This is a genomic window from Rhodoferax sp. TH121 (genome assembly GCF_002251855.1).
Taxonomy (GTDB): domain Bacteria; phylum Pseudomonadota; class Gammaproteobacteria; order Burkholderiales; family Burkholderiaceae_C; genus Allorhodoferax.
Genome location: NZ_NOXW01000022.1, coordinates 57,672 through 113,482 on the forward strand (window position 1 = coordinate 57,672; position 55,811 = coordinate 113,482).

Genomic DNA, 55,811 nt, shown 5'->3' on the forward strand with positions numbered 1-55,811 from the left:
CTGCCAGAAGTCACGGTAGCGGTGGTCCTGCTCGACGTTGACCACGTTGTAATCCACGCCTTCTTTGAGACGAAGACCGAACTTTTCTACCCGTTCGGCAATCACGGCGGGGCGGCCGATCAGCGTGGGCAGCGCCAGGCGCTCATCCACCACGATTTGGGCCGCACGCAGGACGCGTTCGTCTTCACCCTCTGCATAGGCGACGCGTTTGCGCAGAGCTTTCTTGGCAGCATTGAAGATGGGCTTCATCGTTGTGCCAGAGGCGTAGACGAAACTCTGTAGTTTCTCCCGATAAGCGTCCATGTCTGTGATGGGCCGCAATGCCACACCACTGTCTGCAGCCGCTTGCGCGACGGCCGGCGCAATCTTCATCATCAGGCGTGGGTCAAACGGCTTGGGGATGAGGTACTCGGGACCAAACGCCAATTGCTCGCCGACATAGGCGGCAGCGACCACTTCGCTTTGCTCCGCTTGGGCCAGTTCGGCGATCGCGTGCACCGCGGCGATTTCCATCTCCAGCGTGATGGTGGACGCACCGGCATCCAGTGCGCCGCGGAAGATGTAGGGGAAGCACAGGACGTTATTGACCTGGTTGGGATAGTCCGTGCGGCCTGTCGCCATGATGGCATCGTCGCGCACGGCCTTGACTTCTTCGGGCAGGATTTCGGGTGTGGGGTTGGCCAGCGCAAAGATCAGCGGTTTGTCTGCCATGGACTTGACCATGTCTTGCTTCAGTACGCCACCTGCGGATAGTCCCAAGAAGATGTCGGCACCGACGATGACTTCACGTAGCGTGCGTGCATCGGTCTTCTGGGCGAACTGGATCTTGTCCTCGTCCATTAGCTCGGTACGGCCCTCATAGACCACGCCGGCCAGGTCGGTCACAAAGATGTTCTCGCGTGGAATGCCCAGCTTGACCAGCAAGCTCAGGCAGGCCAAGGCTGCAGCGCCGGCGCCGGAGGTCACCAGTTTGACCTGTTTGGGGTCTTTGCCTGCGATCTTCAGGCCATTCAGGATGGCAGCGCCCACGCAAATGGCAGTGCCGTGTTGGTCGTCGTGGAAGACTGGAATCTTCATGCGCTCACGCAGCTTGCGTTCCACATAGAAGCAGTCGGGCGCCTTGATATCTTCGAGGTTGATGCCGCCGAAGGTGGGTTCCAGCGAGGCGATGATGTCGACCAGTTTGTCGAGATCGTTCTTCTCATCGATTTCGATGTCGAACACGTCAATGCCGGCAAACTTCTTGAACAGGACACCTTTGCCTTCCATCACCGGCTTGGAGGCCAGCGGACCGATGTCGCCCAAGCCCAGTACTGCCGTGCCGTTGGTGATCACGGCCACCAAATTGCCGCGGCTGGTGTACCTGAAGGCGTTGTTGGGGTCTTTGACGATTTCTTCGCACGGAGCCGCCACGCCGGGTGAGTACGCCAGTGCCAGATCGTGTTGGTTGATCAACTGCTTGGTGGCGCAAATGGCAACTTTGCCTGGGGTGGGAAACTCGTGGTACTCCAGCGCGGCTTGACGCAATTGCGCTTTCTTTTCGGCCGAGTTGGACACCGGTGGGTGCGGAACGAGAGGTGCGGGTTGCTGGGGCATTAAAGGTCCTCTGGACGAGGGTTTTGACACAGGTGCATGCCCCTCAGTCCGGTCATGGGTTGTGGATTGTAGACCTGGCGACCTAATCCTCTATCGCGTGGCCCCGAAACTTTATGCGGATAAAGAATGAGGTTATTCAGGCGTGCGTGGCCTTGCTTTGCTCCATGCGGCGCGCGGTACTTTTGCCTGTCAACACAAAGCCACGTTGCACGCCGTCGGCATCTACAAACTGCCAAACACCCTCCCCATCACCTGCTTTCCAAGTGCCTGGCAATGCGGGGTGCGGTGCTGCCACCACAGTGGGTAACGCAGGTGTTTTGATGCTCACTGGCATGAGCGGAAACACCACCGGTGTGGGAGTGCCGGCCAGTGTCGCGGCCAATGCTCTGGCGGCATTCATGATGGGCATCACATACGGCAAGGTGCGCTGACCGGCCGATGCGTACTGTGCGCAATCGCCCAGCGCGTACACGTGAGGCGCCGAGGTTTGCAGCATGTCGTCCACCACAATGCCACGCTCGCAGGCCAGTCCGGCCGCAGTAGCGAGTGCCGTGTCAGCACGCAGACCGATGGCGCTGAGCACCATCTGCGCGGCCACCCCACTGCCATTTGCGAATTGCACTTGCAGGCGGTTATCCGCCCCTTCTACGGCAGTCACCGTTGTGCCAAAGTGCCAGACCACGCCTTGCGCTTGCAAAGCGGCTTGGAGTTGTTCGCCGGCTTCGGCTGGCAACAATAGCGCCAGTGGACGTGGTGACGGGTCTACCACATGAACAGCGACGCCTGCCTGCACCAAGTCGTTGGCAAACTCGCAACCAATCAGTCCTGCGCCCATGATGACCACCGTGGTGGTGGGGGGCTGCATGGCCGCGCTCGCGTCCAGCCCCAAGGCTTGGTGGAATGCAGCAAAGTCATCCAGGTTGTTGATGGATTTCACCTGGTCAGCGGCGCTGCCGGCCACCGGAATGCGGATGGGATGGCCACCTGTGGCAAGCACCAGTTGGCGGTAGTGGAGGGTTTGGGGGTGCCCGTTGTGGCTGACGATGGCGGTTTGCGCGGCAGTGTCCAGTGATTGCACCTGATGGTGTGCCAACAGCGTGACGTTCAGTGTTTCCGCCATCTTGGCAGCTGGTGTGGTGACCAACTGGGGGGGCGTACGTTTCTGTGCATAGGCGTTGGACAGCGTCGGCTTGGCATAAAAGTCACCGCTGTCGGCGGTGACCAGCACTACCGGGCTGGTTGCGTCCAGTTTGCGAAACTCGCGCACAGTGGTCCAGCCGGCCAGGCCGGCACCAATGATGAGTAGAGGGGCAATCGAAGGCGATGTGTCAGTCATGGGCATAGGTGGTGAAAGGCGCAACACCGTATTAAAGCCCATGCCACTGCAGTGCCCTACCTTCGCCGCTTTGTCGGCATCCAAGTATCCCTAAGCCCCCACAGGTTGGAGGGTGAAGGGTATCCTCAGGCCAATGAAATCTTCCTTCTTTGGCACCGCGCTGGTGCTCGGCCTGTTGTCGGCCATTGGTCCCTTCGCTATCGATATGTACCTCCCCGCCCTGCCCTCTATTGGGCAGAACCTAGGCGCCTCCATGGGGGCAGTGCAGGCCAGTTTGATGGCTTTCTTCATCGCGCTGGGTATTGGCCAAATCATCTATGGCCCTGTATCTGACATGGTGGGACGTAAGCCCCCGCTGTATTTCGGTCTGGCGTTGTTTGCCGTGGCCAGCGTGGGCTGCGCCCTGGCACCGGACATTGAAACTCTGGTCGTGCTGCGTTTTATCCAAGGCCTGGGTGCTTGTGCGGGCATGGTGGTGCCGCGTGCCGTAGTGCGCGACCTGCACACTGGCCACGATGCGGCGCGCCTGATGTCGCTGTTGATGCTGGTGTTCAGCGTGTCGCCCATTCTGGCGCCCCTGGCAGGCAGTGTGCTGATCGAGACCGTCGGCTGGCGCAGCGTGTTTTGGGCGGTGATGGTGGCGGCTTTGCTGGGCATCATCTTGCTGGCGAGCAGCTTGCCCGAAACCCGTCCTGCCGAAGAGCGCGTCAACAGCAGTGTGGCCAGCGCGATGGCTGCCTACGGCGTGTTGCTGCGCGACCGGCATTTTCTTGGTTTGGTGTTCATCGGTGCTTTTGGTATCTCCAGCTTCTTTGCCTACTTGGCTAATTCCTCGTTTGTGCTGATTGACCACTACGGCCTCACGCCGCGGCAGTACAGCCTGGCGTTTGCGGCCAATGCCGCGTCGTTCATTGGCATTTCTCAATTCACTGGCAAGCTCAGCGCGCGCTTTGGCCTGGTGCGCTTGGTCAAGTTTGCGGTGGTCGGCTATGCGGCCATGATGACGTTGCTGCTGGCCATCAATCTGGCCGGCGTGGACCGCTTGGATGTCATGATTGGTGTGTTGTTTGTGGGCTATGGATTTCTGGGGCTGGTCGTGCCTACCACCGCTGTGCTGGCGCTGGAAGAACACGGCGCCATTGCCGGCACGGCCTCGGCCCTGATGGGCACGCTGCAGTTTGTGACTGGTGCCGTTGTCATGGCGTTGACCGGCTTGTTTGTGGACGGCAGTGCGCGCCCCATGGTGGCCGGTATTGCCGGTTCGGCCATCGTCGCGCTGCTGCTGGCCCGGCTGACCTTGGGCCACGCCCAGCGTATGGAGGAGAAAGCCTATGTCTGAAACCATCGTGGTCCAGCGGCCTAGCGGTCCGGCCAAGCAGCTCATGCTGCTGTTGCACGGGGTGGGCGCAACCCCGCAGGGGCTGGTGCCCTTGGGCCAGCGTCTGGCGCACGAGTTCCCCCAAGCGATGGTGGTTAGCGTGCAAGCCCCGCATGCTTCGGACCTGGGGCAGGGCTACCAGTGGTTTTCGGTGCGCGGCATTACCGAAGAAGATCGCCCCGCTCGCGTGGCAGAGGCCATGCCCGCCTTCGTGGCTATGGTGCATGACTGGCAGCGCCAAAGTGGTGTGGGGCCCGAGGCCACGGCGTTGATTGGGTTCTCGCAGGGCGCCATCATGTCACTGGAAGCGACGCAGCGCCCCGAGCTACTGGCCGGTCGCGTGGTGGCCCTGTCCGGCCGCTTTGCCGCTCTACCGCAGACTCCCCATCCGCACACCACCTTGCACTTGGTGCATGGCAAGAGTGATGCCGTTATCCACTACGGCTACACCGTGACCGGTGCCGAACACCTGATCAGTCTGGGCGCGGACGTGACGGCCGATGTGATCCCCTTCCTGGGGCACGAGATCAATGACGGGGTGCTGGACACGGTGATGGAACGCCTGCTGGGCCATTTGCCCAAGCGCTATTGGGAAGAGGTGCAGCGCGCTGCCGAGGCCGGTGAGTCCGCGGCGGAATAAGCCTCAGCGTGGGGCCTGGCGCAGTGTGCCATCCAGAAACTCAATGCCCCACACGGGTGGTCCGTCGCCGCGGGAGCGTCCGGGTGGCAGTGCACCGCTCATGAACACCTTGATGATGGCTGCTCGCACCTCCTGGGTGTCCAGCAGCTCCTCGTACGAGCCATTCACACGCAGGTAGTCGCCTGCCGGCGAGATGGCGAGCAGACCATACTCCTGCCCCCAGCGTACCACCCCGATCACCACATGCGGGCTCTTGGCAATCACAAAGGCCTTGACCGCATTGCGCCGCAGCGACACGGTCAACGGCCCCCGCTCCAGTCGCAATGCCAGCGCTGCCCGCTGGGGCAGTGTGCTGTCTTTGCTGCTGAACCGGGTGGTGGCCATGTCAGCCGCGCATCAGCGCTTCAATGGCGTCGGGATCGACGGGCACACCGCGGCTGATCAACTCGCAGCCCGTGTCGGTGACGATGGCATCGTCCTCGATGCGGATGCCGATGTTGTGGAATTGTTCGGGTACGCCCTCGGATGGGCGCACGTAGATGCCGGGCTCAATGGTCAGCACCATGCCACTGCGCAGAATGCGTGCGGGGCGGTTCACGATCTCGGCGCCCGTCAGCGCATCCTTGCGGACACTGCCCTGGCCCAGTTCGCTAGGTTCGGTGTAGCTGCCGCAGTCGTGCACGTCCATGCCCAGCCAGTGGCCGGTGCGGTGCATGTAGAACTGGAAGTAGCTCCGGTTCTCGATCACGTCGTCCAGGCTCCCCACTGTGTTCTTGTTCAGCAGGCCCAGGTCCAGCATGCCCTGCGCCAGTACCTTCACCGTAGCCTCGTGCGGGTCGGTAAAGCGGGCGCCAGCTTTGGTGGCGTTCACTGCGGCCACTTGGCTGGCCAGCACCAGGTCATACAGCGCGCGCTGGGGGCCGCTGAACTTGCCGTTGGCCGGAAAGGTGCGCGTAATGTCGCTGGCATAGCCGTCCAGCTCGCAGCCTGCGTCAATCAGCACCAGCTCGCCATCACGCACGGCACCCGCGTCGGCGCGGTAGTGCAGAACGCAGGCGTTAGCTCCAGCAGCCACGATGGAGCCATAGGCCGGGGACTGCGAGCCGTGGTGACGGAATTCGTGCAGCAACTCGGCGTCCAGGTGGTACTCGCGGACATCCTGTCCCTCGCGCAGCATGCGGGCGCTGAGCTGCATGGCGCGGATATGGGCGCCCGCGCTGATTTGCGCGGCGCGGCGCATAGTGTCTTGCTCGTAGGCGTCCTTGATGAGGCGCATCTCATCCAGCGGGCCGCAGAGGTCGCGCGTTTGTTCGGGCGTCAGCGCGCCAAAGCGCACGCGGGCGCGCAGGCCGCTGAGCCAGCCGTCCACGCGCGTTTCCAGGCCCTTGTGGGTTGCAAAGGGGTACCAGACGGCATCGGCCCCATCCAGTAGGGCGGGCATGCGCTGGTCCAGCTCGTCAACCGAGTAGGCGGCGTCCACGCCCAGCGCGGCGGGGGCAGCGTCGGGCCCCAGGCGAAAGCCGTCCCAGATCTCACGTTCCAGGTCCTTGGGTTGGCAGAACAGCGTGGTCATGCCATCGCCAGTGATGACCAGCCATGCTTTCGGTTCAGTAAAGCCGGTCAGGTAATAGAAGTAGCTGTCGTGGCGGAACAGGAAGTCCGAATCGCGGTTGCGCTGCTGCTCGGGCGCGGTGGGCAGCACGGCCACGCCGTGCTTGCCAATACGGGCGGCCAGCGCGGCGCGGCGCGCGGCGTGGTTGGCGGTAAGGGGGTGTGTCATGGGGTCAGGTGTTGAGTTCTGCCAGCCGCTCGGGCGTACCGACGTCGGTCCAGCGGCCAGTGTAAATCTCGGCGCTCACCTGTGCTTGCGCCATGGCTTTGCGCAGCAGGGGCGCCAGTGGGGCTTTCACGCCCTGCGGGTTGCCGGTAGGAATGTCGCACCAGGGCGCGGCAAAGAGTGCCTGGTGAAACAGCGCGAAGGTGCTGTAGGTGTAGCGCTGGGTGCTGCTGTCGGCAGGCGGGTCCGTGCACAGGCCTACGCCCTGGGCATCCACCTGCTCCAGGCCAAAGTCACCCTTGCGGTGGTGTGCCGGGTTGGGCACCAGCCACAGGTGGGCCAGCTTGCCACTGGCGGCAAAGCGGTCCACCGCAGCCTGGGTAAACATGAAGTCGGGTGCATACACATCACCCGCCATGGACCAGAACACGGGCGCGAGTTGCGGCAGCGCGCGCGCAATGCCGCCCGCAGTCTCCAGCGCGCCACCAAAGTCGCGCCCTTCATGGGAGTAGTGCAAGGCCAGAGCGTTAGAGTTTTGCTCTGCTTTTGATAGCTGTTCACGCAATATTGGCGGCGCCTGTATGCCAATTTGATGCCCAAACTGGGTCTCGATCTGCTCGCCCAGCCAGGCGGTGTTTACCACCGCACTGCCAAAGCCGCCTTGCGCCAGCGCCTCCAGGTGGTACTGCATCAGGGGCTTGCCCTGCACGGCGAGCAGGGGTTTGGGGCAGGTATCGGTCAGCGGGCGCATGCGCTCGCCGCGGCCGGCGGCCAGCACGATGGCGGGGGCGGGTGTGAAAGAGGGCATGGGCGCAAAGCATAACCGTGGCCACCCGCTATCATCTTCCCCACCAACATTCAGGGGGGACACCATGGCATTGATGGACTTCATCAAGAAACAGTTTATTGACGTCATTCAATGGACGGAAGAGAACGACGGCACGCTGGCCTGGCGCTTCCCCATGGCGGGTATGGAAATCCAGAGCGGCGGCACGCTGGTCGTGCGCGAGTCGCAGCTGGCGGTGTTCGTCAACGAAGGCAAGGTGGCCGATGTGTTTGGTCCTGGCACCCATACGCTCACCACGCAGACCTTGCCGGTGCTGACCTACCTGAAGAACTGGGACAAGCTGTTCGAGTCCCCCTTCAAGAGTGATGTGTACTTCTTCAGCACGCGCCAGCAGATCGACCAGAAGTGGGGCACGCCCCAACCCATCACCATCCGTGATGCCGACTTTGGTGCCGTGCGCCTGCGTGCCTTTGGCAATTACGCCTTCCGCATTGCCGACCCCAAGCTCTTCCACACCGAAATTTCGGGCACGCGCGAGAACTACACCACAGCGGACATTGACGGCCAGCTGCGTGGCCTGGTGTTGCAGAACATCAGCAATGCGGTGGCGAGCAGCGGCATTGCGTTTTTGGATTTGGCGGCCAACCAGCTGAGTTTTGCGCAGGCACTGACCCGCCAGCTCGCGCCCGAGTTCGAGAAGATCGGCCTGAAGCTCGAAGGCATGACGGTACAAAACGTGTCGTTGCCCGAAGAGCTGCAGAAAGTGCTGGACCAGAAGATCGGCATGGGCATGGTTGGCAACGACATGGGCAAGTTCATGCAGTACCAGACGGCACAGGCCATCCCCAAGTTTGCCGAGGGCGCAGGCTCGGGCGGCGTGGCGGGCGATGCAATGGGCCTGGGGGCTGGTGTAGCGCTGGGCCAGGTGCTGGCGCAGAACCTGGCTGCCGGTTTGCAAGCGCAGGCTGCACCTGCAACCGCCGCTGTGGCCGCGGCTGCAGGCGTGAAGCCCGAGGATGTGATGGCCACGCTGGAGAAGCTAGGCGACCTGAAAACCAAAGGCATCCTGACGCAGGAAGAGTTTGACGCCAAGAAGGCGGAACTGCTGAAGAAACTCGTGTAGTCGTCGCTGGGGCGGGCGCAGCGGCAGAGGGCTCTGCTGCGTGTCCCCCGCCCGTGGGCTCCTCCTTTACCTCCGCATAACCCTCTACCGCTCCGCCCTCCTTGGCTAACGAGACCGTTGCTCCTCAACGCGCCTACCGGGCCCCGTGCCCGGGCTGTGGCGCGCCTGTCAACTTCCTGAGTGCACAAAGCACGCACACCATCTGTGCGTACTGCCAGAGCACCGTGGTGCGCAAGGGCGAGGTTCTCGCGCGCATTGGCAAGATGGCCGAGCTGTTTGATGACCACAGCCTGCTGCAGTTGGGTGCCAGCGGCAGCTGGAACGGCCAGAGCTTCACGCTGTTGGGGCGCCTGCAATACAAGTATGGCGAAGGCACCTGGTCCGAATGGCATGCGGTGCTGGGCGATGGCAGCAGCGCCTTCCTGAGCGAAGACAACGGCGCCTATGTCTTCACCACCGCGCAGCCCGTCCAGCGCAACCTGCCTGCGGCCGAGCGTTTTCGTGTGGGTGCTATCACCGCTATCAACGGTCAATCGTTCAGTGTGGCGTCGAACCAGCTTGTGGCGCTGGTCGCGGCGCAGGGCGAATTGCCGCGTCTGCCTGAGCTGGGCCGCAGCTTTGCCATGGTGGAGCTGCGCAGCGAGGCCGCGGACGCCAAGAGCACGGGTGAAGTGCTCAGTGTCGACTACAGCACCCAGCCACCCAGCGTGAGCATGGGCCGCTCGGTGCAGCTGGACGAGCTGAAGCTCACAGGTCTCAAGGACAACGCGTCAAAGGAAGAAAAAGGTCGGCAGTTTGCCTGCCCAAACTGCGGCGCCACACTGGAGGCCCTGCTGCTCACCACCCAGAGCATGAGCTGCAAGTCCTGCAACACACTCATCGACCTGTCGCAAGGTATTGGGGGTGAACTCAAACATGCCGTGCAGGACGAGCCCATCCAGCCCCTGATTCCCTTGGGGACGGTGGGCATGCTGCAGGGCGCGTATTGGCAGGTGGTGGGCTTTCAGCACCGCATGGGCACCGAGCCCGCTGACCCTGATGAGCATTTTGGTTGGGAGGAGTACCTGCTTTACAACGCCAAGCGCGGATTCATTTTTCTGGTTGATTCGACCGATGGCTGGAGCGTGGTCAAGCCCACCACGGGTGCACCCGTGGTCAGCAGTAGCCAGCAAACGGCGACGTACCTGGGTACCCATTACCAGCTCAAGGAAAGCTATACCGCGACCACCAACTATGTGGTGGGCGAGTTTTACTGGCAGGTGCAACGTACACAGAAAACGGAGAACCGGGACTACCGCAGCGGCAAGAGTCTGCTCAGTTCCGAGCGGTCGGCCCACGAGCTCACCTGGTCCGTCGGCAGCACCATCGACAGTGCCACGATTGCCCGTGTCTTCAAGTTGCAGACTGATAAGGCGGCGCTCCAGCGCAGTGATGTCGGACCACTCTCTGGGTCTAGCAACCCCTTGATGCGGCAAGAGTTTTGGGTGTTCATCGTGGTGGTGCTGTTTTTCCTGGCCATGACGCGCTGCTCACCCAATTGCGACCCGAGCGTGGAGAACTGCTCCAGCAGCAGCTACCGTTCCTCGGGCGGCTCGTACGGCGGCTTCTCGTCGGGTGGCGGACACAAATAGGATTTGGAACTTTCAAGGAGATGGCCATGGAATGGTTGAAACCGGATGTGGTGTTGGGCTCGGTGCTGTACGCAGTGATCGGCGTGCTGATCTTCTGGATCTGCTTCATCATCATTGACAAGATCACGCCCTACAACCTGTGGCTGGAGATTGTGGAGAAGCAGAACAAGGCACTGGCCATGGTGGTGGCCGCCATGTCGCTGGGCATTTGCATCATCGTGGCGGCAGCCATTCACTAATGCCCCCCACGCTCCACCGCTACGCGGGTCGCCGCCCCCCGAGGGGGCGCGTTTTGCCTTGGGGCGGCCCGGCGGCAAAACATGCCTCCGCTCGCCACTATTCAAGTTGGGCGGCCCTCAGGTGAAACCTGAGTCTTCCCAGCCCACCGGGCCACGTCCGGTGGAGGTCGCGCTGCTCGCCTCTGTGTTTGTGGTGGCGGCGTGCGGGCTGGTGTACGAGCTGGCGGCGGGTGCGCTGGCTTCCTACTTGCTGGGCGATTCGGTGCTGCAGTTCAGCACCGTGATTGGGGCTTACCTGTTTGCCATGGGCATTGGCTCTTGGTTATCGCGCTTTTTCGAGCGCCAGCTCACCGCCCACTTTTTGCGCATAGAACTGCTGGTGGCCCTCGCCGGTGGTACGTTACCAGCGATTCTTTTTGTCGCACATGCCTGGGCTCCCGGTTCATTCCGTTTGGTGCTCTACGCGATGGTGCTGCTGGTCGGCATGCTGGTGGGGCTGGAGATTCCGCTGGTCATGCGCATCCTCAAGCGCAACGTGGCGCTCAAGGACTTGGTTTCGCAGGTGCTGACCTTTGACTACCTGGGCGCGCTTGCGGTCTCCGTCGCGTTTCCGCTCTTGCTGGTGCCCAAGCTGGGCCTGGTGCGCACCGGGCTGCTGTTCGGCTTGTTGAATGCCGCCGTCGCCCTATGGGCACTGTGGCTGTTTCGCCATGAGCTCCGGCGCTTTGCGGCGCACGCCTGGGCCTGTGCTGGGGTGTTGGCCCTGCTGGGCGCGGGCATGGCCGCCGCCGACCACATCACCACCTGGGCCGAAGACCGGCTTTACCAGGACAAAGCCATCATCGCGCAGTCCAGCCCCTACCAACGTATTGTGGTGACCCATTCACCGGGCGAGGGCCAGTTGGGCTACCGCCTGTTCCTCAACGGCAACTTGCAGTTCGCCCAGCGCGACGAATACCGTTACCACGAAGCGCTGGTGCACCCCGCCATGGCTGCGTTTTCAGCGACCGGAGCTTCGCCCAAAAAGGTGGCCGTGCTGGGCGGTGGCGACGGCATGGCGGTGCGCGAAGTCCTCAAGTACTCTGGCGTGGAGAGCGTCACGCTGGTGGAGCTGGATCCGGCTATGACCGCGCTGTTTACGCGAACACCGGAGTTGGCGGCGCTCAATGCCGAAGCGCTGCGTTCGTCCAAAGTGAAGGTCATCAACACCGATGCCTTCACTTGGCTGCAGGGCACAGACGAGGTATTTGATGTCATCGTGGTGGACTTTCCAGACCCTACCAACTTCTCGGTCGGCAAGTTGTTCACCAACGCCTTCTACGCCCTGCTCGACAAGCATCTGGCTGCCAGCGGCTACGCCGTAGTGCAGACCACCTCGCCGCTGATCGCACGCAAGAGCTTTTGGACTGTGGTCACCACCATGGAGTCGGTAGGCCTTACCGCCACGCCGTACCACGCCCATGTGCCCAGCTTTGGTGAATGGGGCTTTGTGCTGGCTAGCCGTCGCCCGTTCCGCTTGCCAACGGCACTGCCTGCGGGCCTGCGCTTTCTCAGCGTGCCCAGCCTGCCGTTGTTGTTCGAGTTCCCCCAAGACATGGCCCGCGTGCCTACCGAGGTCAACCGCCTCTCCAACCAGGTTCTGGTGACCACGTATGAAGAAGAATGGGGCAGGGTGGCCAAATGACCCATGGATCCCAATCACCCTACAGCTACCGCGATGACCCGGCGGTCCCGCGTTTTGCCGATGACAAACCCCTCATCGTTTTTGACGGGCACTGTGTGCTGTGTTCCGCGTGGGCCAACTTTGTGCTCAAGCACGACCGCAACATGGTCTATCGTTTGCTCGCAGCGCAGTCTCCGCTGGGCCAGGCCTTGTATGCCCACTACGGCTTGGGTGGCAGCGACTACCAGAGCAATCTGCTGATCGCGTCAGGGTGCGTGTACATCAAGTCCGATGGCACCCTTCGTATGTTCAGAGGTCTGGGCTGGCCGTGGCGCTTGGTCGGGGTGTTGCGTGCGTTTCCGCTGCCATGGCTGGACGCGCTCTACAGCGTGGTGGCGCGCAACCGCTTGCGCTGGTTTGGCCGGCGTGAGGTTTGTTACTTTCCGGCGCCCGAAGACGCAGACCGCTTTGTGGCGGGCGAGGCGCCGTGAACTCGCCCGCCAGTCTATTTCAGCGGGTGCTGGGAGGTGCCTTTGCGCAGCTGTCTCCGGCCCTGCAGCGCTGCCACCAGCCCGGTGAGCACTTGGTGTTGCGTGGCCAAGCCTCGGTGCAGCGTGGCTCGGGATGCTTGGCCCGGCTGGTGTGCTGGTGCATGGACTTTCCTGCGGCGGGGGAGGCGGTGCCGGTCCAGGTGCGCATGGAGGCGCTAGACCAGGGGGAACGTTGGCTGCGTACATTCGGTACGAAACAATTTGCCAGCCATCTACTGCAAGAGCATGGTGCACAGCCCGGCATGTTGGTAGAGCAATTCGGCCCGCTGCGGGTGCAGATTGCCGTGACGGTGGTGAACGGCGCTTTGCATTGGGCGGTGTACGGTGGCGCCGTCTGGCGCCTGCCTTTACCCGCCTGGTGTTTGCCCACAGGCGACAGTCGCGAGTTTGAGTCGGAGGGGCGTTTCCACTTCGATGTTGAGATTACGCATCCCTTCACCGGGCGCATCGTCCACTACCGCGGCTGGCTGGCGCCGTACAAGCGGTGAGGCGGCGCAGTTTTCTGGCCGCTGCGGCCCCCGTGCCATTGTGGGCCTGCAGTGCTGCTGCGGATTCTGCTGCGCACATCACCGGCGGTTTCACGGGAAATGACCACGCACGCGGCCACCAACTGCGTGACCGCAAGACCTGGCCCACGCCCGCCGTTACCCACCGGGCCCACACCGTCATCGTGGGTGGTGGTGTGGCGGGCCTAGCGGCTGCGCGGGCCTTGCGCCTGCGCGAGCAAGACGACTTTGTGCTGCTGGAGCTGGAAGACAGGGCGGGCGGCAATGCGCGCGGCGGCACGGTGGGCGGCATCGCATGCCCGCTGGGTGCGCACTACCTGCCATTGCCCAGCGACGACGCGCCCGAGGTGCAAGACCTGCTGGAAGAGCTGGGTCTGCGCCAGCGCGTGGCCGGGCGCTGGCAGTACGACGAACGACACCTCTGCCACAGCCCGCAGGAACGCCTGTTCTTCAACGGCGCTTGGCAAGACGGGTTGCTGCCAGTGCACGGCGTGGGCGAGGCCACGCTGGCCCAGTACCGTCGCTTTGCGGTCTTGGTGGAGCAGGCGCGCCAAGCAGCGAAGTGGACCATTCCAACGCGAAATCGACCTTTGGACACTGTGCAGCGCGCGCTGGTAGCTATCACTTTCATAGCGTATCTTGACCAAAACGGATTGGACGATCCGCAGTTGCGCTGGTACTTGGACTACTGCTGTCGCGACGACTACGGCACTGGCATTGCCACCGTGTCGGCCTGGGCCGGTATCCACTACTTTGCCAGCCGCCACGGCTTCCACGCACCGGGCGCCGAGACGGCCGAGCGCGAGGGCCTGCTCACCTGGCCAGAGGGTAATGCCTGGCTCACGCGCCGCCTGGCTGCACCACTGGGCGATCGCCTGCGTACAGGCAGCGTCGTGCTGCGTGTGGCGCAGGGCCGCCATGGTGTGGAGGTGGACGCTTTCAACACCGCCAAGCAGCGGGTCGAGCGCTGGCAGGCCCAGCAGGCCATCGTGGCGCTGCCGATTTTTATCGCTGCGCGCGTGGTCGAGGGTGTGCCCGACTTCTTGCGCCAGGCCGCCCAGCGCGTGGTCTATGCGCCCTGGCTGGTGGCCAATATCCACCTCCGTGAGCCGCTGCGCGACCGGCCTGGTGCCGCGCCCAGCTGGGACAACGTGGTCTACGGAACGCAAGGCCTGGGCTATGTGGACGCCATGCACCAAAGCCTGCACCCTGTGCCCGGCGCCACCGTGCTCACCCACTACCGCGCGCTGGGGGATGTGCCGGGCGGCCCGGCCGCTGGGCGCCGGCAGCTGCTGGCGCAGCCCTGGACCTATTGGCGCGACACCATCGTGGCCGAGCTGGCCGCCGCCCACCCCGACCTGGCTGCCAAAGCCACGCGCATGGAGCTGACCCGCTACGGCCACGCCATGGCCATCCCCCTGCCCTCCAATCATGGTCAAATTGGTCTCTGGCCCCCGCAAAATCTGCGCAAGCAGCTATCAAAACAGAAGCAACTTGCGCTCGCTTATGGCCGCCTGCGCTTTGCCCACAGCGACTGGGCGGGCTATTCCATCTTCGAAGAGGCCTTCACGCTGGGGCATTGGGCCGGTGCCTGAGCAACAGCTGGAAACATTTGTGACATCCCCCGCTTGGCGGCCCCCAGCACGGACCTGCCCATAATCCGCCCTCAGCCACGCTTTCTTATGCACACCAATTCCTGGGGCCCTTGGCCCATGCGCATCCTCAAAACCGGCCTGGTGCTGGCGGGCCTGCTCGTCCTGTTTTTGTTGGCCGCGGCCGCGTTTTTTTACCCGCAACTGCCCGACACCTCCTCACTCTCCAACTACCAGCCCAAGCAGCCGCTGCGGGTGCTCACGGCCGATGGTGTGCCGATTGGCGGCTTCGGTGCAGAGCGCCGTGTCTACCAGCGCATCGACCAGATCCCCGCGCTGATGAAGGACAGCTTGCTGGCCGTGGAGGACTCACGTTTTTACAGCCATGGTGGGCTGGACCCGATTGGCGTAGCCCGCGCCTTGGTGGCCATCACCACCGGCGGTCGCATGCAAGGGGCTTCTACCATCACGCAGCAGGTGGCGCGCACCTTCTTCCTGAGCCGCTCGCGCACCCTGGAACGCAAGCTCAAGGAAGCCATGCTGGCTTTCAAGATCGAGTCGCAGCTCAGCAAGGACCAGATCCTGGAGCTCTACATGAACCAGATCTACCTGGGCGCACGCTCCTACGGCTTTGAGGCTGCCGCCCAGACCTACTTTGGCAAGACGTTGGCGGCACTCACCCCGGCCGAATGCGCCATGCTGGCCGGGCTGCCGCAGAACCCTTACTTTGCCAACCCCATCCAGAACTTGGAGCGCGCCCGCGCCCGCCAGCTCGTGGCCTTGGGCCGCATGCGCTCGCAGGGTGTGATCGATGGCGGCCAGTACGCCGAGGCGCTGCTGGAAAAACTGGTGGTGCGCAGGCCCAACGATGTGGATGTGCATGCTGAATACGCTGCCGAAATGGTGCGTCAGCAGGTCTATGCCCAGTACGGCGAGCTGAGCTACACCACCGGCCTCAACGTCACCACCACCTTGCGCTCGGCCGACCAGCAAGCGGCCTACAAGGCCCTGCGCCGTACCCTGGTGGAGCATTCACTGCGCCAGGTTTGGCGTGGCCCCGAAGGACAGGAAAACCTGCCCGACAGCCTGAAGGACGAGAACCCCGCCGTGGCCCAGTCGTTGGCAGACTATGACGACGACGAAGACCTGCGCCTGGCCATCGTCACGCGCGCCAGCAGCAAGTCCGTCACCGTGGTGCTGGCCTCCGGCGAGTCCCTCACCATCGAAGGCACGGGCCTGCGCCCGGCGCAGAGCGGCTTGGCCGACAACGCGTCCGCCAAGTTGCGCGTGCGCCGCGGTGCGGTGTTGCGCGTGCTGCAACAGGGCAAGACCTGGAGCCTGGTGCAGTGGCCCGAGACCGAAGGTGCCTTGGTGGCGCTGGACCCGGCCAACGGCCACATCCGTGCGTTGGTGGGCGGCTTTGACTTCCACCGCAACCAGTTCAACCACGTGACCCAGGGATGGCGTCAGCCCGGCTCCAGCTACAAGCCCTTCATCTATTCCGGCGCTATCGAAAACGGCATGCAGCCCGAAAGTCTGGTCATGGACGCGCCGTTGGAGAACGTGGGCGACTGGACGCCCGAGAACGACGATGGCAGCGCCGACGGCCCCATCACGCTGCGTCATGCACTGGCCCGCTCCAAAAACCTGGTGTCTATCCGCCTGATGCAGCTGCTCTCCCCCCAGGGCGCACGCGACTGGACCAGCCGATTTGGTTTCGACCCGGAGCGCCAGCCTGCTGATCTGACCCAGGCCCTGGGCTCAGGATCGACCACGCCGCTGCAACTGGCCGGCGCCTACGCCGTACTGGCCAACGGCGGCTACCGCGTTAGCCCCTTGCTGATCCAGCGCATTGCCCGCGCCAACGGCGAGGTGGTATTCGAGGCCCCGCCCCCGGTGGCGCTCGAAGAGACCCGGCGCGCCATCCCTGCGCGCAATGCCTTCATGGTGTCCACCCTGTTGCAAGAGGTCACCCGCAGCGGCACCGCAGCCCGCGCACAGGCCATCCTCAAGCGCCCCGACCTGTATGGCAAGACGGGCACCACCAACGACGTGGTGGACGCTTGGTTTGCTGGGTACCAGCCGGGCGTGGTGGCCGTGGTGTGGGTGGGCTATGACACACCGCGCAGCTTGGGCTCACGGGCCTCAGGTTCAGCGCTGGCGCTGCCGGCCTGGATTGATTACATGAGCACAGCGCTCAAGGGCGTTGCGGTGCAGGAGGTGCAGCCCCCCGAAGGCGTGGTGCGCTCCGGCAACGAGTGGCGCTATGCCGAGTGGAACTGGGGCGGCTTCATCTCTAGCTTGGGTGTGGATGGTGAGGCCATCAGCCCGGCCCTGCAGGTACACCCCACCTGGGCCCCGGAATCCTCCGCTCTGGCACCCGGGGGTTAATCCGGGCCGCAAAGTGTGATTTTTGTCACGTGCAGCGTGCTGGGTGCCGCTGCTTGCAGCCCGTGTTACCTCTCCTGCTTCTTTACAATCAAGCCTGCATTTCGTAGTCAGCTCCGTCAGATTCTTCACCAGGGACTCCATGAAAAAAATCGCTATCGCCGCCGTTCTGGCCGCCAGCTCCTTCCTCTCGGCCCATGCCGCGGCCATCTCTGGCCTGGTGAACACAGGCAGCTTTGCCAGTGGCGTGCAAGACACCAACTATGTGCTCAATGGCAACAGCTACGGTTATGTGACCTACGACAACGCCTGGCCCGTCAACCCTTGGCTGGCCAACACCTCGACGTCAAAGTGGATTACACCCACTGCCAACCAAGCCGCATCGTTGGACCCCGTGCAGAACGGCACCTATTCCTGGACCCTGTCTTTCAACCTCAGCGGTTTTGACGCCAGCACCGCCAGCTTCTCGGGCCAGTTTGCTGCCGACAATCAAGCCACCGTCAAGCTCAACGGCGTGGTTATCGGCAGCGCAAGCAGCTTCAGCCAGTTTTCCAGCTTTGCGGCCAACAGCGGCTTCATTGCGGGCGTGAACACCCTGGAGTTTGTGCTGACCAATTTCGCCCAAGGCAGTGGCAACCCCGCTGGCCTGCGCGTGGAATTTTTGCAATCCAACGTGGTGACTGCTGTCCCTGAGCCAGAAACTTATGCCATGTTGCTCGCAGGTTTGGGCTTGATCGGCACTATCAGCCGCCGCCGCATGCGTCACCGCGCCTGATCGGCCTGTAGCCCCACAACAAAAAGGGAGCCATTGGCTCCCTTTTTGTTGTGGGGCTGCGCCTCTTATCGTTCAGGTGGCGTGCCACGCAGCAGCCGGTGCTGCTGCACCTGTGTGGCGTCAAAACGCTGCAGCAGTGCCGCCAGCAGCGCGTGGGCCTTGTCTGAATGGTCGGCGCCGAAGTTGCACACGTACACATCCAGCGTTACCGCCCGTTGTTCGGGCCAGGTGTGCACACACAGGTGCGACTCGGCCAACAGCACGGTCGCGGTCACGCCTCCCGGGCCCAGGTCGGTTGCGGGGAAGGTGTGGAGCTGCTGACCCACTACCTGCAGACCGGCGGTCTTGACGGCCTCTGTGCAAAAGGCGCCCAGGGCCGCAGCCTCGGTGAGCCATGCCATCGCGCAGCGGCAGCCGTGCAGGTCGGCGGTCAGGTGTAAGCCTTGCATGCCTTGGCTCAGCGCCCGCCCACTTTCACCGGGCCGAACACGGCCTGCGCTTCGCGCGGCAGGCTGCGCCAGTAGGTGGGGTGGGCTTGTACTTCGCCGCCCAGCGCAGCGGCGGCCTGCCAGCCCCAGCGCGGTTGGTACAGAAAGGCGCGCGCAAGGCCCACCAAGTCGGCTTCGCCGCTTTGCAAAATGGTCTCCGCTTGGTGCGGGTCGGTGATCAGGCCAACGGCGATCGTCAGCAGCCCGCTGACCTCGCGGATGCGCTGCGCAAAGCCCACCTGGTAATTGGGGCCCAGCGCAATCTTTTGCTGGGGTGACACACCGCCGCTCGAGACATGGATGAAGTCGCAGCCCAGGGCCTTGAGGCGCTTGGCAAATTCGGCACTCTGCTCCACATCCCAGGCACCGTCCACCCAGTCGCTGGCTGAGAGGCGCAGGCCTAGCACGCCTTTGAATACGGCGCGTACCGCGGCAAACACCTCCAGCGGGAAACGGATGCGGTTCTCAAAATTTCCGCCATAGGCATCGTCGCGCTGGTTCGCAATCGGCGACAAAAACTCATGCAGCAGGTAGCCGTGGGCACTGTGGATTTCGATGACCTCGATGCCCATGCGGTCGGCCCGTTGGGCCGCCTCCACAAAGGCCTGTTTCACACGCTCCATGCCCGCTGCATCCAGTGCGGTGGGAGGTGCCTCACCCGGCAGCTGCGGCAGGGCGGAGGGGCCAACGGTCTCCCAGCCACCCTGGTCTTGTGGCAGCAGCTGGCCACCCTCCCAAGGAAGGCGGCTGGAGGCCTTGCGCCCCGCGTGCGCGAGCTGAATGCACACCGGCACTTGCGGCGCCAGTTTGCGCGCGCGCGCCAACGTGTTGGCTAGCGCGGCTTCTGTGGTGTCGTCCCACAGGCCCAGGCAGGCCGGGGTGATGCGGCCTTCAGGCAACACACCGGTGGCCTCGATCATGAAGAGCCCTGCACCGCCGTTGAGCAGGTTGGCCCAATGCATCAGGTGCCAGTCGGTCGCGCAGCCATCCACCGCCTGGTACTGGCACATGGGCGCAATGACGATGCGGTTGGGCAGGGTGAGGCCGCCACGCGGCGAAGGAAGGGTGAAGGGGGTGAAGAGTTGGCTCATGCACAAAAGCATAGCCCATGGGTCAATTTCCGTGCGGTACTGGCCTGTAACGTCCCTCGGGCGAGGCCCGGTAAAATCGGGTGAGTTTTGTCCTTCCCACCGTTTCCCAACCTTACCCCGGAGTTGCCCTCAATGGCCCCCACCCCCAATACCCAAGACATGGCCAACGCCATCCGCGCACTGTCCATGGACGCTGTGCAACAAGCCAACTCCGGCCACCCCGGCGCCCCCATGGGCATGGCCGACATGGCCGTGGCATTGTGGGGTGAACACCTGCGCCACAACCCCGCCAACCCCAACTGGGCCAACCGCGACCGTTTCATCCTGTCCAATGGCCACGGCTCCATGCTGATCTATGCGCTGTTGCACCTGACCGGCTACAAACTGCCGATTGGCGAACTCAAGAACTTCCGCCAGCTGCACAGCAAGACCGCAGGCCACCCCGAGTTCGGCATCACCCCCGGCGTGGAAACCACCACCGGCCCGTTGGGCCAGGGCATTACCAATGCTGTGGGCTTTGCCCTGGCGGAAAAGCTGCTGGCCAAGGAGTTCAACCGCGAAGGCCATGCCATCGTGGACCACCACACCTACGTGTTCATGGGTGACGGCTGCCTGATGGAAGGTATCAGCCACGAAGCCGCTGCACTGGCCGGTGCCTGGAAACTGGGCAAGCTGATCGCGCTGTATGACGACAACGGCATCTCTATCGACGGCCAGGTAGCTCCTTGGTTCATTGACAACACTGCCCAGCGTTTTGTGGCCTATGGCTGGAACGTGATCGGTCCGGTGGACGGCCACGACGTGGCTGCCGTGTCTGCCGCCATTGCACAAGCCAAGGCCGGCACCGACAACCGCCCCACCCTGATCATCAGCAAGACCCACATCGGCAAGGGAAGCCCCAACCGCGCCAACACCTCCAAGGCCCATGGCGAGCCTTTGGGCGCGGAAGAAATCAAGCTCACCCGTGAATCCATCGGCTGGAGCCACGCGCCCTTCGTCGTGCCCAAAGAAGTCTATGCAGACTGGGATGCCAAGGAAAAAGGCAAGGCCGCAGAAGCTGCCTGGAACGACAAGTTCGCCGCTTACAAAGCCGCCTTCCCCGAGCTGGCCAAAGAATTCGTACGCCGCATGAAGGGCGACCTGCCCAAGAACTTCGTGCAGACCGCCGTGGACACCGTGATCGCTGCCCACCAAAAGGGCGAAACCGTGGCAAGCCGCAAGGCCAGCCAGTTGGCACTCGAGTCTTTCACCGCAGCCCTGCCCGAAATGCTGGGTGGCTCTGCCGACCTGACCGGCTCCAACCTGACCAACACCAAGAGCACGCCCAACCTGCGTTTTGACGCATTGACCGGCGACGTGGTGACCAACGAAGCCGGCCAAGGCGGCCGCCACATCAACTACGGCGTGCGCGAATTCGGCATGGCCGCCATCATGAACGGCGTGGCCCTGCACGGTGGCTTCATTCCCTACGGTGGCACCTTCCTGACCTTCAGCGACTACAGCCGCAACGCCATCCGCATGGCGGCCTTGATGAAGCTGCGCGTGGTGCACGTGTTCACCCACGACTCCATCGGTCTGGGCGAAGACGGCCCCACCCACCAGTCCATCGAGCACGCAGCGTCCTTGCGCCTGATCCCCAACCTGGATGTCTGGCGCCCTGCGGACACGGCTGAAACCGCTGTGGCCTGGACCGTGGCGTTGCAAAACAAGGCCAAGCCCACTGCGCTGCTCTTGAGCCGCCAGAACATCGCCTACATCGCCAAGGGCGATTCCGCCGTGGCTCCGGATGCCTCTGGCCTGGACGCCATCAGCAAGGGCGCCTATGTGCTGGCTGAGCCATCGGACGCTGGCCTGAAGAAGAAGGCGCAAGCCGTGATCATCGCCACCGGTTCCGAGGTGCAGTTGGCCATTGCCGCGCAAAAGGTGCTGGCCGAGCGCAAGATCGCAGTGCGCGTGGTTTCCATGCCTTCCACCACCACCTTCGACCTGCAAAGCACCGAGTACAAGTCCAGCGTGTTGCCGGCCGGTGTACCCCGCATTGCGGTGGAAATGGGTTCCACCGGCGGCTGGTGGAAGTACGGCACTGCTGCTGTCGTGGGTCTGGACACCTACGGCGAATCTGCCCCCGCACCAGTGCTGTTCAAGCACTTCGGCTTCACTGCGGACAACGTGGCTGACACCGTCGAACAAGTGCTGCGCAAATAAGTAATTCTGGTTTCTGTGTCCTACGATTTTTTAATTGAAGAGAGAAGCAAATGACAATCAAGATTGGTATCAACGGCTTTGGCCGCATCGGCCGTATGGTGTTCCGTGCCGCAGTCCAGAACTTCAACGACATCGAGATCGTTGGCATCAACGACCTGCTGGAGCCTGACTACCTGGCTTACATGCTGCAGTACGACAGCGTGCATGGCCGCTTCAAGGGCGAGGTGTCGGTGGACAACGGCGTGCTGATCGTCAACGGCAAGAAAATCCGCCTGACGCAAGAGCGTGACCCTGCGAACCTGAAGTGGGCCGACGTCGGTGCCGATATCGTGGTCGAATCCACCGGCCTGTTCCTGACCAAGGAAACCGCGCAGAAGCACATCGATGCTGGCGCCAAGAAGGTCATCCTGTCCGCTCCCTCCAAGGACGACACCCCCATGTTCGTCTACGGTGTGAACCACACGACCTACAAGGGCGAGGCCATCATCTCCAACGCTTCTTGCACTACCAACTGCTTGGCCCCCCTGGCCAAGGTCATCAACGACAAGTTCGGCATCAAGCGCGGCCTGATGACCACCGTGCACGCAGCCACTGCCACCCAGAAGACCGTGGACGGCCCCTCCAACAAAGACTGGCGCGGAGGCCGCGGCATTCTGGAAAACATCATTCCTTCCTCCACAGGTGCTGCCAAGGCTGTGGGTGTGGTGATTCCCGAGCTGAACAAAAAGCTCACCGGCATGGCCTTCCGCGTGCCCACCAGCGACGTGTCCGTGGTCGACTTGACCGTGGAGCTGAACACCTCTGCCACCATCGCCGAGATCAACGCCGAGTTGAAGGCCCAGTCCGAAGGCGCCTTGAAGGGCGTGTTGGGCTACACCGAAGACAAAGTGGTTGCGACCGATTTCCGTGGTGACAGCCGCACCTCCATCTATGACGCAGAAGCCTCCATCGCTTTGGACGGCACCTTCGTCAAGCTGGTGAGCTGGTACGACAACGAATGGGGTTACTCGAACAAGGTCCTCGAAATGGCCCGCGTCGTCGCGAAGTAAAGCGCACCCCCGTGGCGGCTTTGCCGCCTTCCCCCTTGAAGGGGGTGCTACCAGCAGCCCGGTAGAGCCGGTGCTGCGGTAGCCCTGAAAAAGCCCGCTCCTTTCTGTGAGGTTGCGGGCTTATTTATTGGCACAGCGCGCGTAGCGCCGGAAGGTCCAGGATTTCGAGTTCGCCGCGCTGGATGCGCACGATGTGCTGGGCCTTGAGGGTGTTGAGGATCTGGTTGGTGGTTTGGCGCGACACGCCAATCATCAGCGCCAGTTCTTCCTGGGTGATGGCCAATACGCGCCGGGTGCTGCTGTCATCCGCGCGCTGGCCGTAGCCCTGGGCCATGCCCACCAGACGGCGGGCCAGGCGCAGCGGTGCACTCAGCACGGTTTGTTCTTCCATGCTCACAAATGCCATACGCAGCTTGTCGGCCATCAGCACGGCCAGGTCGCGCCAGTGCTGGGGGTGGGCCTGCAGCCAGGCCAGCAGCTCCTCGTGCGGTACCTGCAGCAGCGTGCTGGGTTCGGCGGCGTGGGCGTGGTGGGTGCGGGCAGAGCCGTCAAACACCGATATTTCCCCAAACCACTGCGGCGGTGTCAGCACTACCAGCAAGGCCTCGCGCGTATCGTTGCGCTGGCCACTCTGGCCCGAAATGCGGATGGCGCCGCTCACCAGTGCATACAGGCCACAGGGCGCACTGTCGCGCAGGAATAGCGCATCACCCGTTTGCAGTGCGCGCAGCTTGGCCATCTGGAGCAGGGCCTGCGAAAACGCGCCCGGAAGCTGGGCGAACCAGCGCCCGGAATTCAGCACGGGCAGGTAGCGGGACGGGTCGGTCATGGGTCTAGTGGTTTATACGGATGACGCGTCATGTGTCGGCTACCCGACAGACGTGGTGCCGAGGCTAAGCCCATGATTGCGCTACGTCAACCCAGAAGCATGCAGGAGACCGCCATGAAAACCCTGACCGACCACCTCACACAATACGCCGCCTACCACCAGGACCACCGCAATGTCGTCACCCACTTTGTGGGCATTCCGATGATTGTGTTGGCAGTCACCATCCTCTTGTCGCGCCCGCAGTGGCAGGTGGGTGCGCTGATGCTCAGCCCTGCCGTCTTGGTGGCGTTGGCCTCCAGCTGGTTTTATGCCCGCCTGGATGCCCGCTTTGGCATCGTCATGGCCCTGCTGTTGGCCGTCTCCCTGGCGGCCAGCCAGTGGTTTGCAGCCCAAAGCACCAGCGTCTGGCTGGGCTGGGGCGTAGGCCTGTTTGTACTGGGCTGGGCGATCCAGTTTTTGGGTCACTACTACGAAGGCAAAAAACCCGCCTTTGTAGACGACCTGGTAGGCCTGCTGGTAGGCCCCCTGTTCCTGGTGGCCGAAACCGCCTTCCACTTCAACATGCGCACCGAGGTGCGTGATGAAATCCGCCGCCGTTTGGGCTCTGTGTCGGCCCCCACCGGTGTGGCGGCATGAGCTTTACTGCGGCGCTGCCCACGCTGTTGCTGATCGCGCTGGCCCTGGTCATGTTTGGCCTGGGCCTGTCCCTTTCGCTGGGTGACTTTGGCCGCTTGCGCGAGAACCCCAAGGCCGTGGCGCTGGCGCTAGCCATCCAGATGCTGGTGCTGCCCGGTGCGGCCTACCTGCTCATTGTGGTGATGCGCGTGGAGCCGGTGTATGCCGTGGGCTTGATGCTGCTGGCAGCCTCGCCTGGCGGGGTATCGGCTAATCTGTTCAGCCATTTGTTTGGTGGCAATGTGGCCATGAACATCTCGCTCACGGCCATCAACACCGTGCTCTCCATCGTCAGCCTGCCGCTGATTGCCAACTGGGCGATTGCCACCTTTGTGCAGACCGGCCAGGTCGTGCCGTTGCAGTTTGGCAAGGTGTTTGAGGTGGTGGGGGTGATCTTGGTGCCGGTGGCCATTGGCATGGTGGTCAGCCGCCAACGCCCGGCCTTTGCCCAGCGCATGGGCCAGCCCATGAAGGCCTTCAGCGCCCTCGTGCTGGCCGCCTTCTCCATCATCGCCATCGCCAAGGAGTGGACCGCGCTCACCGAATCTTTCTCCAGCCTGGGGCCGGTGGTGCTGGCCTTCAACCTGCTGAGCCTGCTCTCGGGGTATTACCTCTCGCGCTGGGCCGGTTTGGACAAACCCGTGGCCACTGCCGTGAGTTTCGAGATCGGCATCCACAATTCCACCCTGGCCATCTTTGTGGCGCTGTCGGTATTGGGCAACTTCCAACTGGCGTTGCCCGCGGCCATTTACTCGGTCAGCATGTACCTCACCGCGACGGCATTCGGGTTCCTGGTGCTGCGTCGCTCCTCCTGACGCAGAAAGTCTCGCTATGTTGAAAGTGTTGATTCAGACCCCAATGGCAGTGCTGTTGGCTGGGCTGCTGGCGTTGCCCTTCCCCACTCTGGCGCAAAACACGGCGCAAGGTACCGTGCAGCCAGAGCCTCAGGCTGCAGGTTCGGGCAGCAGCGTATCGGTGGAGGGTGTCTCCTTTGAGCGGGAAATCCAGTTGGGCGGCTCCACGTTGAAACTCAATGGTGCGGGTGTCCGGACCCGGATTGTGTTCAAGGTGTATGCAGCGGCGCTGTATATGCCGGTGCCCTCCACCACATCGACTGACGTGTACATGTCCAAAGGACCCAAGCGTCTCAAAGTGAGCTTCTTGCGTGAAATCGACTCCACCACCTTGGGCAAGACCATGTCCCAGGTGATGAGTGACAACCTGCCACGCGAGCAGTTTGGCAAGTGCATTCCGGGCATCGTGAAGTTGGGTGAGCTTTTCGCTGACAAGAAAAAAATGACCGCTGGTGAGATGTTCACCGTCGACGAGATGCCCGGCAAAGGCACCGTCATCAGCATCAACGGCAAGCTTGCGGCTGAAATCTCCGAACCTGAGTTCTTCACCTGCCTGATGCACAACTACTTTGGCGACCGCCCTGCAGACGCCAAGCTCAAAACAGCACTGCTGGGCGGCAAATAAGGCCTTCGCTGGCGGGTTAAGCTCAACGTCCCGCGCCTAAGGGCGCAGTGCTTGAGCAACTTGCATGCATTCCGGAGTGATTTACGCGGCCCTGGCCTACACGGCCTGGGGCCTGTTTCCCATTTTTTTCAAACAGCTGGCCTCGGTCAACGCCTTTGAGGTGGTGATGCACCGCACCGTCTGGTCGCTGGTGTTTTTGCTGGGGGTGTTGGCGGTGCGCAAGCACTGGGCCTGGCTGGGTGTTGCGCTGCGCACACCGCGGGTGCTGGGTGCCTTTGTGCTCTCGGCCGTTCTGCTGGCGGCCAACTGGTGCACCTATGTGTGGGCCGTACAAAACGCCCATGTGCTCGACGCTAGCCTGGGATACTTCATCCTTCCGCTGGTGAATGTGGCGCTGGGCTTTGTATTCCTGCACGAGCGCCCGCGCCCCGGCCAGTGGCTGGCGGTAGCGGTGGCCGCCGCCGGGGTGCTCTGGCTTACCGTGCAGGCCGGGCGTCTGCCCTGGGTGGCGCTGGTGCTGGCCATCACTTTTGGTTTCTACGGCTTGCTGCGCAAGGTCGGTGCGCTGGGCGCGCTCGAAGGCCTGACGCTGGAAACCCTGGTGCTCAGCCCTGTGGCGGCGGGCTGCCTGCTGTGGTGGGGCTGGCACGGGCAGGGCGCTCTGGTGCAGGCAGATACGGTTACCGTGGGTTGGCTGCTACTGGGCGGGCCACTCACCGCCATCCCGCTGCTGCTGTTTGCGGCGGGTGCGCGGCGCGTCAGCATGTCCACCATGGGCATCCTGCAATACATCTCGCCCACACTGCAGTTGCTGATCGGGGTGTGGCTCTACGGCGAGGCGTTTGAAGCTGCACGCGCCGTGGGCTTCGGCCTGATCTGGGCGGCGCTGCTGGTCTACAGCCTGGAGGGCTGGTGGAATAGTCGGCGCATTTAAGTGTCGAAACGGCCTTTGGGCTCATGGATGTTGCGCAAATAGCTACTGAATTTGTAGCAACTCACGGGGCCGTTGCAGGGGTCTTGCCGTACACGGTCTGCCACTGGCGGCGGATGTGTTCCGTGGTCGCCGTCTCTTGACCTAGCAGGCGCGCGCTTTCCAGCAAGGCGCCGATCACCCGGGGCTCGGGCGAATAGTGCAGCGTCTGCAGCGCGTCTGCATACAGGGCTGTGGCGTTGTCGGGGCTGGGGCTGGTGGTGGTCACGCTGGCAAAGCGCACCATGTCCCGGAACAGCCAGGAGTCGCTGACCTTGGTCAGCGTGTCGTCGCGGTAGGCATGCGCGCGGTGTGCCTGCGGCAGAAACAGCTGGCCCACACGCCAATAGTCCCAGCCCACATACGCCGCAATCGCCAGCAGACCCGTGGCCGCCAGCAGGCTCAGCGGCAGCTGGCCGACGGCACGCGGCGCGGTGGGCGCATCCTGGCGGGTGCGCCACAGCAGCCACAGGCACAACAGCGTGGCCAGCTGGAAGGGCCCGTACCACAAGGGGTACTCCAGCAGGCTGTGTAGTGCAATGGTGGCCAGGCCGGCCCAGGCCATTTGCCGCGCGGGGTGGGTGTCGCGCCAGGGCGTGGCCCACAGCACCGCCGCCAGCGCTCCGCCACACAACAGCAGCGCGGCCGGCACGCCCAGCTCCACGGCCAAATGCAGGGGCAGGTTGTGGGCGTTGTCCAGCAGCTCGCAAAAACGCGCGCCCCGGTAGGGCGTGATGAAGTGCGCAAATTTCAGTTCATCCCAGCCCCAGCCCAGCCAGGGTTTGTGGGCAATCAGCTCCAGCACATTGCTCCACAGAATGGTGCGGCTGCCGCAATCGGAGCTCTCCTGAAAGCGCTGCAGCGCGCCCTTGCCGACCTGCCCGGTGGCGGCCTCCAGCGCCTGGGGAAGCGCCCAGGCCGCCAGCACATACAGGGCTGCGGCCAACAGGGTCCACCCCAGTATGCTGCGCCGCCCATGGCGGGCCCACACCCAGGCCAGCGCCACCAGGCCCAGCCACTGCAGCACCCCCGTGCGGGAGCTGCTGGCGGCGTTGCCCAGCGCCAGTACGGCTATGGCCAGTATCACGCACAGCCGCCGCAGGGCGGGGTGTCGGGAGTCTGCGTTGGGGTGGTCGTTAGCCAGGTACAGCAGGGCCACCAGCCCGAGCGAGGTGAGCGACGCAAACTGGTTGCGTTGGCGCAGGTTGGCATAGGCCTGCCCCGGGCTGGAAGCGCTGATCCAGGGGTAGGGCAGCAGTCCCTCTGCGCCGAAGTACTGCAGCACACCAGCCCCCGCACTCAGCAGCGCGGCCAGCAGCCAGCCCCAGGCCAGCGTGTGCGCCAGTGCGCGGGCACTGACACGCGGCCCATAGCCCACCCACGCGACCAGCAGCACTGCACCACAGCCCACCGACAGCAGGCGCTGCACCATCTCGGGGTTGGGGCCCCAGGTCACCGGGTTGAGCCACGGCGCCGCCATGGCCAACACGGTCACGGCGGCCCACAGGGCCAAGCCCTGCGCCCGCAGTGCGGGCGTGGAGTAACGCAACACTGTCACGGGGTCCAGCAGTTCTGCTCGGAGCGCACATTGTTGTGCACCCAATATTCGTTGCCGCCGGTGAGCGTGAATACCCCGCCCAAGCTACCTGCTTGGGCGATGCGGTACCCGGTGCCCAACGCTTGCGCGCAGGCCGCATCGGCCGCGCTACGGGTGTCGAATTGGCTGCCGCGCACGTCGTCGGGGGAGGCACGCACATCCTGGTAGCCACTGCTGCCTTCGGTCACCTGCTTGGCGCAGGCCAGCGGGCGCGGCGTCACACAGCTTTGTGGCTGCACACACTGGAAACCGCAGTTATTCAGGTCTTTTGCCACGGCAGGAACCACCACCACACTGCCCGTGGGGGTGCCTGCCGCCAGCGTTGTGCCCGACGCCGTTTGTACCGGCGGCAGCGTGGCCAGCACCTGGGCATTCGCGTCCAGTTGGGCGGCCACATCGCTCGTTGCCTTGAGCACTTCGCCCCTGCAAATCCGCCCCACCTGCACGGGCGAGGTGTCACTCACACAATCGTAAAAAATCCCGGTGGCACTGCGCACAATCGGTACATACCGCAGCTGCACCACGCGCCCATCGACCTTGGCGTCCAGTGTCACCAGCAAAGTGCTGTCGGCTTGCAGCGCCCAGGCCTTCACGCCGCTTTTAGGGGGTACCGCGGGCAACTCCAGATCCCCATGGACTGCGGGTTGCCGCTGCTTCAGGTAGTGCGCTTGCAGGGGTTGCATCAGCGCTGCGGTACCACTTACTGCCCAATCCTCGTAGCGCTCCAGATTGATACGCGCCGTCTCGCTCCCCAGCCGCGACCAGCTGAAAAAGATCAGCAATGGCAATGCCACCGCCAACAGCAAACCCCAACCGTGCAAACGAGACATAGTGCCTGCTTTCTTCTGTTATTCGAGATGCCGCGCGAGCTGCTCACACAGCAGGGCCAGCCCGGCTTGGCTGGCCTCGCCCATCAGGCAGATCTGCAGCCAGTTGCGCTGCAGCAGGTAGCCGCTGGCGTAGCTGCATTCCAGGCCTGCCTCCAAAAGGGCATCGCCCAGCGCCCGTGATGACAGCTCCTTTGGCAGCGCCAGGGTGAATACTCCCGGCGAACGGGCCGCACCCTGCACCACCAGGGGCAAGCCCAGCTGCTGCAAGCGCGGTGCCAGCCAATCGCCCAACAAGGCGCGCGTGGCCGCGCGTGGCGCCTGCGGGCGGCGCAAGGCGCTGGCCAAGGTCTCCAGCAGCAGCGACGAGCCGCTGTAGGGTTGCCCCTGCTGCTTGGCATAGGTCCGCAGGTCCAGGTAGGCGGGCAAGGGGCGGGCCGTGGGCTGCGGCTGCAGCAGCGCCGGGTTGTAGAACACCATGGCCAGCCCGGTCAGGGCGCCCAAGCCTTTGCCGCTCACCGCGCTGGCCATACGGACCCCGCGCCAGTCGCAGGGCAGCACCCCCAGTGCGCTGATGCCGTCCCAATGCGTGAGCACCTGCCGCGCATCACATACCGCTTGTAGTTCTTGCACCGGGTTGATCTGCCCGGTGGAGGTTTCGCAGTGCACACACCACAGCCAGCGGATGTCGGGGTCATCGTCCAAGCGCTGCGCAATGGCGTCGGGGTCGATGGCCTGGCCCCAGGGCAGCTGCTGCGCCACGTGGGCAATGCCAAAGCCGTGCGCATGGGCCAGCAGCCGCTCCCCAAACTCACCGTTCGACACGATCAGGCCCTTGCTCCCCAACTCGGCAATGTGCGCAGCCACCACATCGTTGGCCAGCGTCCCCGTGCCCATGAGCACCTCCACGGCCTGCGTGTGGGTCAGGGTGCGCAGCCGTTCCTGGGTCTCGTCCAGCAGAGAGGCATACCGCATGCTGCGGTGCGAATACACCGGCAGGCGCATGGCCGCTTCCACCTCCGGGTGCAGGGCCACCGGGCCGGGCAAAAAGCAATGGCGCGCCCCCGCAGGCGCTGCTTCCATGGCGGCACGCACCGGCAGTGCGCGCAGCTGGCGGTTGGCGGTAGCCCGCGTCATGAACATGGGTTGGTAACGCGCCCCTTCGCTGCCTACCGGCTCGGCGAAGGGCTCAAAGCCCAGCTTGGTGTACAGGGGAATGTTCTCCAGTCGCCCGGAGATCAGCGCGCGGTCAAACCCTTGTGCCACGCAGTTTGCAAACAGGGCCCGGAACAGCTCGCGCAGCACCCGGCTGTGCCGGTGGCTGGGTTCAATGGCCAGCAGCCGAATCTCGCACAGCGACTCCCCCGGCAGCACATGCGCATCCAAGTTTGGTAGTTTGGCATCCAGCGAAAAAGGTCGCTGATTGCGCAAGGCCAGCATGCCGACAATGGCCTCGCCGTCCTTGGCAATGAAGTAAGTGTTCTCCTGGTGAAACTTGTCCACCAGCGCCCGGTTGGGGTTGCTTTGGTGCTGCGGAATTTCTTCCACAAAGGTCGCATAGTTCAGCCGTGCGATGCCGTCGAACTCGTCCCCGGTGTCGGCAATCTTGACCAGCAGCTCGCCTCCGCGCATTCAGCGACTCACAGCGCCTTGTTGAACAGCGGGTGCAGCGTGCTGTGTTTGCCGTCAAACACCTCGTGCCCTTCGTCAATCTGCAGGGTGATACCCAACGGCTTCTGCGCCAGCAGCGTGGCAAAGTGCGCGCCCACCGCTGCTGTGAGCGCATCGCCCATCTGTTTTTGCAGGGCCGCGCTGCGTCCGCGCGCCATGCGCAGGTTCAGGTACACAAAGCCATAGTCGCCCTTGCCGTCTGCGACTGCACTGTGGGCCGCAGGGTAGGCCAGCACCCGCACACCGCCGGTGGGAAACACCTGTTTGCCCGACTCGTCCCGCTGCGCCAGCATGGTGTCGGCCAAGTTGCGGCACAAGGCCGACATGTCGGTCTCGCGGTCCAGGTTGGCGGTGTAGAGAATGACCAGATGGGGCATGGCGTGTTTCCTTTAGAACTCCGGTTTATACAAGAAACCGGCCACTAGACCCCGCCGCTTGTGCGCGAGCAGCTACGGTATTCATAGCGGATGCAGGGTGGTCGCCCGGCTTGGGCTCCCCGGGCTTGCGCTTAGCGGCGCGGCAGCGACCAGCCAGCCTTTTGGTTGGCCGGGTTGTTTTCATAGTCCCAGATGGAGCCGCAGCGGTCGCAGCGGTAGCGCGTGACCGTCACGCTGCGGCCCGCGCGTTCTTCTTTGCGGTTCTCCTTCTGCACCAGCTCGGCATGGCCGGGGGCACGGCGCCAGTTGCGCTGGATGCCACGGCAAGGTTCGCACAGGGCGGCTTCGCGGGCTTCCGCCTCGGCTTTGTATCTATCGGTCATGGGGGAGTCTTTGGCAGCGCCGTCGGTTGGATGAGCCACGATTGTCGCCGCCCTGCGGCTCAGAGTGCACGCCCGTCGTGGTGGTGTACCGGAATGTTGTAAACATCGACGCCTTCCAGGCAGCGGATGTTCACCGCCGCCATCGCCGCACCATCGGGCCCGACGCCTTCGCCAAACGGATGCATACCGCAGGTCGGGCAGAAGTGGTGCCGGATCACGTGTTTGTGGAAGGTGTAGCTGCGCATGGCCTCGGGTGGCGTCGTCAGCCGCAACTGTGCGCGCGGCACAAACCACATCAGCGTCCCCTTGCGCTGGCAAATGGAGCAGTTGCAATCGACGGCGCCAGTCAATTCACCGTCCACCTCAAACGCGATCTGCCCGCAGTGGCAGCTTCCCTGGTAGGTCTGGTTCATGGGGTTTCCTTTCAGGGCGCGATCACCATCCAGCCCACGCCAAAGCGGTCTTCCAGCATGCCAAAGGCCGGGGACCAAAAGGTGGGGCCCAGCGGCATGGTCACCTTGCCGCCGGGCAGCAGTGCGGCAAAACGCTGCGCCGCTTCGTCGGGGTTGGCCACACTCAGCGACAGGCAAAAGCCTTTGAAGCTGGGCTGCATATCGCTGTTGCCGTCCGACACCATCAGCGCCAGCTCGCCAATGCGCAGGTTGGCGTGCATCACCTTGTGCTCAAACCCCGCCGGAATGGCGCCAGGGGGTGGTGGGTCCGGGGCGTCGTTCATGCGCATCAGGAACGTCACCTCCGCACCCAGCGCCTCCTGGTAGAAGGCGATTGCATCGTCACAGCGGCCGTTAAAGAACAGGTATGGCTCGACTTTCATGGGGACCTCCTTGGTGGACAGCAGGGCTATGGGTAGCGTGACGGCATCACTTGTGTACACCGTCCACAAAAGAATAGCAAACATAATGGACGCTGTCCACATTCGATTGCCATGTCTGCCGCGTCCTCCCCTCCCGCCCGTCAAACCTACCGCCATGGCGACCTGCGCCGTGCCCTGCTCGAAGCCGGTATTGCGCTGGCCCGGGCGGGTGGTCCGGCCGCTGTCACGCTGCGCGAGGCCACCCGCCGCGTGGGGGTGGCACCCAACGCGGCCTACCGCCACTTTGCCAACCAGCAGGACCTGTTGCTGGGCGTGCGTGCCCATGCCTTGTCGGGGGTGGCGCGCGCCATGGAGGCCGCGCTGGCCACCCTGCCCCCGGGTCTGTTACCGGCCGACCATGCCCGCGCCAGCGTGCGCGCTGTCGGCACCGGTTATTTGCGCTACGCCAAGGCCGAGCCGGGCCTGTTTCGCACCGCCTTTGCGCTGTCCGACAAACTTATTCAGGCCACGCCCGAGTGGCCCACTGCCGGCGACAGCGGCCGCAACCCGCACGAGCTGCTGTGTGATGCGCTGGACTTGCTGGTGCAAGCCGGTGCCATGCCCGCCGCCCGCCGCCCGGGGGCCGAGGTGCTGGCCTGGTCGGCCGTGCACGGCCTGGCCATGCTGGTGATCGACGGCCCCTTGGCCACGCCCGTGGGCCCGCACTACGAGATGTTTGGCCAGCGCCTCCTCACCATGGTGGAGCAAGGTTTGTAGCCGCAGCTTTGCCCCCGATTCGACCCAAAAATGGAACAGTGAAAGCCAGGTGCGTGCTCTAGCAAAGTGCCCGGCCCACCCTTACCCTTGGTGCATCGGCTCGCAGTCGGCGGCCCCATCCGCATCAGGAGTTCCCGCATGCCCACCCTCGCGCACACCCAGGCCCGTCCCATCGTTCACCGCACCCGTGGCAGCAGCCACGGCCCCATCACGCGCCTGGTCAGCCCCGGCGACCTGGGCCAGTTGCTCAAGCCCTTTATCTTTCTGGACCGTTTTGAGGTGGCCGCTGGCAGCCCGCCACCGCGTTTCGGCATGCACCCGCATTCGGGCATTGCCACGCTCACCTACCTGATCAGCGGCCAGACCCGCTACGAAGACACCACCGGTGAAGACGGCGCCCGCGGCGTGCTGCCCCAGGGTGGTGTGGAATGGATGATGGCCGGCGGGGGCGTGTGGCACACCGGCACGCTGGACAACAGCGCGCGCGTGCTCGGCTTCCAGCTCTGGGTGGCCATGCCGCCCGAACTCGAATTGGCCGAGGCGCACAGCCTCTACCTGGACCCTGCGGATGTGCCGCAAGCAGGCCCGGCCCGCGTGCTGCTGGGCAGTTATCGCGGCCACACCAGCCCGATCCCCGCGCCCTCCAACATCAGCTACCTGGGCGTGCACCTCAAAGCCGGGGAGACCTGGCGTTTTGAGCCACCCGCTGGCCACACGGTAGCCTGGGCTGCCGTGGGCGAAGGCGAACTCACGGTGCCCGCTGCGCTGCGCACCGGTGAGCTGGCCGTGTTTGAAGACGCCGGTGGCGCGATCGAATTTGAGGCGCAGATCGACACCGCCTTCGTGCTCGGCTCGGGTGTGTTGCACCCGCACGATCTGTTCACCGGGCCGTACTCGGTGCACACCAGCGAGGCAGCGCTGCAGCGCGGTCAGACTGGCATCCGCGAACGCGCGCAACGGCTGCGCCAGCAGGGGCGCCTGTAAAACCGGTGGGTGCAGGCGCGGGAGAGGGTGCTGTGTAAAAATACAGTATTTATAGCCTGCCCTTGCCTCCCCCGTGGACCTGTTTGACGACCTGCCCCTGGCCAGCGAAGACCTGCGCACCCCTATCGCGCCGGGCGCGGTGCTGCTGCGCGGCCTGGGCCGGGCGGACGACGTCGCCATGCTGGCCGCCGCAGAGGCCGTGATCGCCCAGGCACCGCTGCGCCACATGCAAACGCCGGGTGGCCACACCATGTCCATCCAGACCAGCCGCTGCGGCAGCATGGGCTGGGTGTCCGAGCCCGGCGGCTACCGCTACGCCGCCAGCAACCCGCAGACCCGCCAGCCCTGGCCCGCGATTCCCCCGGGCCTGGTGGACTTTGCGGTGCGCGCTGCGGCCGAGGCCGGCTACCCCGGCTTTGTGCCCGACTCGTGCCTCATCAACCAGTACCTGCCCGGCAACAAACTCGGCCTGCACCAGGACCGCGACGAGCGCGACCTGCGCGCCCCCGTGGTATCGCTCTCGCTGGGCTTGCCCGCCACCTTTTTGTTCGGCGGCCTGCAGCGCACCGGCAAAACCCAACGCTATCGCCTGGCCCACGGCGACGTGGTGGTGTGGGGCGGCCCCTCGCGCCTGGCCTTCCATGGCGTGCTGCCCGTGGCCGATGGCCACCACCCGCTGCTGGGCCGGCGGCGCATCAACCTCACGTTCCGCAAGGTCGGCTAAGCCCCCGGTTTTGAAGCCAAATCGGCCTCTAGCCCCCGTGGAATCTGCGCAAGCAGCTCCTAAAACAGGAGCGCATCGGGCGTCTGCGGCTTGGGTGCATCCGACCCGGCCAGGGCCTGCAGCCGCGTGTGCGCCTCGCTGTCCCACAGCGGGGGCAGTTGGTTCTTGGCGCGCAGGTAGTGCAGGCTGAACACATCGAGCCACGCCTCCAGCGCCTGCGCGGCCCGGGTCTCACCGGCCAGCTCCAGGCACAGCGCGCCCACTTCGCTGGTGCAAAAGTGGTCGTCGCGGCGGCTGCGGCGCAGGCGGTAGCGCGAGATCTGCTCGGGCTGCAGGCTCAGCACCGGAAAGCGGTCCAGGTACGGGCTCTTGCGGAACATCTTGCGCGCCTCGGGCCAGGTGGCGTCCAGCAGCACAAACAAGGGCTTCTTGCCCGGCGTGCCTTCTTCCGGCGGTAGCAGCGTGTTCACCACCCGGCCGGGCGTCACAAACTCGCCCGGAAACACCACATACGGTTGCCACTGCGGGTCTGCCAGCAACTCCAGCAAGCCCGGGTCTACCTCGGTACGTGCCCAGCCAAAGGCCCAGGTGTCGGCCACCACATCGGCAATCAGCCAGCCCGTGTTACTCGGCTTGAGCGGCTCGATGTCGGCCATCAGCAGGCACACCCCGGCCTGCGTGGGCAGGTCCGGGCGCAGCGCACAAATGCAGTGGCTGGGGTTGATGCGGCAGTGGGGGCAGCGCTCCCCCTTCATGCCACCGCGCGCAAGAAAAGGCTTGGCGCTGCGTGCCAAGCGGGCAGCGCGCAGGCGGGAAACGGCGTGGGGTGTGGTCAACAAAATTGCTTTCTTTGCAGGCGCAGTGCGTCGCGGTCTATGCTGGCGCGCAGCAGCTCCATGTCTGCGGCGCAGACGCCGTGGTTTTCAAAGTGGCGGGCCCAGCCGTCCACCAGGCGCGCTACCTCGCTCACCAGTGCATGGGCGCGCTCGGCCGACAGGCCAAACTCGCGCCGCTCGGTCAGCGCGTTGTCCAGTGTGGACTCGGCGCCCCGCGTGCCCACCTGCAAGGCCTGGTAGCCCAGGTTTTGCAGGCTGGGCACCACGTCATAGGCGGGCGAGAGGTCGTAGTACCCATCCAGCCCCAGACGCAGGCAGTGGTTGCGCTCATGGTCGTCGGTGTTGTCCATCAAGATGTTGAACACCATGCGCCTGAACAGCTCCTCACGCAGGGCGGTCTGCCGATCCGGGTGGCTAAGGCGTAGCAACACGGTGGCCAGCGCACTGTAGCCCAGGGGCAGGCGCGCAGCGCGCAGCGCGGTATGGGCCGATTGGCAATGCAGCCGCAGCCCGTCCTGCCGGTCAAAGCGCTGAATGGTGAGCGCGTGGCGCGCCTTGCCATGGCGCGGTGCAAGCGGCAACAAGCCCGTGGTCGCCACGCGAATGCCCGCCGCAGCGGCCAGTGTCATGGTGGCGTGTTCGATACAGGGCGTGTCCACCGGATCGTCCCACTCACTGAACTTCACCACGCAGGGGCCGTCGGGTGTTTGCAGCAGCGCCTTGGGCCGCGCGCCTCCCAGGGTGACGCCGGGCTGCACCAGGCGCTGCATCATCGGTGTGATGGGCGCTTGCTGCTGCACGTCCTCCACCGCCTGGGCCAGCTGCGCCAGGTCGCCCAACTGCGGGTAGGGGCCGATGCGGCGAGGAATGTATTGCGCTGCCGACACGGATATCCCCAGCGCCCCAAAGCGGTCATCCCCCGCAAACAACAGCATCTCCAGCACCGAGAGCCGGGCGGGCCGGTCAATGTGGCGAATGATGCGTTCCCCCCAGCGGTCAGGCCGGGCGTCGTCCAGCGCGCCGGGCACGCTGCTGCGTTCGCCCACACTGAAATCCTGGCCCTGCACCAGTGGCAAGTCTTCGCTCAGCGGGAAGTTCCACCAGGATGGCGCGTAGCTGAACACCGAACAGTCCGGCACGAGGGGCGAGAGCCGTAGCGTGCCCACCAGCACGGGGTTGGCCGGATTGACCAGTGCCCAGACGTAGAGCGGGTCTTGCGGCTGGTAGCTGCCGGGATGAATGGTGGTCACGCTCATGCGATCGCGCTCATGCAGCAGGCGTGCGACCAGGGGGCGCAATCAAGGCGGCAAGCCCGGCGGCCACCTGCGCGCGCCCTTCTTCAGCCATCCGTGGCGGGTGTGTGGCAGGGCTCGTGGCGTAGGTGTGGGGCACGGTGTGTTGGGGCTGCACCCGCAGAATTTCGCGCTCCAGCGCCGCATGGTCTTGCTGCGGCGCAATCAGATCCGCCAGCGTGGCCGAGGGGTTGATCAGCCACATGCACATCACATACGAGGCCATGGCCACCGAGGGGTCCCCGCGCTCGATGCGCGCCATGGTGGGCTGCGAGACCCCCAGCCGCTTGGCCCACTGCGCCTGCGTCTCCTTGCGCCGTTTGCGCGCAATGACGATGTTCTGCGCCAGCAGGGCAATCTGCTGCACGACGGCTTGCGGATAGTCAGAAGGTTTGGTGGTTTGCACGGGCATTCATAGATGTTATCAAGAATGCCTGAAAATATAAATCTATAAATTTTGTCAGAATGAAAACTTATAGAAATTGGATATTTTGTAAAAACTAAATATCTATGAATACTTGGCCACCCACCAAGCCGGGCCACGCCCTGCGGGCGCAGCGTTTGCCGAATGGGGTAGCGCAGTTCACGGTTGGGCGTTCAGGGTCGCCAGGAACTCCAGGTCCTTCCAGTACTTTTCAAAGTCCGTGTCGGTCAGGAACTGGCTGGCGGGCTTGCCCAGGCGGCGGGCGGCGCTGGCGCTTTGCAGCATCTTGGGCGTGTCGCCGCTCACCGCGTAGTAGCAGGCCAGGTTGTACATGAGCGTGCCGTTGGTCTGCTTGGCGGGGTCGAAGCTGGGGCCAATCAGCGTGCGCATCACGCCGTCTACCAAATCGCGGTTGGGCGCGGAGTGGATGGCAAAGGCCAGCGTCTGGCTGGCAATCACCCCCTGGTTGTAGGCCAGGCTGCTGTCGCCTGTCCACCGGCTGGTGTGCGGGTGCACCTGCGCCAGATAGTGCCGCACCAGCGTGGCTGACGCATCCAACTTGCCGCCCACGTTAAAGCGGTTCAGCAGGTCCGCCACCACGGCCGTCACGCCCGGTGCCAGCGCCTGCGCATGTTGCGGGTGCTGTGCCAGCGTGGCAGCTTGGGCCAGCAGCGGTTGCAGTTGCTTGGCCGGATCGCGCTGCGCTTTCTCGGCTTGGTCTTGCAGGCTTTGCAGCAGCGGCAAGTGAGCAGGCGGCACGTAGGGTTCGTTGCTGCGCGCGGGCTTGGGTGTTGGGGGCGTAGGGGGCGCCACGGTATAGGCCACGCGGGTTTGGCCCAAGGGCGTTGGCATGGCCTGGCCCGCGCGGGCCTGCGCCAGCACGGTTTGGGTGGTGCCGCTGCGCAGCAGCACCTGCACGTCCTGTGCAGGGCTGTGCAGCGTGGGCACTTGCACCACTAGCTCCAGCGGGGTCTTGGCGGCAGGCAGGCGTTCAAACGCCGCCTTCATCTCGGCCGGGTCCAGCGTGATGCGCAGCACGGCCAGTGGCTCACTGTCGTCGGCCGCAGGCGCGCGCCATTGCACCGTCAGGGCCTGGGGCAGCTGGCGCAGCGCAGGCCACAGCGCATCCACCGGCACCACGGTTGGCATGTCGGGCGTGCGCTTGCGCTCGGCCGGGCTGCGCAGCCACACATGGGTGGGCGCTGCGTTGGCAAACTCCACCGTGCCGCTCACCGCAACACGGCCCGTGGCCGGGCCCGCAAACACGGGGCGCCATGCAGGCACAGCCTGGCCCTGCGCACCGGCCGGCACGCCGGTGCCGCGCGGCCGCACCACATACAGGCCAATGTCTTTCTCGTAGAACTTGAGTAACTCTTCTGTCTCCTTGTGCACGCTGAACCAAGGGCTGGCCCCCGGCATCTGCCGCGCGGGCTCCCACCAGCGCAAATGGGACCAAGAGTATTCGTCCCCCTGCTCATGCGGAGCAAACATCTTGAATTGCACCACCTCATCACCCACCCTAAGCCGCGTCAGCGCATCGCCGACCCAATAGCGCTGGGGTAGCGATCCAGACAGACCGAATATGGCCCTCAACGGGGCGTCCACCGCAAAGCCATAGACCTGTCCAGTCAATCCCCCTTCAAGGTGGTACTTGTGCCGCTCAAAACCGGCCACCTCCACGCGGCGAGGGCTGCGCTCGCCGTTGCCCGTTTTCGCAAAGCTCTCGGGCTCCACCTCGCTCCACGCGCGCGGTGCCTTGTCCAGTCCGTCAAAACAGGTGGCATCCCAACGCAGTGCTTCGGCCGAGTGGGTGCGTTGCTTGCACCAGGTGTCCACCGCCTCGCGGTGGCGCGCCAGGTCCATCTTCCAGGCCCGGCCTGCCGTCCACAGGTAGGCCCAGGCGGCGTTGTCATCCTTGCCAAACTCCACCACCTCCGCCTTCTGCAGCGCCGCCAGCACCTCGGCGCGGCTCAGCGTGTTGCCGTCTACCGCAGGGCCATAGGTCTTGGGCCGCGCCTGGCCGGTAAACACCCAGTCGATGTAGTGCGAGGGCGTGAACGCCATGCCCGAGGTGAACAGGTTCTCCGGCTCACGCAGCGTGTCCAGCAACTCACCCTGCGGGCTGAACTTCCACAAATACCCGCCCGCCGCAGCCACCAGCTGCTGCGTGCGCGGCACCACAAACATGCCGTCCACCTGCCCGTGCAACACCTTGCGCACCTCCAGCTTGGCCGATGCGGCCCGGTTCTCGCGCAGGTGCGGGTAGTCGGTGGGCTGCTTGCCGTGGATCAGGGTGGACAACACAGACAACATCACACCAGCGCCAAGGCGGCGCAACAACAACTGGGTTTGCATGGCAGGGACATTTCGGGGGAAGCTGAGCAGGGCGATTCTTGAGCCAAATTGGCCGCTAACGCTTGTGCTTATTGCGCAAGCAGCTACCAAAAATATAGCGTCAAACTTTGGGTGGGCGGTACAGGGCGCAGAGCTTGTTGCCGTCCGGGTCGCGCAGGTAGGCCAGGTAGAGCTTGCCCACCGAGCCTTCGCGCCAGCCAGGAGGGTCTTCGCAGGTGGTGCCACCATTGGCAATGCCTGCGGCATGGAACGCATCCGCCTGCTCGGGCGACGCCATGTTGAACCCCACCGTACTGCCGTTGCCGCTGGTGGCAGGCTCGCCGTTCAGTGGCTGGGTAATGCCAAAGCTGCCAGTGGCTGTGCGGTAGAAGTAGCGGTCCACCACACCATTGTTGTTGTGGATGCCGGGCTTGATGCCCAGCGCACCCAAGGTCGCGTCATAAAACTTCTTCGACGCTTCCAGATCATTCACACCCAAGATTACGTGGCTAAACATGGTTGTCTCCTTGTAGAAATCGAAGCGCATCGTAAGCCATGCCCCGCGCGCCCCAATGCCCCCACAAGCCCGGCGCCCACGCCGTGTGCCCACAATACCGCGCAACACCAACCACTGAGGAGCCCACCATGGGAAGCATCGTCACCTTCAACCGCCCCGATGGCAAAGCCGTGCAAGGCTACCTGGCCGAACCCGCCGCCGCCAACGCGCCCGCCATCGTCGTCATCCAGGAATGGTGGGGCCTGAACGACCAGATCAAGGGCGTGGCCGACCGCCTGGCCGCTGCGGGCTTTCAGGCCCTGGTGCCCGACCTGTACCGCGGCAAATCCACCGTTGAGCAAGAAGAAGCCCACCACCTCATGACCGGCCTGGACTTTGGCGACGCCGCAGGCCAAGACATCCGCGGTGCGCTGCAGTACCTCAAGCCCCGCGCACCCAAGGTCGGCCTCACCGGCTACTGCATGGGCGGCGCGCTCACCCTGCTGGCTGCTGGCGCGCCTGAGCTGGACGCTGCGGTCGTTTGGTATGGCTGCCCCCCGCTGGACTACATCGACGCCAGCAAGATCAAGATCCCCCTGCAAGGCCACTGGGCCACGCAAGACCAGTTTTTCCCCATCGATACTGTGGACGCGCTGGAGACCAAGCTCAGCGCTGCGGGCGTGGGCTACGAGTTCCACCGCTACCTGGCCCACCACGCCTTTGCCAACGAAACCGCTGTGGGCCCCGCCCGCATTGCCGCCACGCAATACGACCCTGTGTGGGCCCAGCAAGCCTGGGACCGCACGCTGCGCTTCTTCGGCAAACACTTGGGCTGAAACCTTCGCCTGCCCCCAAGGCGCGGTGGGGCTTGGGCACTGGGGCCACAATGGGCAACTCCCTTGCACCATTACCCCGAGAGCCCGCCATGAAAACACTTGCCGCATTGCTGCTGACCTGCACCACCCTGGCCGCCAGCGCCGAAACCGTGGGCAGCGTCAGCACCACCTTCAAGCTGCTCAGCCCCAACGACAAAGTGGTGGTCGATGTGTTTGACGACCCCGAAGTGGGCGGCGTGGCCTGCTACCTGTCGCACGCCAAAACCGGCGGCTACAAAGGTGCGCTGGGCCTGGCCGAAGACACGTCCGACGCATCCGTGGCCTGCCGCCAGGTCGGCCCCATCAGCTTCAAGGGCAAGATCGACACGCAAGACGAAGTCTTCAAGGCCAGCGCCTCCTTCCTCTTCAAGCATGTGCGCGTGGTGCGCATGGTGGACGTCAAGCGCAACACCCTGGTCTACCTGTCCTACTCCGACAAGATCATCGACGGCAGCCCCAAAAACAGCGTCACCGCCGTGCCGGTGCCTGCGGAGCTGCCGATTCCGGTGAAATAAGGGTTGTAGGCAGCGCCGCGCTCAGCCCATGGGCGTGCACAGCTCCACCAGAAAGCCGTTGATGTCGGCCACATAGGCAATCGTCTGGCCCCATGACATGGTCTCTACGGGGTGCTTGAGCGTGGCACCCGCCGCCAGCGCGCGCGCCAGTGCAGCGGCCACGTCGGGGGTGCACAGTGCGATTTCGGAGCTGGCTTTGTCGGGGTCGGCCACCTGGGGTGTCTTGCCCATCTGCTGCAGCAGGCTGTGGGAGCAAAAAGCCAGTGCGGTGCTGCCCGTTTCCAGCTCGCCAAAATCGCCCCCCTCGGCCAGAAATCGCGTCTTGAAACCAAAAGCCGCTTCATAAAACTTCAGTGTGGCGGGCACGTCTGGCACGTAGAGAATGGTGTAGCCGAATTGCATGGCAAAGCTTTCAGTGGGTTGTGTACAGCCCGCACGATACGCTGGGTGCCAGCCCCCGTCTTGTAAAAAACCGCCACCGCGCAGCAGCTCAATTCAACGTGTGGCATAGGCACAATCGGCCCATGGCCTTGTACACCGCCACCGTCGACGTCTGGCAGCACCACGCCCGCACCGCCCACACCACCACCGTGGTGCCCGACGGTTGTTGCGACCTCATCTGGCACGCCCTGCCAGGCCAAGCCCCGCAGTGGTTTGTCACGGACCTGGCCGACCAACGCTACGACGTGCCGGGCACGGTGGACGAGCGCTACTGGGGCTACCGCATGCAGGCGGGCACCTCCATAGACCGGGCGCGCCTGCTGGCCGCCGTGGCCGCACGGCCCGGCTGCGATGCCGACGACATCTTGCCCATCTTGCACGACTGCATACGGCTAGACGCCCCGGTACACGACGCACTGCTGGCCCTGGCCGACAGCCCTAGCGTGGCCCACGCAGCCCGCGCCCTGGGGGTGGCCGAGCGCACCTTGCAGCGCATGGTGCGCACGGGCACCGGCCAAACGCCGGCCTACTGGAAGCGCCTGGCCCGCTTGCGCCGCGCAGCCCGCGCCATTGCGCAAGTAGCCGCACAAACACCCCTGCAGGCCACCACACTGGCCGAGACTGCTGCCAACTGGGGCTACGTGGACCAAGCCCACATGACCCACGAGTTTCGCCGTTGGCTGGGTACCACCCCCGCTGCCCTGCGGGAGCAGACTGATTTGCACGTGGCGCTGGCGGCCACGGGGTATGGCTAGAGAAGGTTGGCCGCTGGCCCCCATGGAATATGCGCAAGCAGCTATCAATAGATGAGCGATAAAGCACACCATACATTCGAGTCGCCCGTGCAGCTGCACTCCTGGCTGCAGGCGCACCACGCCCGCGAGGCCGAGCTGTGGGTGCGCATCTACAAAAAAGGCACTGGCACACCGAGCGTGACGTGGGACGACTGCGTGCTGGCTTGCATCGCCTGGGGCTGGATCGACGGGCAGCGCAAGAGTTTGGACGACACTTCATTCCTGCAACGCCTGACGCCGCGCCGCGCGCGCTCCAACTGGTCGCAAAAGAACGTGCAGCATGCCGAGCGCCTGATTGCAGAGGGCCTGATGCAAGCCCCCGGCCTGGCGCAGGTAGAGGCCGCGCGCGCCGATGGCCGCTGGGCCACTGCCTACGCGGGCAGCGCCACCATGGTGATGCCGGAGGACTTTTTGGCGGCGCTGCAGCAAGACCCCGCCGCCCACGCTTTCTACGGCACTCTGAAGCGGCAGAGCCTGTTCACCATCTACTACCGGCTCACCAGCGCCAAGCGGGCGGAGACGCGGCAGAAGCGGATGGTGGAGATATTGGCAAAGCTGGGGCGGGGTGAGAGTCTTTGATTTGCAAACTCAGCCCTTTACCTCCGGCTGCTCCCATCCCGGCACGTTGACCGCATAGCGCGTGGCCTTGCCCACGCCCTCTATGCGCAGCAGCCCTTTGTCTGCCAAGTCCACCAAATCCCGCGTAGCGGTGGCTTTGGAGGTGCCGGTGATCTTGGCGTATTTGTCGGTGGTCATGCCGCCCAGAAAGCCTCCACCCGAGCCCACGTGCCCCGCTTCCAGCAAGCGCTCCAGCACCTTGCGCTGCCGTTCATTGGTTTGGTATTGCGCGGCCCGCAGCCGGAACTGCGCCTTGTCAGTCGCGTCGCGCACCACGGTTTGGCTGGCGATGCACGCACGGGTAAACGCCTGCACAAACCATTGCACCCACGGCGTAGCGTCAATCGATTCGGACTCGGGCGCAACGCCGCGCAGACGCTGCGTGTAGTTCAGCGCGTCGTAGTAGGCAGAGCGGGTTTTGAGCATCTGGTGTGCCAATCCGTACACCCGCACCAGCGCTGGGCTGGCCTCTGTGTCGTGTGCGTGCATGTCTTGGGCCAGCGCCATGTCGGCCAGCGCGCGGCCCAGGCGGCCATTGCCGTCTTCAAACGGGTGAATGGATTCAAACCACAGGTGCACCAGCGCTGCGCGGGCAATGCCGTTGATGGGCTCCTTGGCCGCAACTGCGCCATCAGGCCGGGTACTTTCAAACCAAGCCAAGAACTGCGCCAGCTCCGTAGGCACCTGGGCCGAGGGGGGCGCCTCGTAGTGCACCACCTCGCGACCCAGCGCGCCGCTGACGATCTGCATGGCATCCAGGTGGTCGCGCAGGCGCCCCACGGCAATGCGGGCGATGCCCGACGTGCCCCCGGGAAACAATGCCGACTGCCAGCGGCACAGCCGGTCCACGTCCAGCGCCGCGCTGTGGTTGGCCAGCGCGTCTTGCATCACCTGCACCAGGCCTTCCGCATGCCGGTCTGCGCCAGGCGCATCGGCCAGTGCAAGCCGGTGCGCCACCGACGAGCGCAGGGATTCCAGATTGAGTTGTTCGCCCTCAATGGCGGCGGTGGCCAGCGCCTCTTGCACCCACAGCTCGCGCTGTACTGCGTTGGCCTGCTCCAGCCCTATGGCACCCAACAGCCCCAGCAAGCGGCCTTGCTCCAGCCGCGCCTGCTCCAGCGCCGGGGCCAATGCAGCCGCATCCCACGTCAGCCGAGGCCAAGCGGGGTGCTGCCAGAGGTAGCGCAGATGTGGGGTTATGGGTGCCATGAGGCGTATTCTGAACGATACGGCTCAAAAAGTGAGGCGTATTTGCAAAAATACGCCTCAATCGGCGCCAGGCCCCTGCAACTCCGCAAACTTGGCCGCCATCGTGGGGTTGCCACGTGTGAGCTTTTTGATCGTCAGGTCGTCGGCCTTGTCGTTGGCCAGGCGCAGGTTGTTGGCGGACTTGTGCAGCGCTTCCTTGGTTTTTTCCAAGTCCTTGATGGCTTCGTCAATGCGTTTGACGGCTTCCTCAAAGCCTTCAGAGGCCAGGCGCCAATTGCGCCCGAACGCCGTCTTGAACTCGTCGAGCTGGGTTTCGAACTTCGTAATGTCCACATTCTGCGAGCGCACCAGCGCCAGCTCGGACTTGTACTTCAGCGAGTTCAACGCAGCATTGCGCAAGAGCGTGATCAGCGGCACAAAAAACTGCGGCCGCACCACATACATCTTGGGGTAGCGGTGCGACACATCCACGATGCCGCTGTTGTACAGCTCGCTCTCTGGCTCCAGCAAAGACACCAGCACCGCGTATTCGCACGCCTTCTCGGTGCGGTCCTTGTCCAGCTCTTTCAGAAAATCTTCGTTCCGCTTTTTGGTGGCCGTTTCATCGCTCTCGTTCTTCATCTCAAACATGATGGAAACGACCTCGGTGCCCGACTCGTCCATGTCGCGAAAAATGTAGTCACCCTTGCTGCCGGTGCGGGCGTCGTTGTCTTTTTCAAAATGCGCGCGCTGAAAGGCCGCCGCACGGATGCGGTTGAACTCAATCTCGCAGTGCTGCTCCAGCGTCTCGCCCACCATCTTGGTCGATAGCCGCGCCTTCATGTTCCGCAGGCGCTCAATCTCGCCCTCGCGGTCGCGCAGCTGCAAGGCGAATTGCTCCTTGATGGCTTTCTCTTCCAGCTGTGTTTTGACGGTGACGAGGCTCAGGTCATTCTTCAACTCATCGCGCTCGCGGGCGACAACCCCCACCGCTTCATTCACGGCCAACTGGCGCGCTGTGTCGCTGGCCGCCAGCTTGGCTTGCAGCGCCTGAATCTCAGCGTCCTTTTTGGCGGCTTCGGCCTGCAGCGCATGGGCCAGCTTGGCCTCGGCCAACTGGGCGGCGGCTTGGCTGTTGCTGCGCGCTTGCGCTAACTCGTTGGCCAGCGCATCGCGCTCTTTGCTCACCGTGCCCAAGGCCTCGGTGACGGCCAGCTTGCGCGCCACCTCGCCCGCGTCCAGCTGGGCCTTGAGCGCCTGAATCTCGGTGTCTTTGGCAGCCGCAGCCTTTTGCAACGCATTGGTGACCTTGGCCTCGGCCAAGGCAATAGCGTCGTGCTTTTCACGCTCAGCCAGTTCGAGGCGCTCGTGCAAAGCCTGCTCAAACTCGCCATCGCGCACCTGCTTGAGGATGTCGGCATACCCCGCCTCGTCGATCTTGAAGGCTTTGCTGCAGTGGGGGCAGATGATTTCGTGCATGGGGGGATGGGGCCTCGAGCGTACGGGCGCTACATCAAACCTTCGACTACGTCGAATTATTGATGGGCGTAGAAATGATTTTTGATCGTCGTACCAATGCTACGTGCCATAGACGGAGGGACGGCATTGCCAATCTGGCGAGCCTTAGAGTTCAAATTGCCTTGAAAAATAAAATTGGTGGGAAAAGTCTGCAAGCAAGCTGCCTCGCGCGCGCTGATAGCTCGATTCTGCTCAGGATGACCAAACCGTCCATTGGAATAACTTATGCAGCGAGTGGTCAGACCCGCTGCCGGTTTGTCCCACGACAACCGACCATAGACATCGGTGTGTCCTTTGTGATTTCGATGGCAATCCAAAAGTAGATGGTCTGGCCAGCTTTCACGGCCACCACCTTCATTAGTCGCTGCAATGCGTGCCAAATTCACTTCAGACAGTTCAGCAGCACGATGACTAGGATCAAAGGGGTCAACGCCGCCCGCCGCTAAAGGTGCTAGGTTTCCAATCCAATCCTTCACAGTAGTGAAAGGCAGTTTCCCAGGTCCATGAGTAGCCGCAGGCAGTGCAATTGCATGATCACGGCTAGCCAACAACACAAGTCGCTCTCTAGTCTGCGGAACGCCAAACCAGAGTGCAGGCAAAACTTTTATGTCATAGGTATAGCCGAGCTTTTTTAGTAGCGCTTCGAAGGCGGGAAGGGGGCCTTTCTGCCCTTTTATTTTTTGCATACCAGGAACGTTTTCAATGAAAACGTACTCAGGCAGCCAATCCTTAACAAAGCGACCAAATTCCGAAAGCAGATTTCTTCGAATGTCAGTTTCGCCTTTTTGGCGATTCTGTTTCGAGAATGGTTGGCAAGGCGCACAACCAGAAAAGAGTATGGGTTCCGTACGATCTACCAGCCACGGCTGAAGCGCGGACGTCTCCAAAGTGCAAATGTCGGCCTCAATAAAAGAGGCGCTTGGGAAGTTGCTTTTGTACGTTAGAGCTGCATCTTTGTCGATGTCTAAGCCCAAGACGATGTCCAGCCCGGCTTGCGCGAAGCCACAACTGGTACCGCCGCACCCGGAAAAAAAATCAAATACTTTGACCATCTCTAATTCTGATGATTTAAGCGGTACTTTTCAGCGAATGTCAGAAGTCGAGTCTTTAAAGCGACCAAGTCTGGATGATTGGCTGGAATTGTGGCCAAACATCGACGCTGGGTCGCGAATATCTCGTCTGAAGTTACAGCTTCGAAAGCAGGGGTTCCAAGATCAATCCGCGCTAGCTTTTCAAAGCGCTTCTTTGGATCTGGGTCTACTATGCGCGCGGCGTTGTCGGATTTTTGCATATTTTCCCAAACAAACGCTTCGGGAATTTCCGTTCCTGGAAGATAGTCCGTGTTCCGCAACGCCCATGAAACAAACGCTCTCCGCATTAGTTCTTGTTGTGCAATATTTGCCCCGGCTTTTCCGCCATCGACGTGGAACTGAATATCGACTTTGGTAACTCTGAGAATCTCCGCTTTGATCGTGTCTTCGTCTGCAGCAGCTATCGTTGCTGGATCCGGGAAATGTTTGGCAGGGCGTTGATCCCCATCGAAGAGCACCAGTACATTGTCGCGTGCTTCAGCCGCATATATGGGCAAGTAGTGTCCCCAGAGTGTTTGTGAGCCTCCCGGAAAATACTGCACGTCAAATAATTCGGCAATGGCTTCTCCCTCGTTTGATAAAGCGCGTTTAACCAGTGCTTGCGCCAATATGTCCTCCACAACAACAAAAACTTTCCCAGGTATTGGTTCTCCCAAATGGAAAAAAGCCTCATCTGCCAAGGATGACTGGCGAGGCAAGCGCACCTTGCCTGACACAGGGTCCATAGCCAGAACTTTTATGGCTTCGGGCGGTAGTTTCCTGACGATGGCTGGCGAGTGCGTAGAGATGACAACCTGATGCTTATGCTTTTTGACACTGGCGGTTAAGAAATCCACCAACCTATCTTGCGCACCAGGGTGTAGTGATACCTCTGGTTCATCCAACAGGATTAGTGATTGATCTGGCGCTTCCATGACACTCGTCACGATTCTGACCACAGCGAATTCACCACTACCAGCGAACGCCTCCGTGTACTTCAGTCCCTCTGTAGTCATAAAGCATGAGTAAGCATCACAGTTGAACAAGCTGTGACGAATAATTTTTATTTCGGAATATTTGCGACCAAGAATTGCACCAACCGCCGCTAGCTCATCTGCAAGCAGTACGCGATTGACTCCGCCGTGAAGGCGTTCACTCTTGCGGTACTCCAGCGATTTGATTCCAGTGTCAAGAGCGCGCTTCAAATGCGGCGCTCTTGTACGAATAAAGTCTTTTTTATTCTTTTCGGTGTTTGGTTTTGACGTTAGTTCACCGTGGTAAAAAAACTTGTCGAAAGCACTTAACGCTGCTCTAAAGTCCAAAAAGACGACATTTTTTTCAATGGTCTTCCAGCGTGTTCTGCTACGCCCATCAGGAATGGGTTGTCCCTCCAATAGCGGAGGCATCTTATCCATGCCGTAGATAGCAAGTGGCCGAGAGGGTTCCCAATAGTCAGCGTTTTCCTCATTAGAAACTCGTGTTTTGAGTACTTCGACCACCTGTTGTGATGTAGCGTCCCACGTCCCATAAATAAAGCAGCTCGGTCGTCCACCTGTTTCCTTAATGGGATCGGTGCTAGTTGAGAACCAAAAATTCCCAAGGTTGTTGTAGCCCGGTGCTCCCCAGATCGCTCGAAGAATGGAGCTTTTATTTGTTCCATTTGCTCCCACTATCACCGTGATCGGATATGTGAAATCAACACGTGTGTCAGCAGCCAGATTTTTATACTGCGGAAACCGAATGTGCCTCACATAAGGTTCCAACTTTTTCTTTGCGAGCAAATTGAGTAGCGCGGCTCTATCCGTAGGCGATGTCATTCTCTTATCGTTCCTTTGATTGTCAGTTCTCGCATTACTGCTGCTTATGCGTGGCTTTGCTAATCTGTTGGTTCGCCACCTAGTCGGCCCGCAAATCCCCCACTCCCGCTAACCGTAATCACTAACCGTTGCGTAGCCCGAGTCGCAGCCACATAGAACACCCGCGCCGCTTCCTTCTCATCCTCCCCCGGCGCAGGCATGTGCCCCACGCCGGGTAGCGCCACCACGGGGAACTCCAAGCCCTTGCTGACCTTCATGGTCATGACCTGTATCGCGTCTGCGCCGGGTTGGTATTCGCCGCTCTTTTTGCGCACGCGGTGCGGCAGCTTGCGTTGGGCCAGGGCCTCGGCGCACAGGTCCATGGTTTTCCAGTCCGCGCACAGCATGGCCATGTCGCCCCAAGCGTGGCCTTCTTTGTGGGCGCTGGCCAGGTGGTCGGCAATGGCAAAGGCTTCGTCGCGCAGGGTGGGCAATTTGATGATGACGGGGGCTTGCCCCTCGCGCCCGCAGCTCACGGGCTTCAGCAGGGGGATGCCGTCGTCGTCTTTGTCGTCGGCGGTCAGCAGGTCCGCCGCCACCAGGCTGGCGGTGTGCAAAATCTGGCGGGTGTTGCGGTAGTTGATCTTCAGGATGGTGGTGCGCCCCTGCGCCTGGATGCCCACGCTCTTGAAGCTGAACTGTTTGGAGCGCGCCCGCTCGTAAATGCTTTGCGCGTCGTCGTACAGCACCAGCAGGCTGTTGGTGGTGGGGTCCACCATCTGCGTGACCAGCTTGAGCCATTCGGGCGCGAAGTCGTGGCCCTCGTCGATCATCACCGCTTGGTATTGGCCGCCGGGGATCTGGCTGCGCTCCACGGCGCGGATGACGCGGTCCACCATCTCGGCCATCTTCACATCGGTGGGCAGGTTGGGCTGCGGCAGCTCTTGCCCGTAGGCCACCAGCTGCTGGCGGCACCATTTATGAAAGTGCCGCACATGCACGCGGTCGCTCAGGCCTTTGGCGTCCATCACGCTGGCCAGCTTCACGCCCAGCGGCTCGTTAAAGCAGAGGATGAGGATGGGCTTGCTGGTGGGGGTGCAGGCCTTGGCCAGGTATTCGGCGCGGTAGCCCAGGATCATGGTTTTGCCCGAACCCGCCACGCCGTGGATGACGCGGTGCCCGTCGCCCAGGCTGCGGGCCAGCTGCTCTTGCTGCAGGTCCATCACGCGCATGATGTCGGGCAGCTGGGCGTCGGCATCGTTGTCGTCAAACAGGTCGCCGGTGGTTTGCACCCGCACCTGGGGGAACAGGATCCAGCGCACGCGGTCCAGCTGCGGCAGGGTGATGGCGCCGCCAAAGCGGTGGGGGAACATGTTCCACAGCCGCTCCTGAAACTCCTCGGGGTCGGCGTGCTCCAGCATTTCGTCTTGGCAGATGACGTAGTTGGCGTCTATGGTTTCGCCCAGGCCCGAGGTTTCAAACTCCCCGCGCGTGATGCGGGTGAACACCACGCCGTGGCCCCACGGGAAAGCGAGCTTGCCCTGGTGGGGGCCGTGGGCTTGCACCAGCTGGGCGTCGCGCTCCAGCGCGTTCACCACCTGGATGGCGCAGTGGCGGGCTTGGGCCAGCGGGTTGATCACAGCCTTGGTCTGGCCGTTGTTATCCAGTATTTCCCAATATTGCCGGGTGGCCTTTTGCACGGTTTGCAGCCGCCAGTCTTTGGTCTCCAGCACCAGCAGGCCGTGGCGTGGGTGCAGCAGCACAAAGTCGGGGTGGGTTTGCTTGGGGCCTATGGGCACGTTGTGCCATAGCAGGTAGTCAGCATCGAGCTTTTGCTCCAGCCGCTCGGCCAAGCGGCGTTCGCCCGTGGAGTCAAACGCGGACGTGCCTATAGACGGGATGAGTGTCGCCATTCAGAAATTTCCACCCTGAGGATATGTATCGTTATGTAACCATCATGCCTGCAGATCCGCACAATGGCTAGGGCTTAATGTTTGTGAATTCGTTGCCTTATCTCATTTGCAGCGGGCACGGTTTCAGGAACAATGCATGCCTCAAGCCGTTTTCATCGCCCCCGCCAGAGGGGCAGATTCGGGTGCAACAAGGGGAGGGGTGGGATTGAGTTCTATGCTGTGGAGTGGGCCCGCCAGCCGGGCTGCCAGGCTGGCGCGCGGGTGGCTGGCCGCCGTGTGGCTGTGCCTGCCCGTGCTGGGCGCTGCACAGGGCATGGCGGTGGTGCCTGCGGGCAGCGTCGGGCAAGACGTGACCCCCCATTGGCTGCATGTGGCCGATCCGCGTGCGGACATGACCATCGATCAGGTGCGGCAGCTGGCGGTGCAAGGGCCCGACAGCCCCTGGACGGCACCTGCCCCCAACGGGTCTGCGGTGGGGTTTGGCTTTACCAAGGCGGCCCACTGGCTGCGCCTGACCCTGCGCAACCCAACTGCCGAGCCCAGTGCGCAGATGTTGGAGATTGCCAACGCCCGCCTGTCGTACCTGGACTTTTTTGCGCCCGATGCCACCGGGCAGTACCAGGCCATCCGCACCGGGGGCGACACGCCGTTTGCCACCCGGCCGTATGCCAGCAGGCACTTTGTGTTCCCGCTGACGGTGGCGCCCCATAGCGAGCAGGTGCTGTATGTGCGGGTGCAGTCCACCACCGGGCTGGTGGTGCCCGCCAAGCTGTGGCCGGCGGCCGATTACTCCAAGCACCAGCGGGACGACTACATGGTGCAGTCGGTGTACTTCGGGGTGGCGGCGGCCATGATTCTGTTCAACCTGCTGCTGTTTGTGGCGCTGCGCGACCGGGCGTATTTGCTGTACGTGAGTTTTGCCGTGTCTTCGGTGCTCATCTTGGCGGCCAAGGCGGGCTTGTGGGACGAGTTCTTGTGGCCCCACCACTGGCGCCTGACCAGCGCGGCCTTCTACACCGCGGTGTCGGTGGGGTTTGTGTCCTTTTTCCAGTTCACCCGCATCATGCTCAGCACGCCGGAGCAGATGCCCCGCACCGACAAGGCGCTGCGTGTGCTGTCGGCCTTGCATGTGGTGGCGCCGGTGCTGTACTGGACCAGCTTTGCCCTGGTGGCCCCCTACGCGATTGGCGTGATTGCGTTCAGCGCGATCACGGCCTTTGGGGTGGGGGTGTGGGGCATGATCCGCAGAATGCGGGCCGCCTATTTCTTCATGGGCGCGTTTTCCATGTTGCTGATCGGCGTGTTCATGGTGGTGCTGCGATCGGCCGGGCTGCTGCCCACCAATGTGTTCACGGTGGATGGCGCCTTACTGGGATCGACGCTGGAGATGCTGTTGCTGGCCTTTGCGCTGGCGGACCGATTCAACCAGTTGCGCCGCGAAAAAATCAACGCCCAGCAGCAGCTGATGGAGACGCAGCAGCGCTTGCTGGAGAACCTGCAGTCGTCCGAGCGCATCCTCGCACAGCGGGTGGACGAGCGCACCGAGCAGCTGCTGGCCCTGAACCAGAAGCTGGAAGCCCTGAGCATGGTCGATGGCCTGACGGGCATTGCCAACCGGCGCCAGTTTGACCAGGTGCTGGCCCGCGAGTGGACGCACATGCAGCGCAAGGGGCACAACCTGGCGCTAGTGATGCTGGATGTGGACTACTTCAAGAGCTACAACGATGTGTGCGGGCACCAGGCGGGCGACGAGTGCCTGCGCAGTGTTGCCCAGGCCATTGCCAGCATTTGCCGCACGGGGGACCTGGTGGCGCGCTACGGCGGCGAGGAGTTTGTGATCATCGCCCCCGGCACCGACGGCCTGCAGGCTGTGCAGCTGGCGCAGCGCGCCTGCGATACGGTGCGCGCCCTGGCCATGCCGCACCCGCTGGAACATGCCGCGGTGGTGACGGTGAGCTGCGGTGTGGCGGTGATGGTGCCCAGCGCCGACAGCACCCTGGAAGCACTGCTGGGTTATGCAGATGCCGCCCTCTACCAGGCCAAGGCCCGTGGCCGCAACCAAGTGGCAGGGGGCGATTTTGAAGCCTAATTGGCCTCCAGACCTTATGGATACTGCGCAAACAGCTCCTGAAAACATAGCACTTACAGCGTCATATTTCTAATCGCCGCCCATGCCAACCCCATCTGCCAACACCCCTGCGTTCCCCTATTACCTGACCCAGCAAGACGAGGCGATCACCGTCGTCGGTATCGAGCTGCGCACCACCAACCTAGAGGCCATGCAGACCATTCCGCCGCACTGGCAGCGCTTTGGGCAAGAGGGTGTGCTGGAACGTATTGCCGGGCGCTTGGATGGCGATGTGTTGGCCGTCTACACCCACTTTGCCCACGCGGGGCGCGACAACACGGGCCTGTATTCGCTGGTGATTGGCGCGCAGGTGGCGCCCGATGCGCCGGTGCCCGCGGGCATGGTGCGGGTGGTGGTACCCGCATCGCGCCGCGCCATCTTCCAGGTGCTGCCCGCCAGTTTTGACATGGTGGGCCCGGCCTGGGGCGCCGTGTGGGCGCAGACCCTGCTGCCCAAAACCTATGTGGCCGAATACGAGCGCTATGCCGCCAATGGCGACATCAGCATCTCCATCGGGCTGGAGCGGCTCTAGGGCAGGCCCAGCTGCCCCTTCACCACCGCCAGCACCGTGCCACCGGCGGCCTTGGCCGCGTCTTTGGCAAAGTCCATGGCGATGTCCTTGAACAGTTCTTTGCGTTTGGTGGCGTCTTTCATGTCTTTGGCCTTGTTGTAGCCCGCGCGGAACGCGGCCAGCTCCTTCTTGGCAAACAAAGACTCGAGCACCTGAAACAGCCCGTCGGCCGAGACACGGATGATCTCGGTGCTGAAGGGGTGGTCGAAGATGTGCTGGTGGATCTTGAGCTGGCCCTGCAGCCAGTTTTTGGCCAGGGTGTCTTCGATGATCACGCAGATCTTGTCGCCCTGCGGCTCCAGCGAGGCATGGGCCAGCGCCGCCAGCAGGCGCCCGGCGGCTTGGTCTTCCACCCGGCCGCCAAACTTGAGCGCGGCCTCGTAGCGCAGCTTCTTCACCTTGGCCACCGGGGTCTTGAGCCGCTCGCTCACGGTCTGGTTGTTGAGCCGCGCCATGGGCCCTGAGCCACCCAGGCCATGCTGGTCCAGCAGGTGCATCACCAGCGCGTCAATGTCCGCCTTGGGCATGGCCCCCAGGCCGAACTTGAGGTAGTTGTCGAGGAATTCAGTTTCGAAGCGGGACATGGGCATGGCTCTTGGTGGGTGGTGGTGTGACAGTGCGGCAACTCTAGCCGAAGCGTCGCACCGCCTCGGCCAGTTGCTTCACCAGCCGTGGCATCTGCTCCACCGGCACCTGCGCATAACCCAGCAGAAAACCACGCCAGGGTTGCACGCGCTGGCCCACGGCCTGCTCACTCAACGCTGGGGCCACGATGCCCTGCTCGCGCAGCCAGGCGCTCATCTGCGCGTCGTCGGCCTTGGGGTTGCGCAGGCGCAGGGCCAGGTGCATGCCTGCAGAGCCGCCGTACACATCGGCCACATCGCCCAGCTGCTGCTCCAGCGCGGCTACCAATGCATCGCGCCGCTGGCGGTAGAGGCGGCGCATGCGCCGCAGGTGCAGGCTGAACTGGCCGCTCTGCATGAAGTCGGCCAGAGCCAGTTGGTCGGCGGCACGGCCGCGCGGACTGGTGCGCGACAGCATGGCACTGAGCGGCTCCACCAACACCATGGGCACCACCACAAAGCCAATGCGCAGCGCCGGGAACATGGTCTTGCTGAAAGTGCCCAGGTAGAGCACGGGTGCGTCCGCCTCCAGGCCCTGCATGCAGGAGAGCGGGGGCCCGTCGTGGCGGAACTCGCTGTCGTAGTCGTCTTCGATGATGAGGGCCGAGGCTGCGCGTGCGTTGGCAATCAGGGCCAGGCGCCGCTCCAGGCTGAGCACGCTGCCCGTGGGGTACTGGTGCGAGGGGGTAACGTAGATGAGCTTCGGTGGGTGCCGCTGCCAGTCGGCCGCGCTGGGGGCCATGCCTTCAGCGTCCACCACCATGCCCATGGGTTTGAGCTGTGCGGCCTGGAAGGCGGCGAGTGCGCCTTGGTAGCCGGGGCTCTCAATCCACACCTTGTCGCCCGCGTCAGCAAAGGCGCGGGCGCACAGGTCCAGGCTGCCCTGCGTGCCGTCGGTGATGATGACCTGGCTGGCGTCCAGCCGCGCGCCGCGCGCCACGCGCAGGTGGTTGGCAATGGCCTCGCGCAGTGCGGGTTCGCCGGTGTGGGGGGCGTAGTTGAGCTGCTCGGTGCGCAGGCGCTTCCACGCGCGGTCCAGCAGACGGCGCCACAGGGTGGCAGGGAATTCCTTGAGCGCGGGTACGCCGGGGGCAAAGGGGGCTGGTGTCTCGAGCGCGCTGCGCGTGGGCACGGCCAATGCGCGGCGCGAGAGGCCTGCGCGCAAGGGCACGGCGGTCTGTGTGGGCGCTTGCGCCATGCGCGCGGCCAGCTCGGCCACCACGGTGCCGCGCCGGTCGGGCAACACAAAGCCTTCGGTAGCGAGCTGGTCGTAGGCGTAGAGAACGGTGTTGCGCGACACACCCAGCTCCTGCGCCAGCGTGCGCGTGGCGGGCAGGCGCGCGCCACTGCCCAGGGTGCCGTTGCGGATGGCGTGGCGCAAGCATTCGTGCAGCTGGCGCTGGCGCGACCAGCGGGCATGTGCGGGCGCTGCGGCGTAGCGGGAAAACAGCAGTTGG

The 55,811-nt window shown here is 63.5% G+C and carries 54 protein-coding genes (2 of these 54 cut by a window edge); 26 read left to right on the plus strand and 28 right to left on the minus strand.

The annotated features are described in order from the left end of the window. On the minus strand, window positions 1-1,596 hold the 5' portion of the coding sequence (locus CHU94_RS14670; RefSeq protein WP_176452048.1) for an NADP-dependent malic enzyme. It extends 765 nt beyond the left edge of the window; the window shows 1,596 of its 2,361 coding nt (coding positions 1-1,596); the start codon lies at window positions 1,594-1,596; the stop codon falls past the left edge of the window. 136 nt (window positions 1,597-1,732) lie between these two features. Then, on the minus strand, window positions 1,733-2,932 hold the full coding sequence (locus tag CHU94_RS14675; protein WP_094482747.1) for an NAD(P)/FAD-dependent oxidoreductase: 1,200 nt from the start codon (window positions 2,930-2,932) through the stop codon (window positions 1,733-1,735). Window positions 2,933-3,065: 133 nt separating this feature from the next. Between CHU94_RS14675 and CHU94_RS14680 the strand changes: the two genes are divergently transcribed. Together CHU94_RS14680 and ypfH are read left to right on the plus strand one after the other, a co-directional pair. Continuing rightward, window positions 3,066-4,271, plus strand: a complete 1,206-nt coding sequence (locus CHU94_RS14680; protein WP_094481232.1) for a multidrug effflux MFS transporter — start codon at window positions 3,066-3,068, stop codon at window positions 4,269-4,271. Continuing rightward, entirely contained in the window at window positions 4,264-4,950 is a 687-nt protein-coding gene (gene ypfH, locus CHU94_RS14685) for an esterase (protein WP_094481234.1), read from the plus strand. Before CHU94_RS14680 ends, ypfH begins: the two co-directional genes overlap by 8 nt. 3 nt (window positions 4,951-4,953) lie before the next feature. Here the strand turns inward: ypfH and CHU94_RS14690 are convergent, their stop codons facing one another. Genes CHU94_RS14690 through CHU94_RS14700 form a run of 3 tightly spaced genes read right to left on the minus strand, consistent with a single transcriptional unit; the run spans window position 4,954 to window position 7,535 of the window. Beyond that, on the minus strand, window positions 4,954-5,334 hold the full coding sequence (locus tag CHU94_RS14690) for a hypothetical protein (RefSeq protein WP_094481236.1): 381 nt from the start codon (window positions 5,332-5,334) through the stop codon (window positions 4,954-4,956). A 1-nt stretch (window position 5,335) separates the two neighbouring features. Then, window positions 5,336-6,730 (minus strand): aminopeptidase P N-terminal domain-containing protein, encoded by a 1,395-nt coding sequence (locus tag CHU94_RS14695; RefSeq protein ID WP_094481238.1) that lies wholly within the window; start codon window positions 6,728-6,730, stop codon window positions 5,336-5,338. Window positions 6,731-6,734: 4 nt separating this feature from the next. Then, window positions 6,735-7,535 carry a nucleotidyltransferase family protein gene (locus CHU94_RS14700; RefSeq protein ID WP_094482749.1) on the minus strand — a complete coding sequence of 267 codons (801 nt, stop codon included), beginning with the start codon at window positions 7,533-7,535 and terminating at the stop codon, window positions 6,735-6,737. Between the two features lie 64 nt (window positions 7,536-7,599). Here CHU94_RS14700 and CHU94_RS14705 point away from each other — a divergent pair, with 64 nt between their 5' ends. The 9 genes from CHU94_RS14705 (at window position 7,600) to CHU94_RS14745 (ending at window position 17,982) form a co-directional block, all read left to right on the plus strand. Further along, window positions 7,600-8,637, plus strand: a complete 1,038-nt coding sequence (locus CHU94_RS14705) for an SPFH domain-containing protein (RefSeq protein WP_094481240.1) — start codon at window positions 7,600-7,602, stop codon at window positions 8,635-8,637. 101 nt (window positions 8,638-8,738) lie between these two features. Continuing rightward, window positions 8,739-10,268, plus strand: coding sequence for a DUF4178 domain-containing protein (locus CHU94_RS14710; protein WP_094481242.1), 1,530 nt, complete (start codon window positions 8,739-8,741; stop codon window positions 10,266-10,268). 20 nt (window positions 10,269-10,288) lie between these two features. Further along, window positions 10,289-10,507, plus strand: coding sequence for a DUF350 domain-containing protein (locus CHU94_RS14715; RefSeq protein ID WP_094481244.1), 219 nt, complete (start codon window positions 10,289-10,291; stop codon window positions 10,505-10,507). 121 nt (window positions 10,508-10,628) lie between these two features. Further along, window positions 10,629-12,191 (plus strand): polyamine aminopropyltransferase, encoded by a 1,563-nt coding sequence (locus tag CHU94_RS14720; RefSeq protein ID WP_094481246.1) that lies wholly within the window; start codon window positions 10,629-10,631, stop codon window positions 12,189-12,191. Further along, on the plus strand, window positions 12,188-12,661 hold the full coding sequence (locus CHU94_RS14725; protein WP_094482751.1) for a thiol-disulfide oxidoreductase DCC family protein: 474 nt from the start codon (window positions 12,188-12,190) through the stop codon (window positions 12,659-12,661). The genes CHU94_RS14720 and CHU94_RS14725 overlap by 4 nt, the downstream gene beginning before the upstream one ends. Continuing rightward, window positions 12,658-13,209, plus strand: coding sequence for a DUF4166 domain-containing protein (locus CHU94_RS14730; RefSeq protein ID WP_176452049.1), 552 nt, complete (start codon window positions 12,658-12,660; stop codon window positions 13,207-13,209). The genes CHU94_RS14725 and CHU94_RS14730 overlap by 4 nt, the downstream gene beginning before the upstream one ends. Before the next feature lie 32 nt (window positions 13,210-13,241). Continuing rightward, complete coding sequence (locus CHU94_RS14735) at window positions 13,242-14,822, plus strand: FAD-dependent oxidoreductase (protein WP_255033982.1); 1,581 nt, start codon at window positions 13,242-13,244, stop codon at window positions 14,820-14,822. An 87-nt stretch (window positions 14,823-14,909) separates the two neighbouring features. After that, window positions 14,910-17,210 (plus strand): penicillin-binding protein 1A, encoded by a 2,301-nt coding sequence (locus CHU94_RS14740; protein WP_094481252.1) that lies wholly within the window; start codon window positions 14,910-14,912, stop codon window positions 17,208-17,210. A gap of 139 nt (window positions 17,211-17,349) precedes the next feature. Beyond that, window positions 17,350-17,982, plus strand: a complete 633-nt coding sequence (locus CHU94_RS14745) for a PEP-CTERM sorting domain-containing protein (protein WP_094481254.1) — start codon at window positions 17,350-17,352, stop codon at window positions 17,980-17,982. Between the two features lie 65 nt (window positions 17,983-18,047). Here the strand turns inward: CHU94_RS14745 and speD are convergent, their stop codons facing one another. Then, window positions 18,048-18,431 carry an adenosylmethionine decarboxylase gene (gene speD, locus CHU94_RS14750; protein ID WP_094481256.1) on the minus strand — a complete coding sequence of 128 codons (384 nt, stop codon included), beginning with the start codon at window positions 18,429-18,431 and terminating at the stop codon, window positions 18,048-18,050. 8 nt (window positions 18,432-18,439) lie between these two features. Continuing rightward, entirely contained in the window at window positions 18,440-19,561 is a 1,122-nt protein-coding gene (locus CHU94_RS14755) for an NADH:flavin oxidoreductase/NADH oxidase (RefSeq protein WP_094481258.1), read from the minus strand. 132 nt (window positions 19,562-19,693) lie between these two features. On the opposite strand from CHU94_RS14755, the gene tkt reads away from it, so the two are divergent. Then, a complete protein-coding gene (tkt, locus tag CHU94_RS14760; RefSeq protein ID WP_094481260.1) occupies window positions 19,694-21,766 on the plus strand; it encodes a transketolase in 2,073 nt (690 codons plus the stop codon). A 50-nt stretch (window positions 21,767-21,816) separates the two neighbouring features. Then, window positions 21,817-22,815, plus strand: a complete 999-nt coding sequence (gene gap, locus CHU94_RS14765; RefSeq protein ID WP_094481262.1) for a type I glyceraldehyde-3-phosphate dehydrogenase — start codon at window positions 21,817-21,819, stop codon at window positions 22,813-22,815. Between the two features lie 124 nt (window positions 22,816-22,939). Here gap and CHU94_RS14770 read toward each other — a convergent pair whose 3' ends face one another. Further along, window positions 22,940-23,644: a Crp/Fnr family transcriptional regulator gene (locus tag CHU94_RS14770; RefSeq protein ID WP_094481264.1), complete on the minus strand. Its 705-nt coding sequence runs from the start codon at window positions 23,642-23,644 to the stop codon at window positions 22,940-22,942. A 114-nt stretch (window positions 23,645-23,758) separates the two neighbouring features. Between CHU94_RS14770 and CHU94_RS14775 the strand changes: the two genes are divergently transcribed. From CHU94_RS14775 to rarD, 4 genes are all read left to right on the plus strand, one after another. Beyond that, a complete protein-coding gene (locus CHU94_RS14775) occupies window positions 23,759-24,280 on the plus strand; it encodes a DUF962 domain-containing protein (RefSeq protein ID WP_094482753.1) in 522 nt (173 codons plus the stop codon). Continuing rightward, the gene (locus tag CHU94_RS14780) at window positions 24,277-25,134 is read left to right on the plus strand and encodes a bile acid:sodium symporter family protein (protein WP_094481266.1); all 858 of its coding nucleotides are present in this window, start codon (window positions 24,277-24,279) and stop codon (window positions 25,132-25,134) included. The genes CHU94_RS14775 and CHU94_RS14780 overlap by 4 nt, the downstream gene beginning before the upstream one ends. A gap of 16 nt (window positions 25,135-25,150) precedes the next feature. Beyond that, a complete protein-coding gene (locus CHU94_RS14785) occupies window positions 25,151-25,798 on the plus strand; it encodes a chalcone isomerase family protein (RefSeq protein WP_094481268.1) in 648 nt (215 codons plus the stop codon). Between the two features lie 64 nt (window positions 25,799-25,862). Further along, window positions 25,863-26,732 carry an EamA family transporter RarD gene (gene rarD, locus CHU94_RS14790; protein WP_094481270.1) on the plus strand — a complete coding sequence of 290 codons (870 nt, stop codon included), beginning with the start codon at window positions 25,863-25,865 and terminating at the stop codon, window positions 26,730-26,732. Between the two features lie 61 nt (window positions 26,733-26,793). Here the strand turns inward: rarD and CHU94_RS14795 are convergent, their stop codons facing one another. From CHU94_RS14795 to CHU94_RS14825, 7 genes are all read right to left on the minus strand, one after another. Beyond that, complete coding sequence (locus tag CHU94_RS14795) at window positions 26,794-28,326, minus strand: PglL family O-oligosaccharyltransferase (protein WP_141211468.1); 1,533 nt, start codon at window positions 28,324-28,326, stop codon at window positions 26,794-26,796. After that, entirely contained in the window at window positions 28,323-29,195 is an 873-nt protein-coding gene (locus CHU94_RS14800; RefSeq protein ID WP_141211469.1) for a hypothetical protein, read from the minus strand. The genes CHU94_RS14795 and CHU94_RS14800 overlap by 4 nt, the downstream gene beginning before the upstream one ends. Window positions 29,196-29,213: 18 nt before the next feature. Next, on the minus strand, window positions 29,214-30,824 hold the full coding sequence (locus CHU94_RS14805; protein WP_094481276.1) for a GNAT family N-acetyltransferase: 1,611 nt from the start codon (window positions 30,822-30,824) through the stop codon (window positions 29,214-29,216). Between the two features lie 8 nt (window positions 30,825-30,832). After that, a complete protein-coding gene (locus CHU94_RS14810) occupies window positions 30,833-31,240 on the minus strand; it encodes a 5-carboxymethyl-2-hydroxymuconate Delta-isomerase (protein ID WP_094481278.1) in 408 nt (135 codons plus the stop codon). Between the two features lie 131 nt (window positions 31,241-31,371). Next, window positions 31,372-31,623 carry a hypothetical protein gene (locus CHU94_RS14815; protein ID WP_094481280.1) on the minus strand — a complete coding sequence of 84 codons (252 nt, stop codon included), beginning with the start codon at window positions 31,621-31,623 and terminating at the stop codon, window positions 31,372-31,374. Window positions 31,624-31,682: 59 nt separating this feature from the next. After that, entirely contained in the window at window positions 31,683-32,036 is a 354-nt protein-coding gene (locus tag CHU94_RS14820) for a GFA family protein (protein WP_094481282.1), read from the minus strand. An 11-nt stretch (window positions 32,037-32,047) separates the two neighbouring features. Beyond that, complete coding sequence (locus CHU94_RS14825; protein ID WP_094482755.1) at window positions 32,048-32,458, minus strand: VOC family protein; 411 nt, start codon at window positions 32,456-32,458, stop codon at window positions 32,048-32,050. Between the two features lie 111 nt (window positions 32,459-32,569). Here CHU94_RS14825 and CHU94_RS14830 point away from each other — a divergent pair, with 111 nt between their 5' ends. The 3 genes from CHU94_RS14830 (at window position 32,570) to alkB (ending at window position 34,922) form a co-directional block, all read left to right on the plus strand. Beyond that, on the plus strand, window positions 32,570-33,214 hold the full coding sequence (locus CHU94_RS14830) for a TetR/AcrR family transcriptional regulator (protein WP_094481284.1): 645 nt from the start codon (window positions 32,570-32,572) through the stop codon (window positions 33,212-33,214). Window positions 33,215-33,352: 138 nt separating this feature from the next. Beyond that, window positions 33,353-34,198 carry a pirin family protein gene (locus CHU94_RS14835; RefSeq protein ID WP_094481286.1) on the plus strand — a complete coding sequence of 282 codons (846 nt, stop codon included), beginning with the start codon at window positions 33,353-33,355 and terminating at the stop codon, window positions 34,196-34,198. A gap of 73 nt (window positions 34,199-34,271) precedes the next feature. Beyond that, a complete protein-coding gene (gene alkB / locus CHU94_RS14840; RefSeq protein ID WP_094481288.1) occupies window positions 34,272-34,922 on the plus strand; it encodes a DNA oxidative demethylase AlkB in 651 nt (216 codons plus the stop codon). Between the two features lie 59 nt (window positions 34,923-34,981). On the opposite strand, the gene CHU94_RS14845 is transcribed toward alkB, so the two are convergent. The 5 genes from CHU94_RS14845 to CHU94_RS14865 form a co-directional block, all read right to left on the minus strand. Further along, window positions 34,982-35,758 (minus strand): tRNA-uridine aminocarboxypropyltransferase, encoded by a 777-nt coding sequence (locus CHU94_RS14845; protein ID WP_094481290.1) that lies wholly within the window; start codon window positions 35,756-35,758, stop codon window positions 34,982-34,984. After that, on the minus strand, window positions 35,755-37,014 hold the full coding sequence (locus CHU94_RS14850) for a type II toxin-antitoxin system HipA family toxin (protein ID WP_094482757.1): 1,260 nt from the start codon (window positions 37,012-37,014) through the stop codon (window positions 35,755-35,757). Before CHU94_RS14850 ends, CHU94_RS14845 begins: the two co-directional genes overlap by 4 nt. Before the next feature lie 10 nt (window positions 37,015-37,024). Beyond that, the gene (locus tag CHU94_RS14855; RefSeq protein ID WP_255033983.1) at window positions 37,025-37,462 is read right to left on the minus strand and encodes a helix-turn-helix transcriptional regulator; all 438 of its coding nucleotides are present in this window, start codon (window positions 37,460-37,462) and stop codon (window positions 37,025-37,027) included. A gap of 171 nt (window positions 37,463-37,633) precedes the next feature. Then, on the minus strand, window positions 37,634-39,829 hold the full coding sequence (locus CHU94_RS14860; RefSeq protein ID WP_094481292.1) for a hypothetical protein: 2,196 nt from the start codon (window positions 39,827-39,829) through the stop codon (window positions 37,634-37,636). Window positions 39,830-39,929: 100 nt separating this feature from the next. Next, window positions 39,930-40,325, minus strand: a complete 396-nt coding sequence (locus CHU94_RS14865) for a VOC family protein (RefSeq protein ID WP_094482759.1) — start codon at window positions 40,323-40,325, stop codon at window positions 39,930-39,932. Between the two features lie 128 nt (window positions 40,326-40,453). Here CHU94_RS14865 and CHU94_RS14870 point away from each other — a divergent pair, with 128 nt between their 5' ends. Together CHU94_RS14870 and CHU94_RS14875 are read left to right on the plus strand one after the other, a co-directional pair. Next, window positions 40,454-41,140: a dienelactone hydrolase family protein gene (locus CHU94_RS14870; protein ID WP_094482761.1), complete on the plus strand. Its 687-nt coding sequence runs from the start codon at window positions 40,454-40,456 to the stop codon at window positions 41,138-41,140. Window positions 41,141-41,229: 89 nt separating this feature from the next. Next, the gene (locus CHU94_RS14875) at window positions 41,230-41,694 is read left to right on the plus strand and encodes a CreA family protein (protein ID WP_094481294.1); all 465 of its coding nucleotides are present in this window, start codon (window positions 41,230-41,232) and stop codon (window positions 41,692-41,694) included. A gap of 21 nt (window positions 41,695-41,715) precedes the next feature. Here the strand turns inward: CHU94_RS14875 and CHU94_RS14880 are convergent, their stop codons facing one another. Further along, window positions 41,716-42,096: a VOC family protein gene (locus CHU94_RS14880; RefSeq protein ID WP_094481296.1), complete on the minus strand. Its 381-nt coding sequence runs from the start codon at window positions 42,094-42,096 to the stop codon at window positions 41,716-41,718. Between the two features lie 122 nt (window positions 42,097-42,218). Between CHU94_RS14880 and CHU94_RS14885 the strand changes: the two genes are divergently transcribed. Together CHU94_RS14885 and CHU94_RS14890 are read left to right on the plus strand one after the other, a co-directional pair. Next, window positions 42,219-42,890 carry a helix-turn-helix domain-containing protein gene (locus CHU94_RS14885; RefSeq protein WP_094481297.1) on the plus strand — a complete coding sequence of 224 codons (672 nt, stop codon included), beginning with the start codon at window positions 42,219-42,221 and terminating at the stop codon, window positions 42,888-42,890. Between the two features lie 87 nt (window positions 42,891-42,977). Then, entirely contained in the window at window positions 42,978-43,508 is a 531-nt protein-coding gene (locus tag CHU94_RS14890; RefSeq protein ID WP_255033984.1) for a YdeI family protein, read from the plus strand. Window positions 43,509-43,517: 9 nt separating this feature from the next. Here the strand turns inward: CHU94_RS14890 and CHU94_RS14895 are convergent, their stop codons facing one another. Genes CHU94_RS14895 through CHU94_RS14915 form a run of 5 tightly spaced genes read right to left on the minus strand, consistent with a single transcriptional unit; the run spans window position 43,518 to window position 51,032 of the window. Then, window positions 43,518-44,756: a Fic family protein gene (locus CHU94_RS14895; protein ID WP_094481301.1), complete on the minus strand. Its 1,239-nt coding sequence runs from the start codon at window positions 44,754-44,756 to the stop codon at window positions 43,518-43,520. A 57-nt stretch (window positions 44,757-44,813) separates the two neighbouring features. After that, the gene (locus tag CHU94_RS14900) at window positions 44,814-46,214 is read right to left on the minus strand and encodes a DUF2130 domain-containing protein (RefSeq protein ID WP_094481303.1); all 1,401 of its coding nucleotides are present in this window, start codon (window positions 46,212-46,214) and stop codon (window positions 44,814-44,816) included. A 56-nt stretch (window positions 46,215-46,270) separates the two neighbouring features. After that, window positions 46,271-47,305: a DNA cytosine methyltransferase gene (locus tag CHU94_RS14905; protein WP_094481305.1), complete on the minus strand. Its 1,035-nt coding sequence runs from the start codon at window positions 47,303-47,305 to the stop codon at window positions 46,271-46,273. Between the two features lie 2 nt (window positions 47,306-47,307). Then, window positions 47,308-49,140 (minus strand): ATP-dependent endonuclease, encoded by a 1,833-nt coding sequence (locus tag CHU94_RS14910; protein ID WP_094481307.1) that lies wholly within the window; start codon window positions 49,138-49,140, stop codon window positions 47,308-47,310. A 59-nt stretch (window positions 49,141-49,199) separates the two neighbouring features. Further along, window positions 49,200-51,032, minus strand: coding sequence for a DEAD/DEAH box helicase (locus tag CHU94_RS14915; protein ID WP_094481309.1), 1,833 nt, complete (start codon window positions 51,030-51,032; stop codon window positions 49,200-49,202). 214 nt (window positions 51,033-51,246) lie between these two features. Here CHU94_RS14915 and CHU94_RS14920 point away from each other — a divergent pair, with 214 nt between their 5' ends. Together CHU94_RS14920 and CHU94_RS14925 are read left to right on the plus strand one after the other, a co-directional pair. Beyond that, the gene (locus CHU94_RS14920) at window positions 51,247-53,121 is read left to right on the plus strand and encodes a diguanylate cyclase (protein WP_255034040.1); all 1,875 of its coding nucleotides are present in this window, start codon (window positions 51,247-51,249) and stop codon (window positions 53,119-53,121) included. A gap of 82 nt (window positions 53,122-53,203) precedes the next feature. Continuing rightward, window positions 53,204-53,692, plus strand: coding sequence for a GyrI-like domain-containing protein (locus CHU94_RS14925; protein WP_094481313.1), 489 nt, complete (start codon window positions 53,204-53,206; stop codon window positions 53,690-53,692). On the opposite strand, the gene CHU94_RS14930 is transcribed toward CHU94_RS14925, so the two are convergent. Together CHU94_RS14930 and CHU94_RS14935 are read right to left on the minus strand one after the other, a co-directional pair. Then, entirely contained in the window at window positions 53,689-54,315 is a 627-nt protein-coding gene (locus CHU94_RS14930) for a hypothetical protein (RefSeq protein WP_141211470.1), read from the minus strand. The genes CHU94_RS14925 and CHU94_RS14930 overlap by 4 nt on opposite strands. Window positions 54,316-54,358: 43 nt before the next feature. Then, window positions 54,359-55,811, minus strand: the 3' portion of a protein-coding gene (locus CHU94_RS14935) for a PLP-dependent aminotransferase family protein (RefSeq protein WP_255033985.1). It continues 8 nt past the right edge of the window; 1,453 of the gene's 1,461 nt are visible here — the last part of the coding sequence; the start codon falls outside the window, past its right edge; it ends in the stop codon at window positions 54,359-54,361.

Coding starts and splice junctions, on each gene's coding strand:
- CHU94_RS14675 (WP_094482747.1), bottom strand. CDS start 2,932: ATGACTGACACATCGCCTTCGATTGCCCCTCTACTCATCATTGGTGCC.
- CHU94_RS14680 (WP_094481232.1), top strand. CDS start 3,066: ATGAAATCTTCCTTCTTTGGCACCGCGCTGGTGCTCGGCCTGTTGTCG.
- ypfH (WP_094481234.1), top strand. CDS start 4,264: ATGTCTGAAACCATCGTGGTCCAGCGGCCTAGCGGTCCGGCCAAGCAG.
- CHU94_RS14690 (WP_094481236.1), bottom strand. CDS start 5,334: ATGGCCACCACCCGGTTCAGCAGCAAAGACAGCACACTGCCCCAGCGG.
- CHU94_RS14695 (WP_094481238.1), bottom strand. CDS start 6,730: ATGACACACCCCCTTACCGCCAACCACGCCGCGCGCCGCGCCGCGCTG.
- CHU94_RS14700 (WP_094482749.1), bottom strand. CDS start 7,535: ATGCCCTCTTTCACACCCGCCCCCGCCATCGTGCTGGCCGCCGGCCGC.
- CHU94_RS14705 (WP_094481240.1), top strand. CDS start 7,600: ATGGCATTGATGGACTTCATCAAGAAACAGTTTATTGACGTCATTCAA.
- CHU94_RS14715 (WP_094481244.1), top strand. CDS start 10,289: ATGGCCATGGAATGGTTGAAACCGGATGTGGTGTTGGGCTCGGTGCTG.
- CHU94_RS14725 (WP_094482751.1), top strand. CDS start 12,188: ATGACCCATGGATCCCAATCACCCTACAGCTACCGCGATGACCCGGCG.
- CHU94_RS14740 (WP_094481252.1), top strand. CDS start 14,910: ATGCACACCAATTCCTGGGGCCCTTGGCCCATGCGCATCCTCAAAACC.
- CHU94_RS14745 (WP_094481254.1), top strand. CDS start 17,350: ATGAAAAAAATCGCTATCGCCGCCGTTCTGGCCGCCAGCTCCTTCCTC.
- speD (WP_094481256.1), bottom strand. CDS start 18,431: ATGCAAGGCTTACACCTGACCGCCGACCTGCACGGCTGCCGCTGCGCG.
- CHU94_RS14755 (WP_094481258.1), bottom strand. CDS start 19,561: ATGAGCCAACTCTTCACCCCCTTCACCCTTCCTTCGCCGCGTGGCGGC.
- tkt (WP_094481260.1), top strand. CDS start 19,694: ATGGCCCCCACCCCCAATACCCAAGACATGGCCAACGCCATCCGCGCA.
- gap (WP_094481262.1), top strand. CDS start 21,817: ATGACAATCAAGATTGGTATCAACGGCTTTGGCCGCATCGGCCGTATG.
- CHU94_RS14770 (WP_094481264.1), bottom strand. CDS start 23,644: ATGACCGACCCGTCCCGCTACCTGCCCGTGCTGAATTCCGGGCGCTGG.
- CHU94_RS14775 (WP_094482753.1), top strand. CDS start 23,759: ATGAAAACCCTGACCGACCACCTCACACAATACGCCGCCTACCACCAG.
- CHU94_RS14780 (WP_094481266.1), top strand. CDS start 24,277: ATGAGCTTTACTGCGGCGCTGCCCACGCTGTTGCTGATCGCGCTGGCC.
- CHU94_RS14785 (WP_094481268.1), top strand. CDS start 25,151: ATGTTGAAAGTGTTGATTCAGACCCCAATGGCAGTGCTGTTGGCTGGG.
- rarD (WP_094481270.1), top strand. CDS start 25,863: ATGCATTCCGGAGTGATTTACGCGGCCCTGGCCTACACGGCCTGGGGC.
- CHU94_RS14800 (WP_141211469.1), bottom strand. CDS start 29,195: ATGTCTCGTTTGCACGGTTGGGGTTTGCTGTTGGCGGTGGCATTGCCA.
- CHU94_RS14805 (WP_094481276.1), bottom strand. CDS start 30,824: ATGCGCGGAGGCGAGCTGCTGGTCAAGATTGCCGACACCGGGGACGAG.
- CHU94_RS14810 (WP_094481278.1), bottom strand. CDS start 31,240: ATGCCCCATCTGGTCATTCTCTACACCGCCAACCTGGACCGCGAGACC.
- CHU94_RS14815 (WP_094481280.1), bottom strand. CDS start 31,623: ATGACCGATAGATACAAAGCCGAGGCGGAAGCCCGCGAAGCCGCCCTG.
- CHU94_RS14820 (WP_094481282.1), bottom strand. CDS start 32,036: ATGAACCAGACCTACCAGGGAAGCTGCCACTGCGGGCAGATCGCGTTT.
- CHU94_RS14825 (WP_094482755.1), bottom strand. CDS start 32,458: ATGAAAGTCGAGCCATACCTGTTCTTTAACGGCCGCTGTGACGATGCA.
- CHU94_RS14830 (WP_094481284.1), top strand. CDS start 32,570: ATGTCTGCCGCGTCCTCCCCTCCCGCCCGTCAAACCTACCGCCATGGC.
- CHU94_RS14835 (WP_094481286.1), top strand. CDS start 33,353: ATGCCCACCCTCGCGCACACCCAGGCCCGTCCCATCGTTCACCGCACC.
- CHU94_RS14850 (WP_094482757.1), bottom strand. CDS start 37,014: ATGAGCGTGACCACCATTCATCCCGGCAGCTACCAGCCGCAAGACCCG.
- CHU94_RS14855 (WP_255033983.1), bottom strand. CDS start 37,462: ATGCCCGTGCAAACCACCAAACCTTCTGACTATCCGCAAGCCGTCGTG.
- CHU94_RS14860 (WP_094481292.1), bottom strand. CDS start 39,829: ATGCAAACCCAGTTGTTGTTGCGCCGCCTTGGCGCTGGTGTGATGTTG.
- CHU94_RS14865 (WP_094482759.1), bottom strand. CDS start 40,325: ATGTTTAGCCACGTAATCTTGGGTGTGAATGATCTGGAAGCGTCGAAG.
- CHU94_RS14870 (WP_094482761.1), top strand. CDS start 40,454: ATGGGAAGCATCGTCACCTTCAACCGCCCCGATGGCAAAGCCGTGCAA.
- CHU94_RS14875 (WP_094481294.1), top strand. CDS start 41,230: ATGAAAACACTTGCCGCATTGCTGCTGACCTGCACCACCCTGGCCGCC.
- CHU94_RS14880 (WP_094481296.1), bottom strand. CDS start 42,096: ATGCAATTCGGCTACACCATTCTCTACGTGCCAGACGTGCCCGCCACA.
- CHU94_RS14885 (WP_094481297.1), top strand. CDS start 42,219: ATGGCCTTGTACACCGCCACCGTCGACGTCTGGCAGCACCACGCCCGC.
- CHU94_RS14895 (WP_094481301.1), bottom strand. CDS start 44,756: ATGGCACCCATAACCCCACATCTGCGCTACCTCTGGCAGCACCCCGCT.
- CHU94_RS14900 (WP_094481303.1), bottom strand. CDS start 46,214: ATGCACGAAATCATCTGCCCCCACTGCAGCAAAGCCTTCAAGATCGAC.
- CHU94_RS14905 (WP_094481305.1), bottom strand. CDS start 47,305: ATGGTCAAAGTATTTGATTTTTTTTCCGGGTGCGGCGGTACCAGTTGT.
- CHU94_RS14910 (WP_094481307.1), bottom strand. CDS start 49,140: ATGACATCGCCTACGGATAGAGCCGCGCTACTCAATTTGCTCGCAAAG.
- CHU94_RS14915 (WP_094481309.1), bottom strand. CDS start 51,032: ATGGCGACACTCATCCCGTCTATAGGCACGTCCGCGTTTGACTCCACG.
- CHU94_RS14920 (WP_255034040.1), top strand. CDS start 51,247: ATGCTGTGGAGTGGGCCCGCCAGCCGGGCTGCCAGGCTGGCGCGCGGG.
- CHU94_RS14925 (WP_094481313.1), top strand. CDS start 53,204: ATGCCAACCCCATCTGCCAACACCCCTGCGTTCCCCTATTACCTGACC.
- CHU94_RS14930 (WP_141211470.1), bottom strand. CDS start 54,315: ATGTCCCGCTTCGAAACTGAATTCCTCGACAACTACCTCAAGTTCGGC.